A 57671-nucleotide genomic window follows, 5' to 3' on the forward strand; every position below is an offset into this window, starting at 1 on the left:
CTGTGAGGTATGCTGGAGGTATCAGAAGTGCGAATGCTGACATAAGTAACGATAATGCGGGTGAAAAACCCGCACGCCGGAAGACCAAGGGTTCCTGTCCAACGTTAATCGGGGCAGGGTGAGTCGACCCCTAAGGCGAGGCTGAAAAGCGTAGTCGATGGGAAACGGGTTAATATTCCCGTACTGGTGGTAACTGCGATGGGGGAACGGAGAAGGCTAGGTTGTCCGGGCGACGGTCGTCCCGGTTCAAGCATGTAGGCAGAGTGATTAGGCAAATCCGGTCACTTAATGCTGAGGTGTGATGACGAGCCACTAAGGTGGTGAAGCAATTGATGCCCTGCTTCCAGGAAAAGCCTCTAAGCTTCAGGTTACCAACAATCGTACCCCAAACCGACACAGGTGGTCAGGTAGAGAATACTCAGGCGCTTGAGAGAACTCGGGTGAAGGAACTAGGCAAAATGGTGCCGTAACTTCGGGAGAAGGCACGCTGGCGGTAAGTGAAGTCCCTTGCGGACGGAGCCGAAGCCAGTCGAAGATACCAGCTGGCTGCAACTGTTTATTAAAAACACAGCACTGTGCAAACACGAAAGTGGACGTATACGGTGTGACGCCTGCCCGGTGCTGGAAGGTTAATTGATGGGGTTATCCTTAGGGAGAAGCTCTTGATCGAAGCCCCAGTAAACGGCGGCCGTAACTATAACGGTCCTAAGGTAGCGAAATTCCTTGTCGGGTAAGTTCCGACCTGCACGAATGGCGTAATGATGGCCAGGCTGTCTCCACCCGAGACTCAGTGAAATTGAACTCGCTGTGAAGATGCAGTGTACCCGCGGCAAGACGGAAAGACCCCGTGAACCTTTACTATAGCTTGACACTGAACATTGAGCCTTGATGTGTAGGATAGGTGGGAGACTATGAAGTGTGGACGCCAGTCTGCATGGAGTCAACCTTGAAATACCACCCTTTAACGTTTGATGTTCTAACCTAGGTCCATAATCTGGATCGGGGACCGTGTCTGGTGGGTAGTTTGACTGGGGCGGTCTCCTCCTAAAGAGTAACGGAGGAGCACGAAGGTTGGCTAAGCATGGTCGGACATCATGCGGTTAGTGCAAAGGCATAAGCCAGCTTGACTGTGAGAGTGACGGCTCGAGCAGGTACGAAAGTAGGTCTTAGTGATCCGGTGGTTCTGAATGGAAGGGCCATCGCTCAACGGATAAAAGGTACTCCGGGGATAACAGGCTGATACCGCCCAAGAGTTCATATCGACGGCGGTGTTTGGCACCTCGATGTCGGCTCATCACATCCTGGGGCTGAAGTAGGTCCCAAGGGTATGGCTGTTCGCCATTTAAAGTGGTACGCGAGCTGGGTTTAGAACGTCGTGAGACAGTTCGGTCCCTATCTGCCGTGGGCGTTGGAAGATTGAGAGGGGTTGCTCCTAGTACGAGAGGACCGGAGTGAACGCACCACTGGTGTTCGGGTTGTCATGCCAATGGCATTGCCCGGTAGCTAAGTGCGGAAGAGATAACCGCTGAAAGCATCTAAGCGGGAAACTTGCCTCGAGATGAGTCTTCCCTGTCACCTTGAGTGACCTAAAGGAACGTTTAAGACTAAGACGTTGATAGGCTGGGTGTGTAAGCGTAGCGATACGTTGAGCTAACCAGTACTAATGAACCGTGAGGCTTAACCTGACAACACCGAAGGTGTTTTGTCTGAGAGACGAAGAGTAGATAAAGTAGGCTTGTTTAAGATTGATATTACTGGCGACTGACCGAAAGGAAAGAAGCGGGTAATAAAACCGAATTTGCTTGGTGGCCATAGCGCAGCGGTCCCACCTGATCCCATGCCGAACTCAGAAGTGAAACGTTGTAGCGCCGATGGTAGTGTGGGGTCTCCCCATGTGAGAGTAGGGAACTGCCAGGCATTAAATAAGACGAGAAAGCCAACCCACTGGGTTGGCTTTTTTGCGTTTAAGGTTTTTATTTTTTTAATCTTTTGTTTCATTTTCTTCTTAATAAATTGTTTTTATTTAAAATAATTTATTTCTATCCTATCTCTATACATAAATTAGTTTTATGTACCTATTCAAATTATAAAAAAACATAGAATTAAACATATATTTAACATCATTTTTATGCAAACATTAATTGTCATACAAATATAGCGATAAATAAATGGCGGTCAGTAAGCTATTTTGTATAAATGATAAGCAATAGGAGCAAATGTATGGATGTTAATTTCTATGTCACATGTATTGGGGATGCTCTAAAATCCCATATGGCAAGAGACAGTGTATTACTGCTAGAAAAATTAGGTTGTCGGGTTCATTTTCTTGAAAAACAAGGTTGTTGTGGTCAACCCGCTATTAATAGTGGTTATATCGAGAACGCAAAACCTGCAATGAAAAAACTCATTGAAACCTTCGAAGTTAATGATTATCCCATTATTTCTCCTGCTGGATCTTGTACTTATGCAATCAAAGGTTATTCCAAATATCTTGCTAATGAACCTGATTGGGCTATACGAGCTGAAAAAATAGCTAATAGAATGTTTGATTTAACTTCCTTTATTGTAAATCAGCTTGGTATTCTTGATGTTGGCGCAAGTCTTAAAGGTAAAGCTGTTTATCACCCATCTTGTAGCCTATTTCGTAAAATGGGCGTCAAAGAAGAACCTATTAAATTATTACAGCATGTAAAAGGTCTTGAATTATTGCCTTTTGAAGATATGGAAACATGCTGTGGTTTTGGTGGGACATTTTCAGTCAAAATGGCTGAGATTTCAGGGGAAATGGTAAAAGAAAAAGTACACCATATCATGGATGTTAAACCTGATTATTTGATTGGTGCGGATGTTAGTTGCCTTTTAAATATTGGTGGACGTTTAGAGCGAGAAGGCCGTCCTGTTAAAGTGTTGCATATTGCACAGGTCTTGATGAGTCATGAGGAGGAATTATGTCGTTAAGAACGAGTACTATTCCATTTAAAGACCTAATCAATCGTCAAGTACATGATGAAGTCATGCAAAAAGCAGTTGCTAATGCACAAGAAACCATTGGTAGAAATCGGCAAAAAATGATTGATGATCTTGGGCATTGGGAAGATTGGAGAGATAGAGCTACTCAAATTCGGGATCATGTGCTTGCTAACTTGGATGCTTATTTATACCAATTATCTGAAAAAGTAGAAGAACATGGTGGACATGTTTTCTTTGCTGAAACAAAAGAAGAAGCGACTCAATATATTCTTAGCGTGGCTAGAGAAAAAAAAGCAAAGAAAATTGTTAAAGCTAAGTCTATGGTAACTGAAGAAATCGGTATGAATGACGCGTTAGAGAATGCAGGCATTAATGTTATAGAAACCGATTTAGCAGAATTTATACTCCAGCAAGCTAAGGATGCTCCGTCACATGTTGTTGTACCAGCTATCCATAAAAATAGAGAACAAATCCGTCAAATATTTCACGATAAATTAGGATATAACGGTTCTGATACACCAGAAGAAATGACTCGTTTTGTTCGTCAAAAGATTAGAGATGATTTTTTTACTGCTGATATAGGTGTAACGGGATGTAACTTTGCTGTTGCAGAGACAGGTTCAGTTTGTTTAGTGACTAATGAAGGTAATGCTCGCTTAAGTACGACATTACCTAAAACACATATAGCTGTGATGGGGATGGAGCGCATAGCACCGACATTTAAAGAAGTGGATATTCTCATTACCATGTTAGCACGTAGTGCCGTTGGATTACGTTTAACAGGCTATAACACATGGCTTACAGGGCCTAGAGAAAAAGACCATGTTGATGGCCCTGAAGATTTTCATCTTGTTATTGTTGATAATGGGCGTTCAAAAATTATCGGAACAGAATTTAAAGATATTTTGCGTTGTATTCGTTGTGGTGCATGCATGAATACTTGCCCTGCTTACCGTCATATTGGTGGCCAAGGATATGGTTCTATTTATCCAGGTCCTGTTGGCGCTGTTTTAACTCCTTTATTAGGTGGTTATAAAGATTTTAAAAACCTTCCTTATGTCTGTTCATTATGTACTGCTTGTGATTCTGTATGCCCCGTGAAAATACCTTTATCCAGTTTAATTAAAAAACATAGAGATGTGATGGTTAGGGAAAAAATCACGCCAATAACTGAGCGTACGATCACCGATATATTCAATTATGTGAATCGTCATCCAACATTATGGAAAGTTGGCATGAATTGGGGCGCTCATGTGGCAAGGTGGTTTATAAAAGAGGGTAAAGCCCCTTTAAATATAGGTGCATTAAAAGAATGGACTGAAGCAAGAAACCTGCCAAAAGGCGATGGTGAAAGTTTCCGTAATTGGTTCAAAAAACATCAAAAAGAGGAGAAATAAGAGATGAATAATAAAAATACATTCTTATCTCATTTAGCTTCTCAGTTGGGAAGGCCATTAAAAACAAAACCTGATCCATTCCCAACACCAGTAAATACATATCCAGAAGAAAGATTAACTGAATTATCAGAAGAGGAACGATATCAATATTTTCTCAATACCGCTAAATTAGCAGGAAGCGATTATGAGACAACGACACAAGAAGCCTTACCTCAGTGCTTACTTGCGTTATGCAATAAATATGGTTCATCAGTGATATTGACGGGTGATCTTCGTTTAAAAGAAAGTGGTGTTGTTGATTTATTATCTCAACATTGTGATGTTAGTGTGTGGGATCACCATTTTGGCGTGGAAAATATAGAGCATGTAAAAAATGCTAAAGTGGGTATTGTTTTTGCCGAATATGGGCTTGCTGAATCGGGAGGCGTTGTTTTATTTTCTGGAGCAGATAAAGGGCGTAGTGTCAGTTTGATCCCAGAAACAACACTCTTTGTTATTAGAAGAAGTACTATTTTACCTCGAGTTGCTCAATTAGCGGAAAAACTTCATCAATTAGCATCGGAAAATATCCGAATGCCTTCCTGTATTAATATTATCAGCGGCCCAAGTTGTACCTCTGATATTGAATTAATTAAAGTTGTTGGTGTTCATGGCTCTTTAAATGCCATTTATATTGTGATTGAAGATTGCTAATAATTATTTGTAAGGAGCCATATATTATTGTGGCTCTTGTTCTTCAGAACTCAATAAATTGTAGTTCAATAAATTTCTATTGCCATCAATAACCATAATAGGTGATTTTGGCTTATAACAATCATCTAGTGGTGAATAGCATTTATTTGGTGAATTATGTTCTATACCCAGCCAACTACTTAATAACCAATAATTATTTTCTGTGGAATAAGGCTTTTTCAAAACTTCATTACTTATTATTGGTTTTATTGTAGAAGGGCTATACCAAATGAACAAAGGAATGTTATAAGCTTCTTTACGAGGGGTATTTACGCCATGATGGTAACGAATTTCTTTATTTTTATCGAGGCGTTGTAAAGCATGATCTGCAAAGTAAAGAATAGATGCGGGTTTATCTTTTACTCTTTCAATAATGTTATTTATTAACTTATCTGTATAAGCAATAGAGCTGTCATAGCAGTTATCGTCTTCCTGTTGTGTGAATTTTTTTAAATCTTGATTTGGAAATCGGTTGCAAGCAGGTTCATGACTACCATAAGTATGCAAGATAATCAGTTTTTTTTGTGTAGATGGTTCGTTGAGTGCTTTATCTAAATGAGGAAGTAGTTCTTCATCATAACCGATAAATTCATTCCATTTCTTATTCTGCGCCATATTTGCAATGACTGAAATTACACTTGTTTTTTGATTTCCTTTCCCTTGATTACTTAACCAATAAGTTTTAAACCCAGCATGATTTGCGAGAGAAACAATATTATCAGCATAATGATTTTTATCTTGTAGCTGTTTTAACCCAATATTTGAGAGTGATATCGGTACTGAGAGTATTGTTACTGGAGCAGGAGAGTAAACATTCTCAAAAAGAATTAGATTGTTTTTTTCTTTCATTAAATTTGGTGTTGTATCATGAGGATAACCATAAATACCTAAATGATCGCGACGAACAGACTCACCAATAATCAGAATATAAATCTCTGTGTTATCGTTCTTTTTACTGTATTGATAATCAACTTTTTGAGAAGCAATTCTTTTTATTTGACGATTTTCGTGAAATGTTTTAACTAGTGCTGCTGCATTATAAAAGGGGGTATTTAGAAGAGTATATTCAGCGAGTAATTTAGTTTTATTATCATTTCTTAACGCTAAGTTTTTATATATAGGAATAATGGCTATTAATATAACCATTGCTATCACACTATTTTTCGTGGTTTTTAAATGAGAAAATCGAGCACTTTTATGGATAAGAAAATAATAAATAGAGAAGCTACATATATAAAATAATACGTAATATTTATTATAAGAAAGCATACCAACAGTCTCACTGCCGTTAGTATTTATAAACGTTTCTGCGATAGAAGAGGAAAATGCAATATCGTGTTCACGATAGAAAAATAGAGAAATAGAGAGATTTAAAGACCATAAGGCGCTGATTATAAATGTTACTATTTTTCCTAGAATTGAACGATAAATTCCACTACACATCAACATAAGTAGCCAACCAATGAGAACAATATAGAGTTTTTGTTCTATGTACAATGTTGAGCCACCCAGTATTGCTGGTGTTATAGATAGAAGAAATAAAAGTGTGTAATAAGTTAGTCGAGACATAATCTATTTAAAATTGTCACCTCTTCTTATGTAGAATAAAAAAGTTAACCATTTACCTTTTGACAATACAAGACGTGTTTGGCTGAAATGTGTCCGAATTTGATATTATTACGATTTTTCTAATTTTTTGTATTATTAATAAAGTCATACAGTGAATAAATAATAATAGTCTTATTTTGTAACGCATTGATTTTATTTTATTTTTGCTTCTTTTTTTGATAAATAGTTAATAAATAGCAAATTATTAAAATAATCGTATAGATATGTATTTAAAAATTAGATTTATTCTAATTACGTAAAGAGGAGAAATATGATCAGACTGTCTATCAAAAAATAAAAATGCCCATTTCTATTGTAAAATAATGGGCACTTTTATCGTAAAAAATAAGTGAATTTTATAGTTTTTAGTGTTCTTTACCTTGTTCAATTCCTAACCCAATTTGAGAGCGAATAAATTGAGCTTGGAATTTTGCTTTTTCTTTCTCACCTAAAGATGATTTATCTGTAATTGAGAAAAGCCATGAAACAACAAAAGCAATTATCATTGAAAATAATGCTGGATATTCATAAGGATAGATAGGTTTTTCGTGACCTAAAATACTGACCCAAATTGTGGGGCCTAAGATCATTAATGTTACGGCTATTAATAAGCCAGCCCATCCTCCTGCTACTGCACCACGCGTTGTCAATCCTTTCCAATACATTGATAATAAAATAATAGGGAAGTTACAGCTTGCGGCTATTGAGAAGGCAAGTCCGACCATAAAGGCAATGTTTTGTTTTTCAAATAAAATACCTAAACCAATCGCAACAATACCTAAAATAACGACGGTTATTTTGGAAACATTAAGTTCTTGACGTTCATCAGCATGACCATTTTTTATCACATTAGCATAAAGATCATGAGAAACAGCAGAAGCTCCTGCTAACGTCAATCCAGCAACAACGGCTAATATTGTGGCAAATGCAACTGCAGAAATAAAACCGAGGAAGAAATTACCTCCCACAGCATCAGCAAGATGAACTGCGGCCATGTTTGTGCCGCCAATTAAAGCGCCAGCGGCATCTTTGAACACAGGATTAGGGCTAACGAGTAAGATAGCGCCGAAACCAATGATAAAAGTAAGAATATAGAAATAACCGATAAAACCTGTTGCATAGAAGACACTCTTACGGGCTTCTTTGGCGTCACTAACCGTAAAGAAGCGCATGATGATATGAGGAAGCCCCGCAGTACCAAACATTAAAGCAAGACCTAAAGAAAGTGCAGAAATAGGATCAGAAACTAAACCTCCAGGGCTCATAATTGAGAACCCTTTTGAGTGCACATTGACAGCTTCTTTAAATAAAGTATTGAAATTAAAATCAACTGCTTTCATAACCATCACCGCCATAAAACTTGCACCAGCAAGTAATAAAATAGCTTTAATGATTTGCACCCAAGTGGTTGCTAACATGCCTCCAAATAACACATAGAGCACCATTAGAATACCGACGAGTACAACAGCAATATGATAGTTTAAACCGAAAAGTAGCTCGATTAATTTTCCGGCACCGACCATTTGTGCAATCAAATAAAGAGCAACCACAACTAGAGAGCCAATAGCAGAGAGTGTTCTAATCGGTTTTGGGCTTAATCGATAGGAAACAACATCAGCAAAGGTATAACGACCTAAATTACGTAAACGTTCAGCAATAATAAAAAGAATAATCGGCCAGCCGATGAGGAATCCTATTGAATAAATCAGGCCATCGTAACCAGAGGTATAAACGAGTGCGGAGATCCCTAAAAAGGATGCTGCTGACATAAAATCGCCTGCAATAGCCATCCCATTTTGAAATCCTGTTATTTTACCTCCAGCCGTATAGTAATCTGCACGTGAACGAGTACGTTTAGAGGCCCAGTAAGTGATATAAAGTGTTAATCCGACAAATATCAGAAACATGATGATGGCCTGAATATTCATCGGTTGTTTCTCACCACCTTCTGTTATTGTAGCCGCATAAGCAATGGTTGAAGAGAGGAAAAATAGGCTTATTGCATAGAGTAATTTTCTCATTTTTCTACCTCTTCTATAATCTCGCTTGCCAGTTTGTCGAACTCCGTATTGGCTTTAATAACGTAAATGCCCGTTAATAAAAATGAAGCAATGATTAAGCCAATGCCAATGGGAATACCTCGTGTAATATAGCTTCCTTCATACAGTGGTGTACCTAACCATTGTGGATAGAAAGCGATAAGTAGGATAAATGAGACATACATAACGAGAGTAATAATTGAAAGTGTCCATGAAAAACGACTACGTTTTTTAACCAGTTCTTTAAAGCGAGGGTTGTTTTCTATCTCTTGATAAATATCGGCATTCATCAGAGTTCTCCTCTATATAATTGTTTGGTTTATCACTTGATTTAGAGGCTTAAATCCCCCGCATTCCATGATTTTTAGGTAAGAGAGTCCAGCAAAGGCATTTTCATGCCTTTGCATTGTCGTATTGCGTTTTTAAATGACAGTTATATTGTTGTTGTGAGTTACGCAGTAAGTGATAGAGACTGTTTTTCTTCTAACAGTTTCTCTACAACACCTGGATCGGCGAGTGTTGAGGTATCTCCGAGGTTAGTTGTGTCGCCAGAGGCAATTTTACGCAAGATACGTCGCATAATTTTCCCTGAACGCGTTTTGGGTAAAGAGTCTGTCCAGTGAAGAATATCGGGCGTTGCAATTGGCCCTATTTCTTTACGTACCCAATCACGGACTTCTGTGTAAAGTTCAGGTGTTGGCTCTTCACCATGATTTAGCGTGACATAAGCATAAATAGCCTGCCCTTTAATATTATGAGGGATACCCACTACTGCGGCTTCAGCAATCTTAGGGTGTGCAACGAGAGCAGATTCAATTTCTGCTGTTCCTAGTCGGTGGCCTGAAATATTCAAGACATCATCAACACGTCCTGTTATCCAATAGTCACCATCTTCATCACGGCGGGCACCATCACCAGAAAAATACATGCCTTTAAAGGTCGAAAAGTATGTTTGTTCAAAGCGATCGTGATCACCAAAAAGTGTTCTAGCTTGGCCAGGCCAAGAATCAATGATCACTAAGTTACCTTCACAAGCACCTTGTTGTACTTCTCCCATATTATCGACAATGGCAGGCTGAACACCAAAGAAAGGACGTGTTGCAGAACCCGGTTTTAAGTCCATCGCACCGGGTAATGGCGTTATCATGAAACCGCCTGTTTCTGTTTGCCACCAAGTATCAACAATGGGGCATTGGCTACGTCCCATTTTCTGATAGAACCATTCCCAAGCTTCAGGGTTAATTGGTTCACCTACAGAGCCTAAAATGCGCAGAGAAGTGCGTTGAGTTCCCTCAATCGCTTTATCTCCTTCAGCCATTAATGCTCGGATTGCAGTAGGGGCTGTGTACAGGATATTGATTTGGTGCTTATCAACGACTTGAGCCATACGATTCACTGAGGGGTAATTAGGTACACCTTCAAACATAACGGTTGTTGCGCCATTTGAAAGCGGGCCATACAGTAAGTAGCTATGTCCTGTTACCCAGCCTACATCAGCAGTACACCAATAAATATCGCCTTCATGATAATCAAAGGTGTATTTAAACGTCATCGAAGCATAAACAAGATAGCCCCCTGTGGTATGTAACACACCTTTAGGTTTTCCTGTTGAACCTGATGTATACAGAATAAAGAGTGGATCTTCCGCATCCATAATTTCGACATCACACTCAGTACTGACACCTTGGATAGCTTCATCCCACCAAATATCACGTCCTTCAATCCATTGTTCTGTATTTCCTGTTCGGCGAAATACAACAACATGGTTAATAGGCGGAATATCAGTGTGATTTAATGCAGCATCGACATTTTTCTTTAGGGGAATAGCGCGACCTGCGCGTAAGCCTTCATCAGCAGTGATAACTAATTTGGCTTTTGAATCAATGATCCGACCTGCAACAGCTTCAGGAGAAAAACCACCGAAAATAACAGAGTGAATAGCACCAATACGAGCACAGGCGAGCATAGCAACTGCGGCTTCAGGTACCATCGGCATATAAATTGCCACAACATCGCCTTTTTTAATTCCCAAATTTTTTAATACATTAGCGAATTGGCAAACATCTTGGTGGAGTTGTCGGTAAGTTATTTTTTTTGATTCATTAGGTGAGTCGCCTTCCCAAATAATTGCGGTTTGATCACCTCGTGTTTTAAGGTGGCGATCGAGGCAGTTTTGGCTGATGTTTAGTTGTCCATCTTCAAACCAGCGAATGCGAACATGCCCTGGGTCAAATGAGGTATTCTTTACCACAGTATATGGTTTTATCCAGTCAATCATTTTCCCTTTATCTGCCCAAAAGGCCTCCGGGTTTTTGATAGATAATTCATAGTCTTTTTGGTATTGCTCTTTATTGATCAGGGCGTGTTCTGCAATGTTTGCAGGAATATGATGTTGGTTTATTTTTGTCATAATAGTTCTCCTTACTGTTGTTAATACTATGTCAAAAAGTCGTTAACAAAAGAGGGGAAATAAAGATTGTTTCTTTTTTGCGCAGAAGATCACGAATTAATGGAAATGCTTTTCATGGAATGTTCAATTAGTGCTAAAGCATAGCATGTATTATTTATCTATATTTATCTTGTTTAATAGAATTATTATTTAATAAAATGCTTTTAAATTAAAATAATATACTGTGAAAATTAATTAACGAGTGCTGAATAAAAAAACCACAAAAATAATATGGATATGATAATGATTTTCATTAACGTTTTTTTCACTATAATGAAATGAAAAGATAAATCACATGATGTGATCTAAGATAAAACAGCACTGGAGATAAATATGAGCTATACATTACCTGCACTGCCTTATGCTTATGATGCGTTAGAACCTCATTTTGATGAGCGTACAATGGAAATTCACCATACAAAGCATCATCAGACGTATGTAAATAATACCAATACTGCATTAGAAAAATTACCGGAACTTGCAGATTTAGATATTGATGAGTTAGTTAAAAAACTTCATAAAGTGCCTGCTGAACAACGTACATTCTTACGTAATAATGCGGGTGGCCATTCTAACCACTCTTTATTTTGGAAAGGTTTAAAACTAGGAACTCAATTACAAGGATCACTAAAAGAGGCAATTGACCGTGATTTTGGTAGTGTTGATGCCTTTAAAGCGTTGTTTGAAAAAGCAGCTGCTAGCCGTTTTGGTTCAGGTTGGGCATGGCTGGTATTAAAAGACGATGGTAAATTAGCTGTCGTCTCTACAGCTAACCAAGATAGCCCATTAATGGGGGAAGAGTTAGCTGGTGTATCAGGCTATCCAATTGTTGGGTTAGATGTATGGGAACATGCTTATTACTTGAAATATCAAAATCGTCGCCCTGATTATATCAAAGCGTTCTGGTCAGTTGTGAACTGGGATGAAGCGCAAAAACGTTTTCAGAGCAAAGCATAATTAAATTGATCATTTCTTTTCTATTTTTAATGCCGACAAATGTCGGCATTGTTTCTTTTGAACACTCTCTTTACTATGAGTTATCCTTTTCTGTTTAGGTAGTGAGCTATGCGTTATTTTCCGAGTGTTTATATTGGCAATATCATAACAACGTCTAATGGATTTACCAGTGCGATCACTAAGAGGCTAGTGGATGGTCATATCAAACTTACTTCGCTGGGATTAGAAGGCGATGAGCAAGCAGAAAAGAGTTTTCATGGTGGGCCAGATCGCGCACTGTGTCATTATCCTCAAGAGCACTATCTGTATTGGGCAGAACAATTCTCACAATTGACGGATTTTTTTAATGCGCCAGCTTTTGGTGAAAATATATCAACAATGGGTATGACAGAAGAAAATGTCTTTATTGGTGATATTTACCAATGGGGTAATTCATTAATTCAAGTTACTCAACCACGCTCTCCTTGCTATAAACTTAATACAGTGACAGAAGTCAGTCACTTTTCGCAAATTATGCAAGATAGCGGTTATTGTGGTTGGTTGTATCGTGTCGTGAGTGCAGGAGAAACAGGCAACCATCATCCTCTCGTTTTGGTTTCAAGAAACAGTGATGTTTCTGTTAAAGAAGCAATATCAATTGCTTTTCATATGCCTTTTGATGAAGAGCTTTATCGTCGTCTATTAAGTGCTGCGGGATTATCAGCAAGTTGGAGTAAGACTATGCAGTTAAGATTGAAAAATCAAGCAATTGAGAGTTTTAATAGGCGGTTGTTTAAAGAATAAATACTTTACTAAATAAAAAACACCTCCCTAAAAATAGGTGAGGTGTTTTTTATGTATTAACAAAAAATCACGGATGCGCAATAAACCCAATGGCGTCATAAACTTTGTCTAAGGTTGCTTGAGCACGAGCTTTGGCTTTATCAGCACCTTCTTTCATAATTTTATTGAGCAGAGCTTCATCATTACGGAATGTGTTAAAACGTTCTTGAATGTTAGTTAGCATTTCAGAGACTGCATCTGCAACAGCACCTTTTAGATGTCCGTACATTTGACCTTCAAATTCGGCTTCTAATTCAGGAATAGTTTTGCCTGTTATACCCGCTAAAATATCCAGTAAGTTAGAGACTCCAGCTTTGTTTTCAAGATCGTAAATAACACGAGGTGGCTCTTCTGAGTCTGTCATTGCGCGTTTGATCTTTTTAGCCGCAGCTTTGGGATCTTCAAGTAGGGCGATAACGTTATTACGGTTATCATCAGACTTAGACATTTTTTTAGTTGGATCTTGTAATGCCATAACACGTGCACCACCTTTGGGAATAAAAGGATCTGGTACAGTGAATATATCGCCATAAATAGCGTTAAAACGCTGAGCAATATCACGGCTTAATTCAAGATGCTGTTTTTGGTCAATACCCACAGGGACTTGGTTCGTTTGATAAATAAGAATATCTGCTGCCATCAATACAGGATAATCAAATAACCCAGCATTAATATTTTCAGCATGGCGTGCCGATTTATCTTTAAATTGAGTCATACGGCTCAATTCACCAAAATAGGTGTAACAATTTAGTGCCCAGCTTAATTGGGCATGTTGTGGAACATGTGACTGAACAAAAATGGTGCTTTTTTCTGGATCAATACCGCAAGCAAGATAGAGTGCCAGCGTATCTAATGTTCTTTTTCTTAGCTCTTTTGGATCTTGACGAACTGTAATGGCATGTTGGTCAACGATACAGTAAATGCAGTCATAATCATCTTGCATTTGTACCCATTGACGTAATGCACCCATATAGTTTCCGATAGTTAACTCACCAGAAGGTTGCGCACCACTGAATACAATTGGCTTTTTTGCCGTTTTTTCTACTGAAGTCGTCATGTTAGTTCTATTCCACAGTTGTCATTGGCGTGATGTCGAGGATTGAGAGCAAATCGGCAAAATTATCGAGAGTATAATCTGGTTTGCTGTCTGCGATAGATACGCCGTAGTTATAGCCATAGGTTAAACCTACGCAAGGGCATTGTGCCTCTTGTGCTGCAATAATATCGTTGCGAGAATCCCCAACAAAAAGGAGTTCTTCCTTTTTAACACCAAATGTGCCCATTGTTAAATATAATGGTGCTGGATGCGGTTTTTTTTCTTTAACATCATCTCCTCCTAGCACTAAGGAAAAATATTTATCAATTCCCAGTTGCTGTAATAATGGAGCAATAAAAGGTGATGGCTTATTGGTGACAATGCCTAATGGAATATTATGCGAAGCTAATACTTCAAGCGTTTCTTTAACGTGTGGGAATAAATCACTGCCTGTTTTGACGGAAGTTGCATAATGTGCATCAAAAAGGTCACGCATTTCTTTTAATAGGGTTTCAGTGACATCCTCGACACCAGCGTTATGCAAAGCGCGCGTGAGTAGCATATCAACGCCGTTGCCTACCCAAATAGTGACATTATGTTTGCCAGCAGGAGGAAAGCCTTTTGCTTTCAATGCGTAATCTGTTGCTTCTGTAAGTCCTACTGCACTGTCAGTGAGTGTGCCATCAAGATCAAAGGCGATAGCACGGATGCCTTTGAGTTTTTTATCTGTCATTACGATACCTTTTCTAATTCACGGCGCATATTGTCGATAACATGTTTATAGTTCGGCTGATTGAAAATAGCAGAGCCAGCAACAAACATATCCGCCCCCGCTTGGGCAATTTCAGCAATATTATCGACTTTGACACCGCCATCAATTTCTAAACGAATGTCATAACCACCATCATCAATCATCTTACGAACTTGGCGTAATTTATCGAGAGTGTTAGGAATAAATGATTGACCACCAAAGCCTGGGTTAACGGACATCAGCAGGATAAGATCTAATTTATCCATTACATAATCGAGATAGTTTAAAGGGGTTGCTGGGTTAAGTACTAAACCCGCTTTACAACCACAATCTTTGATTAACTGAATAGTACGGTCAACGTGGTCACTGGCTTCTGCATGAAATGAAATATAAGTTGCACCTGCTTTTGCAAAGTCAGGAATGATGCGATCAACCGGCTTTACCATTAAGTGAACATCAATGGGAGCAGTAATTCCATAGTTACGCAAGGCTTTACAAATTGGCGCGCCAAACGTTAGATTTGGAACATAATGGTTATCCATGACATCAAAGTGGACAACGTCAGCACCTGCGGCAAGTACTTTCTCAGTATCTTCGCCAAGACGTGCAAAATCAGCGGATAAAATAGAAGGGGCAATCAGAAAATCTTTCATCGCATTCTCCTGACAACACTCCCCTTGTCGGGAGGTGTTAACGATTATTTATATAAAGCTAGTAATTCGTTCACTTTGCTACGACCGAGTGTGTTGCTACTGATTGTTCTTCTGACTTTCACACTGTGTAGCTCTTTTGCGTTTACATACCACTCTTTTGTTAACGCAGTCTCATGATTGGATATTAACACGGGTATCTGTCTCTCGTAAGCCAGCATTGAGGCAAGTTGAGCCAGATGTTCCTGCTCTTGAAAACTGAAGCTATTTGTATGGTATGACGTGAAATTTGCAGTTGGTGATAGTGGTGCATAAGGCGGATCGCAATAAATAACGGAGCCTTTTTCTGCATTTGTCATCGTTGATGAATAGCTTTGGCAAACAAATGTGGCTTTTTGTGCCTTTTCAGAAAACCAAATTAACTCTGTTTCAGGGAAATAAGGCTTTTTGTAACGGCCAAAAGGGACGTTATATTCACCTTTTGAATTATAACGACATAACCCATTGTAACAATGGCGGTTAAGATAGAGAAATAAGACACTACGCTGATAAGGATCAGTTGAGAGATTAAACTCTTGTCGTAGTTCATAAAACTCTTCTGCAATATTCATTTGAGGAGTAAATAATAAGCGAGCATCCTCCATAAATTTTTCAGGATGCTGCTTTACCGTATTATAGAGATGAATTAGATCACTATTTATGTCGGCAAGAATATATGAATCGTATTCTGTATTTAAAAAAACAGAACCGGCACCCGTAAAAGGTTCAATTAAACAGTTACCTTCAGGCAGATGACGTTTAATGTCATCTACCAAAGGATACTTACCACCAGCCCATTTTAGGAATGCGCGTTTTTTTTTCATGCCGTCCAAATTTCTCAATCGTTTCAGAGTCGCCGATTGTACTCTGTTTCAGACAGCATATCAGCGGTGAACCTCGTCTTAATTATTTTTTTAGATCCTGATGAACATGTTTCATCGGTCTAACCCAAGGTTGTTTCGCTTGTACCGGTGTTGGTAATGAAGAAACAGCCTGCTTAGCTTCGCTTATATTACGATAGTTACCATAGATGAGTACATACCATGGGTTACCATTACGCTGAGTTTTATAGATAGCGTAGTTTCCATTAAGGTTCTTTTTAGCGAAAGCTTCTAAGGTATCTTGGCGACTTGCACCACTTAGTTGCAATGTGTAATTTGAAGCTGGAATAGAACTTAAATTGCCGGCAGACAATGAACCTGAAACCACGGGCTTAGAGGCGGGCTTAGATTGTGTTGTTGCTGGTGGAGTTACCGGTTTTGTTGGCGGTGTTTTTATTTCAGCCGGTTTCTGTACAGGTTGCACCGGCTTGGTTGCTGGTGGTTGTGTAACAGGTTTCTCTGGTTTTGGTTGTTGTGAATTTAATGACTGTTGCTGACCTGTTGCTTGGTTTATACCTGCTTGTTGTTGATTTAAAGAATCAACAATATCACCAGGGATCTCAACACGTTGACCTTGTGAATCAATCATTGGAGGTAAATTTTGTGAAGGCGGTGTCGCAGGTTGGATTTCTTGCCCAGAAATAGCTTGAGGTGTTGATGGTTGGCTATTTTCTGTAGGCGTAACGGATGATGGTTGTTGAGACAGATCGATATTTCTTTCTGTTCCGGTTGGCGATGAAGGTTCCGTTGTTTCTGGTGATTTTAATGCAGAGCTTATTGCAATAATTAGCAGAATAAGTACGAGGACACCAACACCAATCATCATCTGTTGACGGGATACAGAGAAGCGCGCATTTTTTAATGGGTTGTTACGAGGTCGGTTGGTTCGACGTTCAGGTCTATCCGATGTATCAGGTTTGAGTGAGTTATCACTCTTGGTTTCATTATCAGGTTTGAACTCGTCCATTATGCCCTCCGTCAGAGCGTCAAAAAGCGAAAATATTCTATTCAGCCTTAGCCATTACCTCATAGTATAAGGATGAAACGCTTTTTCCGAAACGTTGCATTTGACAATATTAACCAGAATTATCCTTAAATAGGTGTTCTGGTTTACTTCTAGTCAGGTAATGGGGAGCTTAATTTGCATTAATGCAAGATGTTATCGCTTTGTGGACTTGTTCGCGAGAAATATCCGCACGTAATTCGGATTGACCGATACCTTTTGGTAAAACGAGGTGTAATTTGCCACCAGATACCTTTTTATCTCTCATCATATGAGGTAAATAGTCATCAGGTGTCATTTCTACTGGGCCATTGACAGGAAGATTTGCTTTTTCAAGTAATTGAATGACACGTAGTGTTTCTTCTTCAGTAAATTGACCAAGTGCTTGAGAGGTTCTTGCCGCCATTACCATACCTGCGGCAACGGCTTCACCATGCAACCAAACGCCATATCCCATATGAGCTTCAATAGCGTGCCCATAAGTATGGCCAAGATTGAGGAGTGCACGTAATCCACTGGTTTCTTTTTCGTCTGCGGCGACAACTTCCGCTTTAAGCTCACAGCAACGACGGATACAAAATGCCATCGCTTTAGGATCAAGTGCCAAAAGTTTATCAATATTATTCTCAAGCCAGATAAAGAAGTCTTTATCTAAAATGATGCCATATTTAATAACTTCAGCTAAACCAGATGAAAGTTCACGAGGTGGTAATGTGGCAAGGCAATCGAGATCAATAATGACAGAAGCTGGTTGGTAAAAAGCCCCAATCATATTCTTGCCAAGAGGATGATTAACTGCTGTTTTTCCACCAACAGATGAATCAACTTGTGATAACAAGGTAGTCGGTACTTGGATAAAGCGAACACCGCGTTGATAACTTGCTGCCGCAAAACCGGTTAGATCACCAATAACACCCCCGCCTAATGCGATAAGTGTTGTATCTCGATTATGATTTTTTTCTAATAATGCAGTAAAGACATCGTTCATGATTTCAAGCGATTTATATTGTTCGCCATCAGGTAAAATCACGCTATCAACCAAAATACCTTGTTTCTTTAAGGTATTTGTTACCTTTTCTAAATACAGCGGAGCAAGCGTTACATTTGTAACTATCATAACTTGCTGCCCTGATTTTAATGGTAAAAAGGTATCAGGTTGATGAAAAAGGCCAGAAGCAATGGTAATGGGATAGCTTCTTTCACCTAATGTGACAGCGATTTTTTCCATAACAGTGGCCTTCTTCTTATTGTCTTTGTTTAACCTTATAAATAGCTGAATTTATTAGTTTTGTTCTAATAATTCAATTATTTGATTGGCTACAATTTTTGCACTCTGATCATCAGTATGAATTGTGATGTCAGCAATCTCTTCATAAAGAGGATTACGTTCTTCAGCTAATGTCTCTAGGACATCGCGCACAGGCTCAACACCTTGCAATAAAGGACGTTTTTTATCACGTTGGGTACGAGCGAGTTGCTTTTCAATGTTTGTTTCTAAATAAACAACCACACCACGTGCAGATAGTCTGTTACGGGTTTCTCGCGATTTCACCGAACCACCACCTGTAGCAAGCACGATACCTTGCTTTTCAGTGAGTTCGTTGATGATTTTCTCTTCTCGTTGACGGAAGCCTTCTTCGCCTTCTACATCAAATACCCAACCTACATCCGCACCTGTACGCCGCTCAATTTCCTGATCGGAATCATAAAACTCCATACTAAGTTGTTGAGCTAACTGACGACCAATAGTGCTTTTGCCGGCACCCATAGGCCCAACCAGAAAGATATTACGTTTCTCTGCCATGTTTTTGGTATTACTAAGATATTCGTTAATGATAACCCGCCCCGCCAAATTCATTCAGCGACGGGACCTAAACTGAAATTTATGAGTGTTTATCTAATACACACCTGATAACATTTGTTATCTACTCTCATAATAAGACTGAGTTCTTTCAGTAGATCGCTATAAAATAACCACATGCTGTTGCAAACAACAACATAGGATAAAAATCCCTTTGCCTACAGTACATAACAAAAACTACTAAAAAAGTAATCATCTTTGTTGGCAACGCGAAGATTCTAACACAATTTAGTCGGAAAACCGCATCTGATAATATTGTCTTTTTCGTCATCAAGCGATCAATATTACATATAAAAAGCCCTACCTCCAAGAATAGAGGAAGTGCATAAAATGTATCCGTATTATCATTGTGATGTTTCAGGCTCACTCAAATTAGCTAACCCTTGTAAGCTAAATCGTCCTCATCGTCAAATCTATAAATACTGATTATAAGAAAAAACAATGAATAACTCTCAGTTTAATCCTAGTAAAAAACAGGTAATTTATTGTATTTTAAAAACAAAAAAATTTTTGCATAAAAAGTTAGATTAATTTGGGTGTAATAAAAATAACCAATTCATGGCGACTCTGCTGATCTCTTTTATGGCTAAAAAGTACTCCTAATAACGGAATAGAAGATAATAAAGGAATGTTTGCTGTATGCTCTTGCTGCTTTTGTTGAAATATTCCTCCTAACATAATGGTTTCTCCATCATTAATCGTGACTTCTGTACTGATCTCTTGCTTATCTATGGAAAGGTGCTCACTTCCTCCCTGTACAAGTGCGATACCTGGTGTATTTTGGCTTATTTTAAGTATTAACCTTATCTTTTTATTCCTTTGGATCATCGGTGTGACTTCCATCCCTAATACGGCCTCTTTAAATTGAACACGAGTGGTTTCATTATCTCGGCTGACATAGGGGATCTCCGTTCCTTGTTTGATTGAGGCTGTTTTCTCATGAGCTGCTGTCAATCTTGGGCTGGCAATAATTGATAATTGCTTTTCTTGTTCTAATGCACTTAACTCAAGTTCTAATAGCCGGCCGTTAATTCGAGCAATGTTAAAGGCAATAGAGTGAAGTGGGTTTTTGGTGTTTTGATGGAGTGATAAAGCAGAAAGCGAAGGTATTGATAAAGCTGAATTTGAAGGGGGAGATATTGTGTTAGGGTGTGTCGATGTTGCTTCAACATGGGTTGTTTTTAACGTGTGCAATCCCCATTGAGCACCTAATTCATTTAACGCGTCTTGACTGCTACTGATGATATGCGCAGTGATATAAACTTGCTGTTGTGGTGTATCTTTTAATCTCAGCCAGTCTGCAATTTCAGAAAGTGCTTTATCATTATCAACAATAGAAAGGCTATTAGCGTCACTATCAGCAATGACACGGCCTTGTTTACTTAATAGTGGAATAGCGTGCGTGCTAAGTTGTTTTGCTAACGTATCTGCATCGGCATAATTTAATGGATAGAGCCGATGGTGTAACTGTTCAGTTTGTTGAGTTTTAGTCAATGGTTCATCAATGAGTGTTGGTGGTGCTTTTTCATGATTAATGACATCAAGGACGTCAGGAAAAAATGGATCTCTCGAATGAGCAAAAACGGAAGTTGTCATCAATAACACAATAAAAAAAAAACTATTTTCATGATATGTCCTCTTGTTCTAAAGAGAGTTCCTTTAGTGTCGTCAGTGTAATTTGAACTGAAAGTAACTTAGTCTCTGTTGGCATAATATTGAGAGAAACAAGCAATAATCCGGTTTGATTAAGGAATTCTAGTAAAGTTAAGAAGCGGGCATAAGGCAAAGTAAACGTGAGTTTATATAATGAATTAGATGAATTCTCCCAAGTTTCAGGGATGAAATGATAAGTCATAAGTATGTGTTGTAGTTGCTCAGAAGCTGAGGGGATATTCAATGGAATATTATAATCCGCTTGTTGTGCTATAAGTGATCCGAGGGAGGGAATTGTCTCTAACGTCCTTTGATAATGATGAATACGAGAGAGACTTTGTTTTATTTCCATGTGTTGTTGGGTTATTTCTTGCTGATAGTCTGTATAAATAAAGAAGTAGTAAAGTAGAAAGATAATAAAAGGTATCGTTAAGCTTAGTAATGTTATTTGCCACATCGCAAGAGAAACCACAAATTGTAACCATTTCACATTTATCTTCATGGTATTTCCTCAACCTCTTTTTTATTCCATCGCTCATCAATTTCCCATTTTCCTGTTAGATGAACTTCGGTATAGGACGGGGAGATTTTACTTTGTTGTAAATAATCCAGTGATAGGGGGGCAAGAATGGGGTGATGTTTAAAATGGGCTATAAAAGAGAGCGTGTGTGTATTGGGTAAAATAAGTGCCAAAGAGTGACGATTATCCATATCAGAATAATGGCTTACCCATACAGCCGGTGGGAGATATGTTTCAATAGCTTGAAAAAAACGTATGTAATGTAAATAACGTAACCAATTTTGATAATAGAGCGAATAGCGTTGATAACATAAATAGGTTTGTTTTTTCTGTTGTTGATAAATGTTGAGTTGCTCTAGCAAGCTCCTTTCTTGTTGCTGGGTTCGAATATGTAGTGCTGTGGTGCTATCTCTTTTTTGGACTAAATGATAAGTGTAATAACCGCAAGCTATCAGCGTGATAGTGATAAACACTAACGTTTGATAAGTCCATATTACTGTTTTTTTTCTAAATAAATTGTGGCGCCACGGTAGATAATTTACTTGATACATGATGTCTCCCAAGGGCGTAATGCTAAACCAAGCGCAATAAGAGAAAGTGAGCTTTCTTTTGCGGTGAATTGAAATAAACAATGGGAAAAATCAGGCCAAAGAGGCATTAAATGGTTAAAATATATCGCATTATCACCAGCAAAATAACATTGCTCTTTAGACCAATGATATTTTTCTATGAGTTGATAGATAAGTTTTTTTTGCTCCTGTTGATTCTGATAAGAGCACGTGCCGTAATGGGGCATTTCATCATCAGATGAAACCCAAAAGAGAGAGTTATTTTTGCAGTAAATAAGCTTACTTTTTGGTGAGATATTAAGGTAAGAGGCTAAATAACGTAGCGCACACGCAGGAAGATCAATCGCAGAGAGTGTTAACTTTATTTGGGAGAATAAGGCAATATACTTATCTAATGCGACCTTATGACATAAATGAATAGCGAGTTTGCCGTTATTTTGCCGATAGTCAAAATTAACAGGGATTTTGGTATTTTGTGTGTAAGATGTGGCTCGTAACTGTGCTAGTCGATAACATGCCGCAGATGTAAGGGAAACGGGGTGTGGTAGCGGGATAGTCTGATAGTTTTCATAAATATCGGGTAACGAAAGGGTAATATTGTTAATAAAAGGGAGATCCTTGCGCCAGTTTATTAAGATATTTCTTAATTTTGTATCATCTAAATCGTCATTGAGAGGTAAAGGGAATTGCCAAAATGCACTGATCTTCCATTGTTTATTCTGCTGAAAGACCAAAACAGCATTGATATGATGAGTATTAATTTCAATTCCAATCTGGTAATTGTGTGTTTCCATAAATGATATCCATATCTATTGATGAGTAATTGCCTATTTTCAAAGGGGCGTTACCTTTATACTACGCACTGTTTGTTTATAAACTGCCCAATTCACACTACATGGGAAATTTAAGGTGAAGTTCTTAAAATATTTTTTCATCTTCGTTTTGGCTTGCATAATTTTGGGAGCTGCTTCGATATACGGTATGTATAAGTATGTTGAGCCTCAGTTACCTGATGTGGCGACATTAAAAGATGTTCGTTTACAAACCCCTATGCAGGTTTTTAGTGCAGACGGAGAGTTAATGGCACAATACGGCGAAAAACGTCGTTTACCGTTAACGTTGGAGGAGATGCCTCCTCAATTAATTAATGCTTTTATTGCAACAGAAGATACCCGTTTTCGTGAGCATCACGGTATTGATCCTATTGGGATCTCGCGTGCGGTAGTGGTGGCATTAACTTCAGGACAAGCTTCTCAAGGTGCAAGTACCATTACGCAACAATTAGCACGAAATTTCTTTTTAACACCTGAGAAGAAATTGATGCGAAAAATCAAAGAAGCCTTCTTGGCTATTCGCATTGAAAAAGAGTTAACTAAGGATGAAATTTTAACACTGTATTTAAATAAAATTTATCTGGGTAACCGTGCTTATGGTGTGGGGGCCGCGGCTTATGTTTACTTTGGTAAAAGTGTGCATGACCTTAGCCTTAATGAAATGGCCGTCATTGCTGGTTTACCTAAAGCCCCTTCTACACTCAATCCACTCTATTCTTATGATCGTGCTTTAAAACGTCGTAATGTTGTTTTACTGCGTATGTATGAAGAGAATTACATTACTCGTGCGCAGTATGAAAGTGCGCGAGCGGAACCTATTGTTGCGAAATATCATGCACCTCAGATTGATTTCTCAGCTCCATACCTTACTGAAATGGTGAGAATGGAGATGTATGAGCGCTATGGTGAAAATGCTTATACTGATGGCTATAAAATTTACACTACCGTTATTCGTAAAGACCAATTAGCCGCTGAAAAAGCCTTACGCGACAATGTGATTGATTATGATATGCGTCATGGTTATCGCGGTGCTCAAGAAGTCCTTTGGCGTGCAGGCCAAACGCCGTGGGATAACGACGCAATTAGTAAAAAATTAAAACAAATCCAAACGTATGGACCATTAATTCCAGCGGTTGTGTTGTCTGTGGATGCCAAAGAAGCGAAAGTCGTTTTAAAGAATGGCGATAACATAACTCTTGATTTAAAAGCCGTTCGTTGGGCTCGTAAGTTTATTTCAGATACAGCTCAAGGTGCGACACCAACAAAAGTTGATGCGGTTGTTAATGCTGGTGAGCAAATTTGGGTTCGCCAAAATAATGATAATAATTGGGTATTAGCACAAATTCCGGGCGTTAATGCGGCATTTGTTGCATTAAATCCGTTAAATGGTGGAATTATTGCCCTTGTAGGGGGCTTTGATTTTGAAATTAGTAAATTTAATCGTGTTTCTCAATCATTACGCCAAGTAGGTTCGAATATTAAACCTTTCTTGTATGCGGCTGCTTTAGATAAAGGTTTAACCTTATCTACGTTACTTAATGACTTACCGATTAGTCGTTGGGATGCGGGAGCAGGCACTGATTGGCGACCTAAAAACTCACCACCAACTTACGCAGGTCCTATTCGTTTACGTCAGGGATTAGGTCAGTCTAAAAACGTAGTAATGGTTCGTGCAATGCGTGCAATGGGCGTGGATTATGCCGCAGACTATCTCTTACGTTTTGGTTTTCCTAATCAAAATATAGATAGAACAGAATCCTTAGCATTAGGCTCGCCATCATTTACACCTATGCAAATGGTGCGCGGTTTTGCTGTTATGGCGAATGGAGGATATTTAATTGAACCTTACTATATTCAACGTATTGAAAATGCAGAAGGTGAAGTGCTGTTTACTGCGGAGCCAAAAGTAGCGTGTCCAGACTGTACTGATATTCCAGTTATTTATGGTGATACCATGCGTTCTATTGCTTTATCAGATGACTATATGGAAAATGTTGCTCAGTCTAATACCTCACAGCCTGCTGATGCAGCACCTGACATTGAATTAGAACAAGCTCCGTTAGCTGAAACTGTTAAAGAAAGCCCTTATGCACCACACGTCATCAGCACACCACTGGCTTACTTAATGCATGATGCGTTAAGGACAAACCTTGTCGGTGAACCTGGATGGTCTGGTACAGGTTGGCGAGCTCTTCGTGACTTAAAACGCCAAGATATTGGTGGTAAAACTGGGACAACCAACAGTTCTAAAGATGCGTGGTTCTCGGGTTATGGTGCGAATATTGTTGCTACAGCTTGGATTGGTTTTGATGACAGTAGCCGAAACCTAGGACGTACGGCGGCTAGTGGTGGTGAAGCGGGTGCTAAAACAGCGCAACCTATTTGGAATGACTTTATGAAAGTTGCACTCGATGGTGTGCCTGTAAATATGATGCCGGTACCAAAAGGTGTTGTTGCTGTTCAAATAGATAGAAGAACGGGCAAACTCGCAGGTGAAGGTGCATCAATGAAAGAGTATTTTATTGAAGGTACACAACCAACGGAAAGTGCAAAAAGTGAAGTGGGAACACGGATTTTTGAGGATAATGGTGAATCTAACGAGTTATTCTAATTAATCAAAAAATAAAAAACCGGATGTTAACGTCCGGTTTTTTATTACCTATTTATTTTGTAAATAGCGATGTGCGAGGAAGAGAGCACTGACACTACGTGCTTCGGTAAAATCAGGATGATCCAGTAAATCCATCATTTTTGCGATAGGCCAACGTACTTGGATAAGAGGTTCTGGTTCATCGCCTTCCAGTTGTTCAGGATAAAGATCATGTGCAATGACGATATTCATTTTGCTGGAAAAATAAGAGGGTGCCATAGAAAGTTTTGCTATTTCTGTTAAAGAGTGGGCACCATAACCAATTTCTTCTTTGAGTTCGCGGTTTGCGGCTTGTAGGGCATTTTCGCCAGGATCAATGGCACCTTTAGGAAAGCCAAAGTCATAATTTTCGATACCGACAGCGTATTCTCGAATAAGGATAAGGTTGTCATCAATAATCGGAACAATCATAACGGCTTCACGGTTAGCTGGCTTCATGCGCTCATAAATACGTTTTTCCCCGTTACTAAACTCCAGATTAACGGATTGGATCTGAAATAATTGAGAACGGGCGATGTTATCAATGTTTAATATATTGGGTTTTTTAAGTTCTTTCATAACAGCCCCTGGCAGAATAGAGATTAACCTGAATTTAACACATTAATGACAAAATAAATCTAACAATTAGATTTAGCTTTTAAGGGAAAATTGAGTACACTCCGCTATTAAACCTAGTTATCTATTGATTTTTTGAGAATATTATTATTTATTGATTCGCTATTTTACCCGAAGATAGTTTTGTTAGCGGATATAAAATTGATAAGAGATATAAATTATAACGCCGTGACAAAAAGATAATCTATTGTATTTAAATAAAAAATAGAACAAAAGAATAGGAATTGCCTTATGTTAGGCAGGGTTTTAAATTTGTTATTGTTACTACGCAGCATCAGTATAAGTATGGGGAAAAAATGAGATTATCAGTCATTATATTGGCTATCGTTATGATAAGCCTATTTATAATGGCCGCCTTTCTATTCTTTAAAAGAAGGCGGCTTGATGACTCACATCATCTCCCATCTCTTGCTAAACCGACTTATCGTAAGCTCACTGCTGATGATTATGGGCTTATTAGTGATTATTTATCTTATTTTGGTACGTCAGATTTTTCTTCTGGATATTCATTACAAAATTTCCCCGAAATGCCAATTAAAGGCGAAATTGTGACGACATTAAGAAATATCGTTAACCGTTTTGCAGGGTCTTCGGAAGGACTAAATCATTGGCGTTACTATATTGATGCTGTAGAAATTCATATCCCCCCGCTACTTGTTCCTTATCTTCAACAAGAAAATGTCCTTGATGTTGTGTGTACGCCATCTATCCCCATCGTCGTTGGTGTTAATGGGCATTTCTTAAAAGATGAAAAAATTCATTTTTCCGCACTCAGTTTAAAACAGCTTTCTGAACCTATCTTGGCAAATGGTTCATCAACAATCCAAAAAAATGAGGGTGATGCTGCTCACCTCCTGCAAATTAGAGAAGAGACTAACGAAGAATATCGATTACATAACTCATCTGGTTTTTGGGATGGTTCTTTTGTTTGTATTGGGCTTACATTATGGTTAACGGCCTTAATGATGCCCCAAGTTTTTCTTCCTTGGATCTTAGCGATAGGAAGTGCATTTCTTGCCATTGGTCTTTTCCTTATTCACAATCCTTTGATTAAGCCACGTAAGCAAGAAGTTCACTGTTTTAAAGGACGTTTGAAACGTTGGGGACTTTTTGGCAACTTTGATCATGGACAGGTAAAAAATGTTTCTTTAGGGGGGATAGATCTTATTTATCCACCTCATTGGGAGCCTTATATTCAAAGTGATATTGATAAGGTGACCTATTTAGAAATGTATCCTAGTCATCATGTTATAAAGCAAGGAAATTATCTTTCATTGCATGATGAAGAAAAAAATTATCCTTATAAACGGTATATTAAAAATATTGTTTTCGTTTTCTGGAGCTTGTTTATTATAGGTATGTTGTATCTTTATCAGCCACTTTCTCTGTCAATGAAACTTAGCTTTTCATGGCTAAAAGATACAGAACCGCATTTAGTGACTAATTTTACTGAGTTGGAAACAACCGATTTGCATGTTGGGGATATTATTCAAGCGAAAGGGGTTGGGATGTGTTATATGCCACCTAATCTATCAAGTAAGAATAATAAAACCATTTTTGCACCTTTTGATTGTTCTGGCATTTATTGGAACAACAGCAATCCAATGCCGATGCCTGAGTCGAGTACAATTGAAAAAGCGGCAGCGCTATTACATATGGTTGAAGAGCAACTTCATCCCGTTTCTAATAATCGAGTTAACCCAAGTTTAGGTCAAGCAATTACTAAATCAGGAATGAATCTATTAGATAACTTCGACGGTATTGTGTTGAAAACAGAAGATTTATGTCCGAGAGAAAATGAATGTATCCGTTTGAAAATGGCATTAGTGAACTTAAGTAACGTCAATGATTGGACGGCATTAGTTCAACGCGCTGAGAGTGGTAAATTAACTGGTACCAATGTTTTATTACGAGCAGTAAGTGCTGAGGCCTTGGAAAAGCTTATCGATACCACCACATCTTCTTTTATCTACCGAGAAATAGATAAAGCCGCAATACTGTTAAATAGTCCACCACCTGGTGGTGTGCTATTAATCAGTGATGAAAGAAAACAGCTTGTTGATTACGCTTCAAGTTCAAACTCAGTGTTTGAACCTACTCCGTTAGAACAGTGGCGAGAATTACAGCGTTTATCCGATATTTTATTGCACACACCTTTTGATACAGGTGGTGTAATAACTGGCATGGTTGTTGATGCAAATGGCACGTTACAGATATTTTTACATAGCCTGCCTGATCCAATGACAATGTTATATTACATCGGTAATACGTTATTATTGTTTCTTGCTATCGGGTTTTTAGTATTGAACCTATTTCTTATCATCCGGCGTCGGCGACAAAATAACCAACGCATGAATAAGATCAGTCTCTATTATGAGCACTGTTTTTATCGCCCTCCTCAGTAAGTCCCTTGTTGTGGAAGGCTATGTGTTTACACTATCGCCTTCATAAAGAAGTTGAAGTTAAGGAGAAAGGGATGAGTCAATCATCACAAGAAAGTGGTGTCCGTTTAGATAAATGGCTTTGGGCTGCACGTTTCTATAAAACGCGTGCTATTGCTCGCACAATGATTGAAGGTGGAAAAGTTCACTACAATGGTGTGAGAGGCAAACCAAGTAAAATCGTTGAAGAAGGCGCTGAAGTACGCCTAAGACAAGGTAATGATGAACGGACAGTAACCATTCTAATGGTGAGTGCGCAACGACAAGGTGCTACACAAGCGCAGGCACTCTATTGTGAAACTCCAGAGAGTATCACTAAAAGAGAAAAAATGGCGCTAGCGAGAAAAATGAATGCGTTAACTATGCCTCATCCTGAGCGTCGCCCTGATAAAAAGGAAAGACGTACCTTACTTCGCTTCAAACAGACAAATTTACAAGAATCGGATTAAACGATTCCCTGAAATGAGAGAAAATTATGTCTAAAAAAGACTCTTTATCACGTTTTTTATTTGAAAAAAACGCGGTACGTGGTGAATTGGTCAATGTGACTGAAACCTATCAATCTATGCTTGAAAATCATCATTATCCTGAGCCTGTTCAATGTCTTCTAGGGGATTTGCTGGTGGCAACGAGCTTGTTAACAGCAACGCTTAAATTTGAAGGAGATATTACTGTTCAAATACAAGGCGATGGCCCGGTACGATTGGCGGTTATCAATGGCAACAATAATCAACAAATGCGTGGTGTTGCGCGTGTGAGTGATGATGTTAAGGCGGGCAGTACATTAAAAGAGATGATTGGTAATGGTTTTATGGTCATCACAGTAACTCCGGAGAAAGGTGAGCGTTATCAAGGCATTGTTGCTCTTGATGGTGAAAATATTGAAGCTTGTATTGATAACTATTTTAAGCAATCAGAACAGTTACCAACTCGTGTATTTATCCGTAGTGGTATACAAGAGGGCAAGCCTGCTGCGGCTGGTATGCTATTACAAGTACTACCTGCATCAGAAGAGTTCACTGCTGAGCATACAGCAGAACATTTTGAATTACTTACACAATTAACTCACACTATTAAAGCTGAAGAGTTATTTACACTAGATACTAAAGAGATCTTACATCGTTTATATCACGAAGAAGATGTCACTCTTTATGAACCTCAAGCTGTTGAATTTCATTGTACTTGTTCTCGTGAACGTTGTGAAAATACATTAGTAACATTGTCTAAAGAAGATGTGAATCACCTGTTACAAGAACAAGGAAATATTGATATGGAATGTGAGTATTGCGGAACTCATTACATCTTTACTGAGAGTGATATTAATAATATCAATAAGTTAAATGATTCTGAATTACACTGATTCGATTTAGCAAGGTGATTTTATTAAAAGGACGCTATTTTGCGTCCTTTTTTATTCAACAATTTTTCTGTAGTTTTGTGCATTAGCTCTCGTTCTTAAAATAAAAAAATTATAAATTTTCAAAATATTGATAACAATCGCTGTTAATTACTCGTAACACCCTAATATTGCTCGTAGAAAGGTCTATTTATCAGGAGCGAAACTATGAGCGTTAAAGGTCTTACCCCTAAGGATCTCCAGCAGTACGGCATTAAGGACACGAGTGAAATCATTTATAACCCAAGCTATGAGCTGTTATTTAATGAAGAAACTAAGCCTGGATTAACAGGTTATGAGCGAGGCACATTAACCTCGTTAGGCGCTATTGCCGTTGATACAGGTATATTTACTGGACGTTCTCCGAAAGATAAATACATTGTTCGTGATGATGTTACTCGTGATACCGTGTGGTGGGCTGATCAGGGAAAAGGTAAAAATGATAACAAGCCCCTCTCACAAGAAGTATGGTCTGATTTAAAATCATTAGTAACCAATCAGCTATCAGGCAAACGTTTGTTTGTCGTTGATGCATTTTGTGGTGCGAATGCAGATACACGTTTGAAAGTCCGTTTTATCACGGAAGTTGCCTGGCAGGCACATTTTGTTAAAAATATGTTTATTCGTCCCGAACAAGAAGAGTTGGAAAATTTTACACCAGACTTCATTGTGATGAACGGGGCCAAATGTACCAATCCTAATTGGAAGGCACAAGGACTCAATTCTGAGAACTTTGTTGCTTTCAATTTAACTGAACGCATTCAGTTAATCGGTGGTACTTGGTACGGTGGCGAGATGAAGAAAGGTATGTTCTCTATGATGAACTACTTCCTTCCTCTTAAAGGTATAGCTTCTATGCACTGCTCAGCAAACGTTGGCGAAAGTGGTGATGTGGCTATTTTCTTTGGTTTATCAGGTACAGGTAAAACAACGCTTTCAACGGATCCTAAGCGTAAGCTAATTGGTGATGATGAGCATGGTTGGGATGATGACGGCGTCTTTAACTTTGAAGGTGGTTGTTACGCGAAAACAATTCATTTATCAAAAGAAGCTGAACCTGATATTTATGGTGCAATTAAACGTGATGCACTATTAGAAAACGTGGTTGTATTATCCGATGGTTCTGTTGATTTCGATGATGGCTCAAAAACAGAAAATACGCGTGTTTCTTACCCGATTTATCATATTGATAATATCGTTAAACCTATTTCTAAAGCGGGTCATGCCAAAAAAGTTATTTTCTTAACGGCAGATGCTTTTGGTGTGTTACCTCCGGTTTCTCGTTTAACGCCAGAACAAACACAATATCATTTCTTATCAGGATTTACGGCTAAACTTGCAGGAACGGAACGTGGAGTGACAGAGCCAACACCAACATTCTCAGCCTGTTTTGGTGCTGCGTTCTTATCTCTGCATCCAACACAATACGCTGAAGTATTGGTAAAACGTATGCAAGCATCAGGTGCAAAAGCTTATTTGGTTAATACGGGGTGGAATGGTACGGGTAAGCGTATATCAATTAAAGATACACGCGCTATTATTGATGCCATCTTAAATGGTGATATTGATAAAGCACCGATGAAAACATTACCTGTGTTTAATTTAGAGATCCCAACTGTATTGCCGGGTGTTAACAGTGAAATCTTGGATCCTCGTGATACTTATACGGATAAAGCTCAATGGGATACTAAAGCAGACGATCTTGCAGATCGCTTCGTGAAAAACTTTGATAAATATACGGATACGCCAGCAGGTCAAGCATTGACTAAAGTTGGGCCTAAACGTTAATTTCTCTCAGTATGGATCTCGAAACACCAAATTCATAGGATATGATTTTGGTGTTTTTTTATCTTAAATAAAAAAAATCCCTGAAATGCGAGAGAATTTCAGGGAAGAGAAAAATAAAGTGAAATAGTTTATTAGAGAAAAATTGACTTTAGAGGGTGATAGCCCAACTATGCTGTTACAGGAGGTAAATCAAACAGTAAAATTTCACTGTCTTCGTCACCAACGAAACGGATCATATCTTCATTAGCAATTGCCACACCATCACTGGTGGTCGCAATAATGTCATTAATCGTTATTTTACCTTTTACAACTTGTAGCCAAACGTTACGCCCTGTTTGGGGGTGATATTGTGCTTCTTCACCTTGTTTCAGATTCCAGCGCCATAACGTCATATCTTGAAAGACTTTTAAAGAGCCGTCACGCGCATCTGGCGACAAAATAAGTTGTTTGTTCTCTGTGGTATCAAAACGGCGTTGATCGTAACGTGGTGTGATACCGAGCGTATTAGGTATAATCCAAATTTGGTAGAAATGTAGTCCCTTATCACTATTAGGGTTATATTCCGAGTGAGTGATCCCCGTACCGGCACTCATTATCTGGAATTCACCTGCAGGTACATTTTCTTTATTACCCATACTGTCTTTATGCTCAATATTACCTTCAAGCACATAGGTTAAAATTTCCATGTCTTTATGAGGGTGAGTACCAAAACCTTCACCCGGCATGACGCGATCTTCATTAATAACGCGTAATGCAGAAAACCCCATAAAATCACGATCGTAATAATTTGCGAAAGAGAAGGTATGCCAGCTATCTAGCCAACCATGATTAGCGTGTCCTCTTTCATTTGCTTTGCGTAGATAAATCATAATGTGTTTCCTTCTCTGAAGTTGTTGAACACAGTTTACGCAATAGCACAAAGTAGAAAAGCGGAGGAATTTAACCTGAGGATCCAAATAATTTGAATAAGAGAAAATAAAAATATCGAATAAGTTCTAGAAAAGAAAAAAGCCAGCACCCGGCTGGCTAAAATAAAACACTGGAAGCAATGTGAGCAATGTCGTTCTTTCATATCACCCTGAAGGTGGTGCATCTGAAAGTGTTATTGATGATAATAGTTCTCAGTATCATTTGTAAAGTCTTTTTTTTAAGCAAAATAGAAAAAAAAGCTGAAAAGATTTTAACTCACTGATTAACGAGTCGTTTTATTTTAATAATTTTTTAAAAAAGCAATATAACCAATTAGTTAACAGTAATTTTTATAAGGTTATTCATAGAAAAAGAAGAACAAATGAGTGATAAAACCAGTATAAAAGAGGGGATATAAGCTATTTTGAGCCACTATTAAAAGATAAAGCAAAACCCAGGCATCACATATTGATGATAACTGGGTTTTTGTTATGTATAACTTATAATTTTATAGAATTATAAAACTAATATTTATAACTTTAATATTTGCAAATTTATTCATTATTACTCAGCAAACGTTGATTTTGATGTTGAAATAAGACTTTGCGCACAGGCATACGCTGAACTCCATGCCCATTGGAAGTTATATCCACCTAACCAACCCGTTACATCGACCACTTCACCAATAAAATAGAGCCCTTTTACTTTTGTGGATCCCATTGTTTTAGAGGAAAGGGCGCGAGTATCTATGCCACCTAGTGTGACTTCTGCTGTGCGGTATCCTTCCGTGCCATTAGGTTGAACTGGCCATTCTTGTAGCAAAGTTGCAATTTGAGTAATGCGCTCGTTACTGAGTTGAGTTAGAGAGATATCTGGGAGTTGTTTATTTTCTATCATTATTTCGATCAATCGCTTTGGTAATAGGCGAGAAAGCGTATTTTTTAATGATTGTTTAGGATGTTCTTGTCGTTTTTCCTGTAAAAAGTGTTCCAGATCATTATCTGGAAGTAAGTTAATACTCACATACTCTCCAGGTTGCCAATAACTTGATATTTGTAAAATAGCAGGGCCAGAAAGACCTCGGTGAGTAAAGAGAATATTTTCTTTGAAACTCACTCCATTTTTTGCAGTTACAGTTGCTGGAACCGCCACTCCTGAGAGTTGGCTAAATTGTTCAAGTTGAGGTTTATGCAGTGTAAAAGGCACTAATCCTGCACGAGTCGGTAAAACGGGCAGACCAAACTGCTCTGCAATTTTATAACCAAAAGGGGTTGCCCCTAAACCAGGCATAGAAAGCCCACCACTGGCAATGACAACTGATGAGGCAGTCATTGCTTTTCCATCAACAAAAATAGTGAAGCCTTCGTCTGTTTTCTCGATTTGTGTTACTTCGCTACGTAAGCGAATACTTACTTTTCCTTTTTGACACTCTGTCAGTAACAAATCCACAATCTGCTGTGCTGAGTCATCACAAAAGAGTTGTCCTAATGTTTTTTCATGGTAGGCAATGTTGTGTTTTTGCACTAGTTCAATAAAATCCCATTGAGTAAAGCGAGCAAGTGCTGACTTACAAAAATGAGGATTCTCTGATAAGTAGGCTGAAGGCTCGATATACATATTGGTAAAATTGCAACGACCACCTCCTGACATAAGAATTTTCCGACCCGCTTTTTTACCGTTATCTAGCACTAAAACAGATAATCCTGCTTGTCCTGCTAAAGACGCACAAAAAAGCCCCGCGGCACCTGCACCTATAATTACTGTATCGTATGATCCCACAATGATATCTCGTTCTTGGTTTTCTCTGACTACTTAATCAATGATTTTCGCGTAAGATCAGAGTGTTTTTGTAAAATTATATGGAGAAATCTGTATTTTTCACCTAAATTCGTATTAGCAAGGAAAAAATTTGTCAGAAATTTACTTTTTTTTTATTTTTATTAATTGAATGATATATAAGGAATTATCTTAAAAAGGCTCTGATTTTCTTGGTTATCAAATCAAAAAAAGGTTAAATTTCGCTTCCACCGTTCGCATTTGTCGCTGATAATGCGCCGCGTTCATGTCCAACTAACTGGCTTAACGTCTATGCTACATTTGTTTACTGACCTAGAATTTCATACAGGTTTAATGTTGGTTTTAGCACTACTATTTGTGCTATTTTATGAAGCTATTAACGGCTTCCATGATACCGCAAATGCGGTAGCAACGGTTATTTATACTCGTGCTATGCGAGCGCAATTTGCGGTTGTGATGGCGGGTGTTTTTAACTTCCTTGGAGTTTTGCTCGGTGGATTGAGCGTAGCTTATGCTATTGTTCACTTGTTACCGACAGATCTTCTGCTGAATGTGAGCTCAGCTCATGGCCTTGCCATGGTCTTTTCGTTGCTGTTAGCTGCCATTATCTGGAACTTAGGTACATGGTATTTCGGTATTCCAGCATCAAGTTCACATACGCTGATAGGTGCTATCATTGGTATTGGTTTAACAAATGCTATCGTGACAGATTCGTCTATCGTTGACGCGTTAAACATACCAAAAATGATCAGTATCTTCCTATCACTCATTCTTTCTCCAATTATCGGCTTGGTTATTGCAGGTGCGATGATTTTCTTACTACGCCGTTACTGGAGTGGTACGAAAAAACGTCGTCGTATTCACCTGACACCTGCTGAACGTGAGAAACAAGATGGTAAGCGTAAGCCACCATTTTGGACCCGTACTGCATTGATTTTATCTGCAGTTGGGGTGAGTTTCTCTCATGGTGCAAATGATGGGCAGAAAGGTATCGGTCTTATCATGTTGGTCTTAATTGGCGTGGCGCCTGCGGGCTTTGTCGTCAATATGAGTGCGAGCGGATACGATATCACCAAAACACATGATGCGGTTGTTCATTTACAACAGTATTATGAGAAGCATCAGCCAGCATTACAGCATGCTATCGAAAATACACCCGCAGTATCAGCCCAAACTGATCTTAGTGATACGGATTTCCATTGTAACAGTGCGAGAACGCCAATTGTTCTGAATCAAACAGAACAAATGCTGGCAAATATTAGTTCTTATGATGAACTAACAGCAGACCAGCGTGCTCAAATGCGCCGATTACTAATGTGTATCGCTGATACCGCAACAGAAGTGGCTAAACTACCTGAAACTAGTACCCAAGATGCACGGTTCTTAAAAACATTGAGTCGTGACCTGCTAAACACTGTGGAATATGCGCCGATTTGGATCATTATTGCCGTGGCATTAGCGCTCTCTATTGGGACAATGGTAGGTTGGAAACGCGTTGCAGTAACGATTGGTGAGAAAATTGGTAAAAAAGGTATGACTTATGCTCAAGGGGTTTCTGCTCAGGTAACAGCGGCAGTATCCATTGGTGTTGCAAGTTATACGGGTATGCCTGTATCAACAACACAAGTTCTGTCATCTGCGGTTGCAGGTACAATGATTGTTGATGGTGGAGGGGTTCAAACGAAGACGGTGAAGAATATCGCACTGGCTTGGATCTTAACATTACCAATTAGCATTGGTTTATCAGGTTTACTTTATTGGATATCGCTGACATTCATTGTGAATGGTTGATAACAATAAACGACCCAAATTTGTTTATAAACGGTGACTTTTAGTCACCGTTTTTTGTTTTTGTCACTTACCAAATCAGCATCGCAATTAAACTTGCTACAGCCAAAATACAAAAACGGCTCACAAGGTAAAATTGTCGATAAATTCGCTCGCAACGCATAATCACTTCAGGATTATGGTGGTTGGTATATTGGCGTTGGTTGATGTAGCGGATCAGTCGCAATTGTTTTGAAAGTTGCCCATGCATAGTAAAGAACCCATTACCATCCACCGATTGATAGAGTAATGGATCGGATTGGCGCAATATTGTAAGTAGTACCCGAATAGATGAAAAATAACGCATCATATTAATCAGGCAAAGTATACAAAGCGCCCAAAAGATAACAATGACATTAAACATAATCCCCTCCCTAGAATAATAGATTCTGAGATGAGAAAACCTTTACCCATAGAGGTTACTTTTTCTCTTATTTAAGTTTAGGTGAAATTAAGTAATAAACAAAAGTGACTTATTCAAGTTGTTTCCTTTTTCAAAAAAATGGATAAAAAATAACTCTAAAAGGGTGTTTTTGTTGTTTTTTATACTCAATTCTCATTATTATGATGATATTGTCGGTGAATGACATCGTACTAATCTAAAATGGTGTATATTGTTATTTATCGCTAGATGCTTTTCTTGATGAATCTGTCATAAGTTGTGATCAAGGCGACATCTAACTTTCATCTTAAAACGTTATATTTAATACATAGGATTGAGGCTTAACCGCCTTTCCAATCGATTAATCAGCTTATGGAAGGAGTTCACGATGGCTTATAAGCATATTCTAGTGGCAGTTGATTTATCCCCTGAGAGTAACGTCTTAGTACAGAAAGCTGTATCTATGGCAAAACCCTATAATGCCAAAGTTTCCTTAATTCATGTTGATGTTAACTATTCTGATCTTTATACCGGTCTAATTGATGTCAACCTCGGTGATATGCAACAACGTATTACTGATGAAACCCGTAACGCGTTAAAAGACCTTTCAGATAAATCAGGCTATGAAATTCAGGAAACCTTGAGTGGTAGCGGTGATTTAGGCCAAGTTCTGGTTGATGCGATTAAAAAATACGATATGGATTTAGTCGTTTGTGGTCATCACCAAGACTTTTGGAGCAAATTAATGTCCTCAGCACGCCAGTTAATAAATACTGTTCATGTTGATATGCTAATTGTTCCTCTGAAAGATGATGAATAATAATCGCTTGCTTGTTTAAGCAAAAAAAATGCCTGCCTATGCAGGTATTTTTTTGCCTAAAATTCCTATTTTTCCAGATGTTAAATAGAGTCAACCTTTTTTTTTTGTCTAATTATGAAAAAAATGTCTTGAAGTGTGAATGTATTTTAATGATATATTCAAGAAGCAAAACAACATCAACCTCACAAAACCCAAAAATATTCCGAATAAATGAGGTTACGCAATCATCACATTACACAAAAAGGAATAGCGGAATGAATATATCTGGCTCATTGTCTTCATTTTTAGAAGGGGTAGAAAAATATAACGCTCATCAGCCTGAGTATCATCAGGCGGTTCGTGAAGTTTTTACCACTTTGTGGCCTTTTTTAGAGAAAAACCCACAATATCGTGAACAATCATTACTTGAGCGCTTAGTTGAGCCTGAACGTATTATCCAATTTCGCGTTTGTTGGTTAGATGATAAAGGGCAAGTGCAAGTTAATCGTGCATGGCGTATTCAATTTAACTCAGCGATTGGACCTTACAAAGGGGGGATGCGTTTTCACCCTTCTGTGAATCTCTCCATCCTAAAATTCTTAGGTTTTGAGCAAACATTCAAAAATGCTTTAACAACATTACCAATGGGAGGCGCTAAAGGAGGATCTGACTTTAATCCTAAAGGTAAAAGCCACGGGGAAGTGATGCGCTTTTGCCAAGCTTTAATGACAGAGCTTTATCGCCATTTAGGCGCTAACACAGATGTTCCCGCAGGGGATATTGGGGTGGGTGCACGAGAAGTCGGCTTTATGGCCGGTATGATGAAAAAATTGTCTAATAGCAATGAATGTGTATTTACAGGCAAAGGTCTTTCATTCGGTGGCAGTTTAATCCGCCCAGAAGCGACAGGATACGGTTTAGTTTACTTTACTAACGCAATGCTTAAACGTCATGGTATGTCTCTTGAGGGGATGCGTGTGGCCGTTTCTGGTGCAGGTAATGTAGCACAATTCACCATCGAAAAATGTTTAGAGCTAGGTGCTACGGTTATTACAGCATCAGACTCAGGTGGTACGGTTGTTGATGAAGCTGGATTTACGACGGAAAAACTGGCACGTCTAACGGAAATTAAAAATAACTATGGCCGTGTTGAAGAATATGCCAAAGAATTTGGCTTAACCTATCTTGAAGGGCAACAACCTTGGGCTGTTCCTGTTGATATCGCTCTACCTTGTGCAACACAAAATGAATTAGATCTAGAGGCAGCAAAAGCCTTGATCAAAAATGGTGTTAAAGCGGTTGCTGAAGGCGCAAATATGCCAACAACGATTGCTGCAACAGATGCCTTTATTGAAGCCGGTGTTCTTTTTGCACCAGGTAAAGCAGCCAATGCTGGGGGGGTTGCAACCTCTGGTTTAGAAATGGCACAGAATGCGGCACGTTTAAGCTGGAAAGCAGAGAAAGTGGATGCGCGTTTACATCACATCATGTTAGATATTCACCATGCTTGTGTGAATTACGGTGGTGAAGGTAAGCAAACTAATTATATTCAAGGTGCGAACATTGCTGGCTTTGTAAAAGTTGCGGATGCAATGTTGGCACAAGGCGTGCTGTAAATCTCATTGATTCTGAACGGGTGTTTAACACCCGTCAGATCCCCTTGAATCTGCTACCCTCGTTTCCCTATCTTATCTTTTTCAAATTTTTCATCTGCTATCCTTAAAAAAGAGGCACTTTATAAAGTGGTTATTTTTGTAGGAGAAATTTATGGCAATGCAGATCGATTTTACTCTGCCAAATAAAGTCGCTGTTATTACTGGTGGAGCCACTGGAATAGGGTTATCTATTGCTAAGATGTTTATTCAGAAAGGGGCTAAAGTCGCGTTATTAGATAGATCAGATAAAGTAGAGCAAGTTGCTCAGCAATTAAATAGTGCGGTTGGTATTCAATGTGATGTCACAAATGAAGAGTCTGTACATCGTGCAGTTTATTCTGTAATTGAAGAATTTGGCCATATTGATATTTTGGTGAATTGCGCAGGTATTGTGGCGTTAGCGCCCGCGGGATCACTTTCTGTTGCGGACTGGAATAAAACGCTATCAGTTAATTTAACGGGGACATTCTTGTTATGCCAAGAAGTGGGACAATATATGTTACAACAAGGGCAAGGGAAGATTATCAATTTAGCCTCTCAAGCGGGAGTGATAGCTTTGCCCGAACATATTGCTTATTGTGCCACTAAAGCGGGTATTATCGGTATGACTAAAGTGTTAGCGTTAGAATGGGCACCTAAAGGTTTACAAATCAATGCAATATCCCCCACTATTGTGATGACCGATTTAGGAAAGCAGGCTTGGGAAGGAGAGAAAGGCGAAAAAATGAAAGCTCAAATTCCAGCTCAACGCTTTGCTGAACCAGAAGAGATTGCCGCTGCCGCTGTCTTTTTAGCGAGTAATGCTTCAGATATGATAAATGGTCATAATCTTGTTATTGATGGTGGGTATAGTATTCAATAATCAGAAAATAGAAGAAAAGCAGTGGTGGTGTAATAAAGGGGCTATAAAAGCCCCTTTATAATAAAAGGATAGCCTTAAACACAAGGATAAATATCAAAACGGTGATTTTTTGTGGTCACATTGGCATGAGCGAGTTGATTATTTAATGGCTCTGCATAATCAGGTCGTTTTACGACGACACGCTTTTTAGCTAAAGTGATTGCTGGTTCGAGTAATGCATCTGCATCTTCATCAGCACCCACTAAAGATTGAAACACTCGCATCTCTTTTTTTACTAATGCACTTTTCGCCTTATGTGGATACATCGGATCAAGATAGACGACATCAGGAGGAGGTGTGATCTCAGTGAGTGCTTGGGCAGAAGAGGCATGAATTAACGTCATTCTCTCTTGCATCCATTCGCCAATATCAGCATCAAGATAAGCACGTTTTAGGCCATCTTCAAGTAATGCAGCAACGACGGGGTGACGCTCTACCATTCTGACTTTGCAACCAATAGACGCTAATACAAACGCATCTCGACCAAGTCCTGCCGTCGCATCAACAACATCGGGTAGATAGTCTTTTTTGATCCCGACAGCTTTTGCTACCGCCTCACCTCGACCACCGCCAAATTTACGACGATGTGCCATTGTACCTTCTACGAAATCGACATAGATGCCCCCTAATTTAGGTTCATCTTGTTTGCGTAATTCAAGGTGAGTAGGCGTTAACACTAAAGCCATGATTTGCGTTTCGTCGTGAACTAATCCCCAACGTTGCGCTAAATCAGATAAGGCGCTGTTATCAGCGCCTTCTTCACAAAGTAAACAGATATTCACATATCATCCTTTAATGCCGTAGCCTTTGAGCATAGCATCAAGTTTTGGCTCACGACCACGGAAGCGTTTGAACAGCTCCATTGGCTCTTCTGAACCACCACGAGTTAAAATATTATCAAGGAATGATTGACCCGTTTCGCGGTTAAAAATACCTTCTTCAGAGAAACGAGAGAAGGCATCAGCAGCCAGGACATCCGCCCATAAATAGCTGTAATAACCTGCGGCATAGCCACCGGCAAAGATATGGCTAAAGGCATGAGGGAATCGCGCCCAAGGTGTTGAAGGAACAACAGAAACTTGCTCTTTCACACTGGTTAAGGTTTCCATCACACGAGCTCCCTTAGCGGGATCATATTCAGCATGTAAACGAAAATCAAACAGACCAAATTCTAATTGGCGTAATACAAACATTGCTGACTGATAATTTTTTGCTTTAAGCATATTATCAAGCATTGCCTGTGGTAATGGTTCGCCAGTTTCATAATGACCAGAAATAAAGGCTAACGCTTCTGGCTCCCAGCACCAGTTTTCCATAAATTGGCTTGGTAATTCAACGGCATCCCAAGGAACGCCATTAATACCTGCAACATCAGCGATATCAATTTGCGTTAACATATGATGTAAGCCATGACCAAACTCATGGAACAGTGTGGTGACTTCATTATGAGTAAACAGTGCTGGTTTATCACCTACAGGTTTATTGAAGTTACAGGTGAGATAAGCAACAGGGTTTTGTAGCTTGCCATCGGCATGACGCATTCTTCCCATGCAATCATCCATCCAAGCACCGCCACGTTTGTGTTCGCGTGCATATAAATCAAGATAGAAGCTACCACGTAAGGTGTTGCTTTCATCATAAAGCTCAAAGAAACGAACATCATCATGCCAAGTATCGATGTTGTTACGTTCTTTGGCTGTTAAACCATAGATACGATGAACAACTTCAAATAAGCCACTTAAAGCACGTTGTTCTGGGAAGTAAGGACGTAGTTGCTCATCATCGATTGAGAACAGGTGTTGTTTTTGCTTTTCGCTGTAGTAAGCCAGATCCCATGACTCTAATTTATCAACGCCATAGTGTTCTTTTGCAAATTGAGTGAGTTCAGCTAACTCTTCTTCACCTTGCGGGTGAGCTCGTTGTGCTAAGTCAGTTAAAAAACTAAGGACTTGCTCTGGAGACTCAGCCATTTTAGTAGCAAGTGACTTTTCAGCATAATTTTTAAAACCAAGCAGTTGAGAGAGTTCGTGGCGTAGTGCGAGGATCTCGGCAATAATTTCGCTATTATCCCACTGACCTGCATTTGGACCTTGATCGGAGGCACGCGTGCTATAAGCGATGCTCATCTCTTTTCTAAGTTCACGATTATCCGCATAAGTCATCACAGGAAGGTAGCTTGGCATATCAAGTGTTAACAGATAGCCGTCTTGCTCTTTAGATTGTGCGATAGCTTTTGCCGCATCAATAGCGCTTTGAGGTATACCTGATAAATCTTCTACATCAGTAATTAGTTTAGACCAACCCATTGTGGCATCTAATACATTATTACCGTATTTAGCACCTAACTCAGACATACGCGCACTGATTTCACCAAAACGCTGTTGTTTCTCTTTTGGTAAACCGATGCCTGATAATTCAAAGTCACGTAATGCATTTTCAATCGCTTTTTTCTGTGGTTGAGTTAACGCATTAAAATCCGCATTTTCTTTAATTGATTTATAAGCTTGATATAAGCCTTCGTGCTGTCCCATCCATGTACTGAATTCAGATAGTAACGGTAAACTTTGTTCATAGGCTTCACGTAGTTCAGCACAGTTTTTAACAGAGTTTAAATGGCTAACAGGGGACCAAACACGAGAAAGCTTATCGCCTGCTTCTGCTAATGGTTGGCAAAGGTTATCCCAGGTAAATTGAGTATTATCAGCCAGTAATTTTTCAACTGTTTCACGATATGTGGTTAAAACTTCGTTTAGTGCAGGAACGACATGTTCTGGTTTGATAAGGGAAAATGCAGGTAATCCCGTTGTGCTAAGTAATGGATTTGACATAAAAAACATCCTGTATTTTGGTTTGCAGTGACGTAAAACACACCACTGAGTTTATTCGTTATAGATAGTAAGATGAGGATGAAACTGTATAAGTTCAATAGTATCGCGGTAATTATCGGAGGTTTTACTCAAAAACGGGATTATTTTATTTGAAAGGGGTTTTATTGATTTGATGCACTTGGGATTAAAAATAATTCAGCGTATAATCATCTCGTTATTTCCTTTTGACCCATTCAAAAATGGAAGATCATCGTCCCCGGTGGGGCGGCTGGACTTCAAATCCAGATGGGGCCGCCAGCGGTCCTTGGCAGGTTCGACTCCTGTGATCTTCCGCCAATTAAGTTCAATACAACTCCACAAAACTCAAGTAATCCCTTATAATACCAGCCATTAATACACTTCCCAGTCTCCTGATGTCAACCTACATCAATAGGTTTTTGGGGGCATATCAGGGGGCACTAAAAATTCACCCCAAAATGAGGTGCTCCCAATGACATTAACAGCCCGTCAGGTTGAGACTGCAAAGCCTAAAGAGAAGTCATATAAACTCTTTGATGGTGGTGGTTTATACCTTGTTACCGCTAAAGGCTCACGCTACTGGAGAATGAAGTATCGCTTTGGTGGTAAATAAAAAAGATTAGCTTTTGGTGTTTTTCCTACTGTGACACTTGCTGAAGCACGTGAAATGAGAAACCAAGCAAAAAAGGTACTCGCAGCTGGTGGTGATCCCGGAGAGGTGAAAAAAGAAGAGAAGGCGATTCAAAAGCTCAGTACAGGGAATACGTTTGAAGCTATTGCTCGCGAATGGCATAAATCTAAAGCAGATCGCTGGTCACTGCGTTATTGTGATGAAATTATTGATACCTTTGAAAAGGATATCTTTCCTTATATTGGTAAACGCCCAATAGCGAAAATCAAGCCGTTAGAGCTGCTGGAAACGCTGCGTAAAATGGAGAGGCGCGGAGCCTTAGAGAAGATGCGTAAAGTCCGCCAGCGTTGCGGTGAAGTGTACAGATACGCGATCATCACTGGCAGGGCAGAATACAATCCTGCTCCTGATCTGGCAACAGCGCTTACCCCACCGAAGAAACAACATTTTCCATTCTTAACCGCTGAAGAGTTACCTTATTTTCTGAAGGATCTAGCTGGATATACAGGCAGCATGATCACTAAAACAGCAACTAAAATTATTTTGCTCACTGCTGTTCGGACTCAAGAACTTCGCTTTGCTCGTTGGTAGGATATCGATTTAGAAAAAGGGATTTTGGGAATTCCGGCTGAAGTGATGAAAATGAAGCGACCGCATGTTGTGCCATTATCTAAACAGGTGATCGAGCTATTTAATTCACTTAAGCCGCTATCAGGGCATTATGAGCTTGTCTTTATAGGCCGTAATGACCATAGAAAACCAATCAGTAAGGAAAGCGTAAATCAGGTTATTGAGTTACTTGGGTATGCAGGCTAACAGGGCATGGCTTCCGCCACACAATGAGCACGATATTGCATGAGAAAGGATATAACTCGGCATGGATTGAAACTCAGCTCGCGCATATCGATAAGAACGCGATCTGTGGCACGTATAATCATGCTCAATATATGGATGGACGCAGGGAAATGATGCAGTGGTATGCGGATTACATGGATGAGTTGGAGGGGAGGTTGGGTAATGTTGTTGATGTGAATTTTAAATAACACCACTCAATCCCATTAATTTCAGGAAGTTGATCCCATAATTGGGTACCTAAGACAATGATTAATTGTGGTTTCAATTCTTGAACTACATTTAAAACTGTGCGAAATCAGAGTTAATATCAACATTAATACTCTACAAGGCACCACGGTACTCACTTGAGGGTTCATCAAACCACCAATTTTTATTTTTAAAATAATCAATCAATTTAGGGGTTAACATTTACCCTCCTTTTTTACAGCAATTAATCAGATTTCTACGATTGAGTTCTTCTTCAGCTCTTTGCCTCCAGTAATCTTTCCGATCTGCATCAAAAAGATTACGATCTACAGGATTGATAGGGTGAGCATCCGGTTAATGTGGATGTAAAGCATTACTATATCTATATTGTTCGTGCGTTGGTGTTGATAACTCAAATAAAGGCCCTAAGCCATTTTGTTTAGAGTGATGTAGACTCACGATCTCATATTTACCATTTTTCACCACCATAGGACTTCGACCATCTTCGAGGACGATTTGAAGATTCGTTTTTACACCATCTCGCGTATTAACTTTTAAATCCCAGTCAATTGGTTGTTGATAGACAGTATATGTAATATCGGAAGGACCTGTAAAAGTTGAGCCTGTAAATAAACTACTAAGACCTAATGGATCAACCCACCCAATAGGACAATGCACATACCCATACGGATTAAAGCCACCTAATAATCCAATAGGATCTGGTGAAATATATTGCCCTGTATCCTTATCATAGTAGCGAAAGCGATTGTAATACAAGCCACTTTCTTTATCTTCATATTGTCCGGCAAATCGAAAATGGCATTCGGTATATTCAGGATCGTTATCGGCATAATCATCATGAGATTGCCAAAACGCCATTTGTCCCCAGGTATTTAACCGTCCTGCCCAGCTGACAATGCCTTTTTCGCTAAAGATTTCGCGTGGCGTGCCTTGATGGTCAGTGACGACATAATGCAGTTTTCCACGTTGATAACGTGCTGTTGGGGTAATTTCATTGGGTTGGTAGAGCCACTGAATTTGAGCGTCATAAGCGGGTGTGCCATCGGCATAAATCGGAGTTTCCTGCACCATCTGGTCGCCAGACCACAGGTAATCAACACGCTGAATGCGTTTGTTTTTAAACGGTGAATTGGGCGGTGTAATAGGGTGATTATCGACCACCTTGCTTTTACTGAGGCGTCGTCCAAAGGCATCGTAAGTGTAACGCCAGCATTCCCCTTCAGGGTTAAAACAGGCGATAAGTTGGTTAAGCGTATTCCATATTCCATTGGTAATACCACGTTTTTGCCCGAAAACCGTGTTGGTGAACCACTTTTTGGGTTAATCGACCATTAATGTCGTAGTGATAGTCTTGATAACCTTTGGCGGTGATACGGCGAGTGACACGGCCTTTTTGTTGGCGACCTTGCGGATCGGTAACTGTGGTTAAATTACCTTTGTCGTCGTAGGTCAGTTGCCATTTATCGCCAAAAGGGGAGACATAACAAGTGAGTTGTCCATTGTCATTATATTCATAACCCACTTTACGCTAAGGAGTTTGATTTTTGCTTTTTCGATTTCTTTCATTATTAATTAACCATGAACAAATTTATGGTTGGCAAGTATACACTATTCTACGTAAGAGCGTGAAAAGGGGCCGGTTTGTTGCATCAAAGCTGATATTGAATTCACTATTTTTTCTTATTGAGCATCGACTTTAAATCAGCAAAAGGATTATAAGTGGCTACACCGACATCATCTTGTGCATCTTCACCAGCGACAACAGTTGTGCCGTATTGGTCTGCTTCTGTGTATTTAGAGTGTTCGTGATCATGGCAAAACAGACACAATAACTCCCAGTTACTACCGTCTTCTGGGTTATTGGTATGGTCGTGATCAATATGATGAACGGTGAGCTCACGTAAGTTCGAATAGACAAACTCACGCGCACAACGTCCACATACCCATGGGTAGATTTTCAGTGCTTTTTCACGGTAGCCACTTTCCAACCGTGCATAGTTTTTTGGGATCAGAGCCATTGTTAGTATTACCTGTTATAAGAGAAAGTTTAACGATAGTTTTTTCAATATACTCTGAATGCACGGATAGGTTCAATCTCATAAGTCCTGTTTACTTCAATAAACCACCAATATTACAATCTGATGCACTCTTGGAAATTACAGGTATAATTTTAAAAATGACTGAGCAGATTTAGGCATAAAAATGGCAAAACTTACCTTACAAGAGCAAATGTTAAAAGCAGGGCTTGTGACCAGCAAAAAAATGGCAAAAGTCCAAAGAACGGCAAAAAAATCACGTGTTCAGGCACGAGAAGCAAGAGAAGCCGTAGAAGAAAATAAAAAAGCCCAACTTGAGCGCGATAAACTGCTGAGTGAGCAACAAAAGCAAGCAACCTTATCTAAAGAATATAAAGCGCAAGTTAAACAACTTATTGAGATGAATAGAATTACGCCAGCAAAAGGCGATATTGATTTTAATTTCACTGATAACAATGTGATTAAAAATATCGTGGTGGATAAACTGACGCAATCTCAATTAATTAGTGGGCGCCTCGCCATTGCTCGTTTGGATACTGCAAATAAAACGGAATACGCGATTATTCCAGCCAGTGTGGCGGATAAAATTACACAAAGAGATGTGGACTGTATCTTGTTAAATAATACACTTAGTAAGACAGAACAAGATGAAGACGATCCTTATGCTGATTTTAAAATACCAGATGATTTGATGTGGTAATAAGCAATGTAGCTTATTACCTCAAAGGCATAGTTTGTATACGCATTGTGCTTTATACTGCATCTGGAAATTTTTGTAGATAAAACGATTAAGTAGGCGATAATGGCAATGAACGGAATAATCACAAAGTGGTTTGAAGATAAAGGTTTTGGATTTATTAAAGATGAAAATGGTGACAACCGTTATTTTCATGTGATTAAAGTTGCCAACCCTGCGTTGATAAAGGTAGATGCAAATGTCACCTTTGAACCGACCACCAATACCAAAGGTTTATCTGCGTATGCGGTTAAAGTGATACCTGATAGCAAATACGTTTATATTGCAGGCGAGCGAATTAAGCTAACGTCAATTAAATCCTATCGAATTTACAGTGAAGAAGTGCCTGCCGATACGCGTATTGATAAAGAAAATACGGTACTTTCTGTGGGTATTTTAATGAATAGCATTAGACCCAAATCAGCAGATAACGCTAATGATATGCGTATGTTGAGAAAGCTTGCGATCACCACAATGCACGGTACAGAGATAGTTTTTACGGAAGATGAACTTGATATTGAGGAAACCGTAAAAGCACTTAAACTCTAATATCGATATTTAAAACGGGCTCTCGCAACGCGCTTTTATTGGTGCTTGGCTAATAGGGTGAACAAAATGAAGTTCACTCGCATGAAGCATGAGTCTTGGAGCCCGTTTAGTTTCTTCAATTAAGTCGCAGTCGCACCCACCATATAAATCACAACCTAAAATAGGATGCCCTATAAACTGGCTGTGAATACGTAGTTGATGAGTCCTTCCTGTTTCAGGCATAAATTGTACGCGGGTTAAAGGTAATAACGTTCCATTTTCTTGTGTATGATATAAACGTTCAATAACCTGATAACCAGAGCGTGCTGGTTTACCATTAAGGGAGCAAATCGACATACGTGGAAATAGAGCCGGATCTTTTGCTATTGATGCATCTATTATGCCTTCATTTTCCTTCAAATGGCCACACAGTAGCGCACTATATACTTTGGTTACTTTACGTTGGCTAAACTGCTGACATAAAAGAGCATTGATTGACTTATTGCGTGCCACAACCATTAACCCTGATGTCCCAAAATCAAGCCGATGAACAAGCGTACATCCCGGAAATAGCTTCACTAATCGATAATGTACTGAGTCTATATTTTGTGGATTTTTTCCTGATAAGCTCAATAATCCTGTTGGTTTATTAATAAGAACTAAATGCTCGTCTTGATAGAGGATCTCGATTTCATCATGGCAAGGTGGGGCAATAAAAGTATCGATAATCGTAGACATCAGCTTATCCGCAGAAAAAGAAGGAAGTGGATGATAGCGAATTTTAAGTTAACAGGCGAATGTAGAGATATACTCTTAATAATTTGAATATAATGATTATAAACTAATCTTGGGGGCAACCAATGAACAATGAAATCCATTTTAAATATTATGACATGGTAGAAGAGTATTCACTGGAATCAACCGAGCCTGTTGCTGAATCTGAAGAAGATGCACTTGCTCTCTATTTTCAATTACTGCTTACTCGGCTAATGAACAACGAAGAAATCAGTGAAACGGCGCAGCAAGAGATGGCAAAAGAGGCGGGTATTAATAAAAAACGTATTGATGATATCGCGATGTTTCTTAATCGCTGGGGTAATGAATAATACGTATTGAGCTCATTAAAAAAATGGGCTCAATAATAGCTCAATTCACAAAAAACAACGCTGATCCTACATAACTGTATGATTTAACGTATACTCGTTATTGATTTTATTTCACATAAGCGTACGAAAAGAACGGACATACTTTTGGAATGTTCGCCTCTTTATCGGATGTTTTATATTCAATTGGTTGGGTGAGATATGCTGGATTTCCTAAAGAATTATGACAATTTAACCATCAGCGAAAAAAAAGTATTAAAATATCTCACCGATAATATTGCGGATATACCCTATTTAAATATTAATGATTTAGTTGCAAAAACCTTTGTATCAAAAACGGTTATCATTAATTTATCGCAAAAGTTAGGATTTAGCGGGTTTAAAGAGCTTAAATTCCAAATTAATAATTATATATTGACGCAAAATAAAATTGAGAAAACGAGCACTGCATCTTATAAAAAGCAATTAGAAAAAAATATTAATAAAACATTTACTTTAATTAATGAAGAGCATATTCGAGAATGTGCGAAAACCTTACGTCACTCTAGAAATATTTTTATTGTGGCAAGAGGAACGAGTAAAGCGGTCGGTTATTACCTGGAACACCTTTTATTTGCTTTAGGTTTACACTGCTTTTTTATTAATGATTATAATTTATCTGATTCATTTACTCGCCTTGTTAATGAAGATGATACGGTTATCTTTATCTCCCTTTCTGGTGGCACCAAGAAAATTATAGAAACAGCAAAAATTGTACAGTTAAAAGATGCAAATATTATTAGTATGACGGCATTTAACACCAATGAATTAACGAGTTATGCAAGCCATGCTCTGTTTTGTTTTGCCGATAATCACGATACCAAAAAAGACGATACTAAATCACGTATTGGTTTTTTTATGCTGGTGGATTTACTGATAAATGAGTTAGAAATTTTACTTTAAGTTTTAATAGGCGGGCAATTCTATTAATTAAATCTTCTTTTTATTCTTAATATGTAAAAAGCATTAATCTATCTGATTAAAATAATGATAAGTTATTTTAAAAACAACCTTCTTTTTTCAATATTAATATTAAGATCTAGGATCATTCTTCATTACCGAAATAAAAAATTGTCAATTATTATTAATTGAAATGTTTATTAAAAAGACCTAAGTCATAAAAAATGACCTGAGATAATATTTAAAACCGCCACGTCATTCATTTCCTATAATCCCTAAGCTAGAGTACCTCAGTAATTCTTTTATATTCGAGAAGTCATAAGGAAAAAAATATGGCCAGGAAAAAGTTCAGCGAATCTATTCAGCGCTTTGGTAGAACCCTACTTCTACCAATCGGTGTATTAGCACCTATCGGTATGATCTTGGGGATCAGTGGTGCTTTAGTTCAGTCTTATATGATTGCACGCTTTCCTTTCTTAGGAAATGAAACAGTCAATGCTTTATTAGTCAGTATCCGTTCTATTGCAGGTGTGGTGTTTGACAATATTCCACTTCTATTTGCAATGGGGGTGGCATATGGAATGAGCCATAAAGATAAGGGGATCGCGGTCTTTGCCTCCGTGGTGGGTTATTTAACCTTGATAAGTACAATCAATATCTGGTTAGTATTGACTGGAAAACTGGCTGATCCTGCCATTATGACGCAGGTTGGGCAAATCAAGGTTCTGGGTATACAAACCATGAATATCAGTGCCGCAGGGGGGATTATTACAGGATTAATCGCCGCATGGGCAACGGATAAATTCTATAACCTTGAATTACCAACGGCATTTGCCTTCTTCTCTGGGAAAAAATCTGTCGCCATTATTATGGTTGGATTAATGATTGGCGTAGGTGCATTGTTGCCATTTATTTGGGAAGTATTAGTCATGGGCTTAACTAAGCTCTCAGCTGTCTTCTTAAGTCCTGTTGGGCCTTTCTTTACCGCAGGTGGTGAGCGTCTATTTATTCCATTTGGTTTACACCACGTCTGGAACGTGCTGTTTAGATTTACTGAAGCCGGTGGTTCTTATGTGATTGATGGGCAAACCTATGTGGGTGTTGTTCCAGCAATGACAGAAGTATTATTTAACCAAGGGCCAAGTAGTGAATATTGGGCAATGATGCCAAGCTTGACGCGTTTTATGGCTCAGCAACAAATGTTGGTTACGTTATTCTTATTTCCTGCGATTGCATTAGCAATTTATAAAACCTCGAAAAAAGAGAACCGCGCTGAAGTTAAATCAATGCTGGTGACGATGGTCTTAACTGCAATGTTAGGTAACGTGACCGAACCTCTTGAATTTACCTTCGTCTTTATCGCACCGTTACTTTATTTAATTTACGCGATTATCGTGGGTATTGGCGCAGTTCTGCTCTCTTTTGCTGGTGTTGCAATTGGTTATATCCGAGGCACCGTCTTTGATTTCACTATCTTTGGTTTACTGTACGAACACACTAACTGGATCTTCTTAGTGCTGATTGGTAGTGCACTTGCGGTTGTGACCTACTTCATTTTCTACTGGGCTATCATCAAATTCGATATCAAAACCCCAGGTAGAGAAGAATCAAGCAATATGAAAAACACGCTAATCAAAGAAAAACGTTATGGTGAAATTGCAGAAATCTTAATTCAAGCGTTAGGTGGCAAACAAAACATTCGTAATGTTGATAACTGTATTACACGGCTACGTATTGATATTAATGAAGTTAATCAAATAGATAAAGAATTAATATTGGAGTCTGGATGTACAGCATTCTTCTTTCCGGCAGCAAACCATGTCCATGTTGTTTATGGCCCTAAAGTCGAATTTGTTCGCAATGCTGTTGATGAAGCAATGAAGAAATAAAAGGATACATGATGAGAGCGTTATACGATTCTAAAAGTAAAACAATCGACGATCGCGGTATAAAAAATCTGCTGTCCAATGAAGCTAAATATTCAACTTGGTTAATGTTTGAAGCAATGTTAGCGCAAGCGCAAGCTGAATATGGTTTTATTCCACAGTCTGCCGCAGATGAAATTAAAGAAAAGGCGATTATTGAGAATATTGATTTTGAAGAGATGAACCGTATTTATCAAAAAATCGGTCATGGTTTTGTGCCTTTCTTAAAAGTACTGGTGAATGCGTGCTCTGAAGAGAGTGGTAAATATGTGCACTATGGCATTACCACGCAAAATATACAGCAAAGTTCGCAGTTGTATATGATGAAAACGGTACACAATAAGTTCATGTTATTATTGAGTGAAATTATTGAAAACTTGTCTAATCTTGCTGAAAAGACAAAACACATGGTAATGGCTGGTAGAACGCACGGTCGTCATGCTATTCCTATTACTTATGGGTACAAAGTTTCAGTATGGATCAGTGATTTTATTGATTGCTACCAACGTATGAAAGAGTGCGAAAAGCGAGTATTCACCATTATGATGGGGGGGGCAGTAGGTGCTTTTAACTCAATGCCAGAAGTTGGGATGAAAGTACAAAAACGTGTTGCTGAATTAGTGGGTATGCAAGCAATGGAAGTGCCATCACGTAATTTAAGCACGCACAAATTAGAATACATGATGAACTTAGCGCTGATGGCAAATATCTGCCATAAAATTGGTGAAGAAGTTTACAGCACTACATTGGAAGAAATTGCTGAGGTTTCTGAAGGGTTTACAAAAGGCACGGTAGGAAGTAGCACGATGCCTCATAAAATTAATCCAAAATTAGCGAAAGGAATTATTGCTAACTCTCAGAAATTATATTCGTTGCCTAATGTGGGAATGTACTCTGCGGTAAGACCATATGAAGGTGATAGCAGTTCTTATATGTTATTCGATGGCTTAATTGAAGAATCGTTAGAATTAACAACAGAAATTTTATTAAGAACAGAAGAGCTTTCAAGAACTATCGTTCCTCATGAAGAGAGAATGCTACATAACGTGATGAGAAATAAAGGTTTAGATAATACTGAATACGTTATGATGAAAATGGCAGAAAAACTGGGTAAAGATAAAGCGCATTCACTGTTATATGAAGAAGCCATTAAAACGGCCGCAGATGGTGAAGATTTTTATACTAACCTGATGAAAAATGACACCATTACCGCGGCTTTTAATGCAGATGAAATTAAGGCCATGCTTGATCCTCGCTCTTATATCGGTTTATCCGTTGAGCTTGCTGAAAAAGAAGCAAAACGAGGTTTTGTGATCTCACAAGAAATTAAACAAAGTTATAAATAACAAAAAGTTATCAATTAGCTACAAATAAACAAGTATCCGTTAAGCATAGAGCCACTTAAATGAGTGGCTCTTTTTAGTTAATTATTAGCCAATCAATCCATGCACCAAAATAATCCCGATACAAATTGGGCCAATATAACGCCAAACCAGTAATAAACATTGACGTTTTACACCTGTGATATTTTCAGGAATTAATGCATTTGCTCTACGTGACCAACCGAAAATTAAGCACATCGCAATACCAAATAAAGGCATTAAAATGTTAGATGTCAGATAATCCAACAAATCAAAAACAGTTTTCCCTCCTAATGTCACATCGCTCATAGGGCCGAAAGATAATGAAACAGGAATTCCCATCAGCATAATGGAAGCCGTAACGACGAGTCCTGCGCGACGGCGTGTCCATTGAAAGCGCATCTGCACATAAGCCACGATATGTTCAAGTAATGAAATTGCAGAAGTTAACGCTGCCATTAATAACAAGACAAAGAAAGTGACAGCTAAAATATTACCACCGGGTAAGTTAGCGAAATAAACCGGCATGGTCATAAAGGTTAAGCCCGGGCCGGCATTGGGTTCTAAACCTGCGGCAGATAATGCAGGGAAAATCATTAATCCGGCAAGTACACACACCATACAAGATAAAATAACTACCCACATACTGGCGTTGGCGATACCTTTGTTATCTGCTAAATAAGCACTGTAAGTGATGTGAATACCTAAACCGATAGAGAGAGAGAAGAAGGCTAATCCTAATGCATCTAACACGCCTTGAGGGGTTAACTTACTGAAATCAGGGTATAAAAATAATTTTAAACCTTCAGAAGATCCAGGTAAGCTTATTCCAACAATAATTAATAAAATCATAATGATAAATAACATGGGCATCATGATTTTGACGGCTTTTTCTAACCCACGTTGCACACCGGCTAAAACGACAAAACAGGTTAATCCAGCGAAGGTCAAGTGAGCCAAAATAGGCCATAAAGGATTGCTAATAAAACGGGTAAAAATACCGGTTAATTCTGCGCTATCTGTAATGTTCAGCTGGCCTGTTGCTGCCATAACGGTATAGCCAATTGTCCATCCACCGACCACACTATAAAAGCTATAAATACACCAAGAACTGAAGACACCAATAACGCCGATGATAACCCAGTTACGTCCCATCATCTTTTTAAAGGCATTAACAGCTTCTGCATGTGTACTACTGCCTAAGATATTTTCAGCCAGTAATACGGCAAGCCCGATAATAAAACTAAATAACAAAAAGACAATTAAAAAGGCACCACCACCGTTATTGGCGGCAACATAAGAAAACTTCCAGATTGCGCCAATACCAATTGCAGAGCCTGCGGCTGCTAAGATATGGCCGATTCGTGATGTCCATTGCTGGCTCATTTTGCCTCCTGCTTTATTTGGTTATTTATGGAAGGCATTTCCAGACCATTGTTTATTGAGAAGACGTTGTCACTCATCATCCTTATGGTAAAACTCAACATCATAGAAACTCCCCTAAAAAATAATTTCACCAGTAGGGGGCATAATAAAAAAGCCACCTAACTGGTGGCTTTTGCAAAAAAATGAACGTGCTGGGCCACCTAATGAAGGAGTAGTAGGTTTAGGCCTAGGAGTCGATTATTGGTGTTCATATTCACCTTTTTGCTCTTTATTGAAATGGATATAATCGCAATACAATATGAAATATTGTTTTTAAAAATGCGTATTTCTTATTTATATCATAAATTCAAACTAAAGAAATAAATTTTGTTAGAACTTGATGTTAATTTTTATTCATAAATGTTTTTCTGATGCCAATGATAGAAATCATAATAAGTTATGGTGTTAACCTTATTTGTGTAAGGTGAGTATCGGCAAAAATGTCGAAACGATTATAAAATGTTATTTCGTTTTTATATCTTGTTGATTATATTGTTAAAAATTAATTGGCATAATTCCTGCTTAGTTGAATGTTCTTTATGACTCTTTTACTCCCTAGTTAGGGGAAAGGATATCAAATGAACAAAATCAACTCCGTCTGTCCTTATTGTGGCGCTGGCTGCAAAATTAATCTCTGTGTTGAAAATGGTCGCATCATCAAAGCGGAAGGTGCTAATGGTGTCACCAATCAAGGGGAACTTTGTTTAAAAGGGCTCTATGGTTGGGATTTTCTTAACGACAATAAACTGCTGACAGCTCGAATTCATGAACCCATGATCCGCCGACAAAAAGGGGCTGATTTTGAAATAGTGAGTTGGAATGAAGCGATTCAATTTACAGCAAAAAAATTATTGGAAATAAAAGAAAAATACGGCGCTAAATCCATCATGTGTACGGGATCTTCTCGTGGTACGGGGAATGAAACCAACTTTGTAATGCAAAAATTTGTTCGTGCCGTATTAGGTAATAATAATGTCGATTGTTGTGCCCGTGTTTGCCATGGGCCTTCTGTTGCTGGTTTACAAGAAACGTTGGGCAATGGGGCAATGAGTAACTCTATTGCCGATATTGAAGATTCAGATTGCTTATTAGTTTTTGGTTATAACTGTGCTGATTCTCATCCTATTGTGGCGCGTCGAGTTGTTAAAGCGAAACAAAAAGGTGCCAAAATCATTGTTTGTGATCCTCGTAAAATTGAAACCGCTAAAATTGCTAATCAATATTTACCCTTAAAAAACGGTACAAATATGGCGTTAGTTAATGCATTTGCGTATACGCTAATTGATGAAAATCTTTATGATAAAGATTATGTTAGTCGCTATACCGAAGGTTTCGATGAATATAAAAAACAACTCGCCGACTATAGTCCAGAAGCGGTACAAGATATTGTCGGTATTCCTGCTATTGAAATCCGTAAGGCGATGCGTACTTATGCTAATGCTAAAACAGCCACCATTATGTGGGGCATGGGGGTAACGCAATTTGGTCAAGCGGTTGATGTGGTCAAAGGTTTGTCAGGTCTTGCATTACTAACGGGTAATTTAGGTAAGCCACATGTCGGTGTTGCCCCTGTTCGTGGACAAAATAATGTTCAAGGGGCTTGTGATATGGGGGTTTTACCAAATATGTTCCCGGGATATCAATATGTGGCTGACGAAAATGTGCGTCAGAAATTTGCACAAGCCTGGAATATTCCTGTTGAACAACTCGATCCTGAAGTGGGATATCGCATTACTGAAGTACCACATTTAGCCATTGAAGGTAAAGTAAAAGCCTACTACATCATGGGTGAAGATCCGCTTCAAACAGAAGCTGATTTAGGCTTAGTGAGAAAAGGTTTTGAGGCTCTCGATTTTGTTGTAGTTCAAGATATCTTTATGACTAAAACTGCCGAGCGTGCTGATGTGATTTTACCCTCAACCAGTTGGGGTGAACATGCAGGTATTTATACTTGTGCGGATAGAGGTTTTCAGCGTTTTGAAAAAGCGATTGATGCGCGAGGTAATGTAAAACGTGACTGGGAAATTATCAGCTTATTAGCTACTGAAATGGGCTACCCGATGTCTTATGAGAATAACGAAGCGATTTGGAATGAAGTTAGAGCATTGTGCCCGCTGTTCTTTGGTGCTACTTATGAAAAATTGGCAGGTTTAGCGCATATTCAATGGCCTTGCACGGATATTGACCATCCAGGTACGCCTTATTTATATTCAGGTAATCAATTCACTACACTCTCTGGTAAAGGACAGTTATTTGCTACGCCATGGCGGGCGCCGGCTGAAGTACCCGATGCTGATTATCCAATGATTTTATCTACAGTGCGTGAGGTGGGGCATTATTCTTGTCGCTCTATGACTGGTAATTGTAAAGCATTAGCATCACTTGCAGATGAACCTGGTTATGTTCAAATTCACCCTGATATTGCTAAAGCCGCTGGGATCCGTGATCAAGAAATTGTTTGGGTTGGCTCACGTCGAGGCAAAGTGATGTCGCGTTGTCATGTGAATGAGACAATCAATAAGCAAGCGATTTATATGACTTATCAATGGTGGATTGGCGCATGTAATGAACTGACTCAAGATAATCTTGATCCAGTTTCAAAAACACCGGAAACAAAATATTGTGCAGCTAAAGTGATAAAAATTGACGATCAGAAATGGGCAGAAAGCCAAGTTGCTCAACATTATCACACGATGAGAAGTCGTTTAATTAACTTAGTGGAGCAGGCAAAAAAAGCGCCCCATTAAGCTGAGTGTTGATTAAAAATAGAAATGGAGACGATTAAGTCTCCATTTTTGTCTCATATAAATCAGGAAGGTATAACTTTTAGTTTAATTTTCTTTCTCAGCACCTTTCGGACATCACGAGCCACGACTATTAAAATGACATAGGTGATTACGACGAGGAAAAAATAACAAATTAGTTTGATTTACATCGTATTAATAAATAACTCATTTTTTAATTAACACAAGGTGAAAATGGGTATAAAGCCGATAAAAAAGCCTCTTGAAGTAAAACTCCATTAATACCTTTATTATGAAACTTTTTTACTTAAAAATAAGTAACATTATATTCTGCATAAAACCCCAAAAATAATTTATTGTGGCTGTTTTTTATTCTATTTTTAGATTTTTATTCCCAAATTTGAT

47 protein-coding genes, 1 tRNA gene, 2 rRNA genes and 1 pseudogene are annotated in these 57671 nt (G+C 38.7%); 25 read left to right on the forward strand and 26 right to left on the reverse strand.

The window, feature by feature from the left end; translation table 11 throughout:
• The 5 genes from GWJ05_RS09845 to GWJ05_RS09865 form a co-directional block, all read left to right on the forward strand.
• Window positions 1-1685 (forward strand): 23S ribosomal RNA (locus GWJ05_RS09845); the annotation flags it as partial.
• 116 nt (window positions 1686-1801) lie between these two features.
• Window positions 1802-1917 (forward strand): 5S ribosomal RNA (gene rrf / locus GWJ05_RS09850).
• Between the two features lie 303 nt (window positions 1918-2220).
• On the forward strand, window positions 2221-2958 hold the full coding sequence (locus tag GWJ05_RS09855; RefSeq protein ID WP_036933545.1) for a (Fe-S)-binding protein: 738 nt from the start codon (window positions 2221-2223) through the stop codon (window positions 2956-2958).
• Entirely contained in the window at window positions 2949-4367 is a 1419-nt protein-coding gene (locus GWJ05_RS09860) for a LutB/LldF family L-lactate oxidation iron-sulfur protein (RefSeq protein ID WP_161681391.1), read from the forward strand. Before GWJ05_RS09855 ends, GWJ05_RS09860 begins: the two co-directional genes overlap by 10 nt.
• A 3-nt stretch (window positions 4368-4370) precedes the next feature.
• Complete coding sequence (locus tag GWJ05_RS09865; RefSeq protein ID WP_036933549.1) at window positions 4371-5060, forward strand: LutC/YkgG family protein; 690 nt, start codon at window positions 4371-4373, stop codon at window positions 5058-5060.
• Between the two features lie 24 nt (window positions 5061-5084).
• Here the strand turns inward: GWJ05_RS09865 and GWJ05_RS09870 are convergent, their stop codons facing one another.
• From GWJ05_RS09870 to acs, 4 genes are all read right to left on the reverse strand, one after another.
• A complete protein-coding gene (locus GWJ05_RS09870) occupies window positions 5085-6596 on the reverse strand; it encodes a phosphoethanolamine transferase (RefSeq protein WP_224215411.1) in 1512 nt (503 codons plus the stop codon).
• Between the two features lie 476 nt (window positions 6597-7072).
• The gene (locus tag GWJ05_RS09875) at window positions 7073-8728 is read right to left on the reverse strand and encodes a cation acetate symporter (RefSeq protein ID WP_036933554.1); all 1656 of its coding nucleotides are present in this window, start codon (window positions 8726-8728) and stop codon (window positions 7073-7075) included.
• Window positions 8725-9036, reverse strand: a complete 312-nt coding sequence (locus GWJ05_RS09880) for a DUF485 domain-containing protein (protein ID WP_036933556.1) — start codon at window positions 9034-9036, stop codon at window positions 8725-8727. Before GWJ05_RS09880 ends, GWJ05_RS09875 begins: the two co-directional genes overlap by 4 nt.
• Before the next feature lie 161 nt (window positions 9037-9197).
• Window positions 9198-11156 (reverse strand): acetate--CoA ligase, encoded by a 1959-nt coding sequence (gene acs / locus GWJ05_RS09885; RefSeq protein ID WP_036933559.1) that lies wholly within the window; start codon window positions 11154-11156, stop codon window positions 9198-9200.
• A 372-nt stretch (window positions 11157-11528) separates the two neighbouring features.
• Between acs and sodA the strand changes: the two genes are divergently transcribed.
• Both sodA and yiiM read left to right on the forward strand, forming a co-directional pair.
• Window positions 11529-12152, forward strand: a complete 624-nt coding sequence (gene sodA, locus GWJ05_RS09890) for a superoxide dismutase [Mn] (protein ID WP_161681392.1) — start codon at window positions 11529-11531, stop codon at window positions 12150-12152.
• 108 nt (window positions 12153-12260) lie between these two features.
• On the forward strand, window positions 12261-12935 hold the full coding sequence (gene yiiM, locus GWJ05_RS09895; protein ID WP_036933563.1) for a 6-hydroxyaminopurine reductase: 675 nt from the start codon (window positions 12261-12263) through the stop codon (window positions 12933-12935).
• 67 nt (window positions 12936-13002) lie between these two features.
• Here yiiM and trpS read toward each other — a convergent pair whose 3' ends face one another.
• The 11 genes from trpS to GWJ05_RS09950 all read right to left on the reverse strand — a co-directional run bounded on the left by trpS (window position 13003) and on the right by GWJ05_RS09950 (window position 22731).
• The gene (gene trpS / locus GWJ05_RS09900) at window positions 13003-14031 is read right to left on the reverse strand and encodes a tryptophan--tRNA ligase (protein ID WP_036933565.1); all 1029 of its coding nucleotides are present in this window, start codon (window positions 14029-14031) and stop codon (window positions 13003-13005) included.
• A gap of 7 nt (window positions 14032-14038) precedes the next feature.
• Complete coding sequence (locus tag GWJ05_RS09905) at window positions 14039-14743, reverse strand: phosphoglycolate phosphatase (protein ID WP_036933568.1); 705 nt, start codon at window positions 14741-14743, stop codon at window positions 14039-14041.
• The gene (gene rpe, locus GWJ05_RS09910) at window positions 14743-15414 is read right to left on the reverse strand and encodes a ribulose-phosphate 3-epimerase (protein ID WP_036933570.1); all 672 of its coding nucleotides are present in this window, start codon (window positions 15412-15414) and stop codon (window positions 14743-14745) included. Before rpe ends, GWJ05_RS09905 begins: the two co-directional genes overlap by 1 nt.
• Window positions 15415-15458: 44 nt before the next feature.
• Complete coding sequence (dam, locus tag GWJ05_RS09915) at window positions 15459-16274, reverse strand: adenine-specific DNA-methyltransferase (protein ID WP_036933573.1); 816 nt, start codon at window positions 16272-16274, stop codon at window positions 15459-15461.
• An 82-nt stretch (window positions 16275-16356) separates the two neighbouring features.
• Window positions 16357-17298, reverse strand: coding sequence for an SPOR domain-containing protein (locus GWJ05_RS09920; RefSeq protein ID WP_036933576.1), 942 nt, complete (start codon window positions 17296-17298; stop codon window positions 16357-16359).
• Window positions 17299-17467: 169 nt separating this feature from the next.
• Window positions 17468-18562 (reverse strand): 3-dehydroquinate synthase, encoded by a 1095-nt coding sequence (aroB, locus tag GWJ05_RS09925; RefSeq protein ID WP_036933579.1) that lies wholly within the window; start codon window positions 18560-18562, stop codon window positions 17468-17470.
• Window positions 18563-18616: 54 nt separating this feature from the next.
• Window positions 18617-19138 carry a shikimate kinase AroK gene (aroK, locus tag GWJ05_RS09930; RefSeq protein ID WP_036914409.1) on the reverse strand — a complete coding sequence of 174 codons (522 nt, stop codon included), beginning with the start codon at window positions 19136-19138 and terminating at the stop codon, window positions 18617-18619.
• Between the two features lie 579 nt (window positions 19139-19717).
• Window positions 19718-20791, reverse strand: a complete 1074-nt coding sequence (gene pilQ / locus GWJ05_RS09935) for a type IV pilus secretin PilQ (RefSeq protein WP_087803749.1) — start codon at window positions 20789-20791, stop codon at window positions 19718-19720.
• A 28-nt stretch (window positions 20792-20819) separates the two neighbouring features.
• Complete coding sequence (locus GWJ05_RS09940) at window positions 20820-21350, reverse strand: hypothetical protein (RefSeq protein ID WP_036933582.1); 531 nt, start codon at window positions 21348-21350, stop codon at window positions 20820-20822.
• Entirely contained in the window at window positions 21347-21919 is a 573-nt protein-coding gene (locus GWJ05_RS09945; RefSeq protein ID WP_087803747.1) for a fimbrial assembly protein, read from the reverse strand. Before GWJ05_RS09945 ends, GWJ05_RS09940 begins: the two co-directional genes overlap by 4 nt.
• Window positions 21907-22731 (reverse strand): hypothetical protein, encoded by an 825-nt coding sequence (locus GWJ05_RS09950; RefSeq protein ID WP_036933583.1) that lies wholly within the window; start codon window positions 22729-22731, stop codon window positions 21907-21909. Before GWJ05_RS09950 ends, GWJ05_RS09945 begins: the two co-directional genes overlap by 13 nt.
• A 115-nt stretch (window positions 22732-22846) precedes the next feature.
• On the opposite strand from GWJ05_RS09950, the gene mrcA reads away from it, so the two are divergent.
• Window positions 22847-25381, forward strand: coding sequence for a peptidoglycan glycosyltransferase/peptidoglycan DD-transpeptidase MrcA (gene mrcA, locus GWJ05_RS09955; RefSeq protein ID WP_036933586.1), 2535 nt, complete (start codon window positions 22847-22849; stop codon window positions 25379-25381).
• A 48-nt stretch (window positions 25382-25429) separates the two neighbouring features.
• Here the strand turns inward: mrcA and nudE are convergent, their stop codons facing one another.
• Window positions 25430-25978 (reverse strand): ADP compounds hydrolase NudE, encoded by a 549-nt coding sequence (gene nudE, locus GWJ05_RS09960; RefSeq protein WP_036933588.1) that lies wholly within the window; start codon window positions 25976-25978, stop codon window positions 25430-25432.
• 353 nt (window positions 25979-26331) lie between these two features.
• Here nudE and umoB point away from each other — a divergent pair, with 353 nt between their 5' ends.
• From umoB to pckA, 4 genes are all read left to right on the forward strand, one after another.
• Window positions 26332-28440, forward strand: coding sequence for a flagellar biogenesis regulator UmoB (umoB, locus tag GWJ05_RS09965; protein WP_036933589.1), 2109 nt, complete (start codon window positions 26332-26334; stop codon window positions 28438-28440).
• Between the two features lie 71 nt (window positions 28441-28511).
• Window positions 28512-28925: a ribosome-associated heat shock protein Hsp15 gene (gene hslR / locus GWJ05_RS09970; RefSeq protein ID WP_036933591.1), complete on the forward strand. Its 414-nt coding sequence runs from the start codon at window positions 28512-28514 to the stop codon at window positions 28923-28925.
• Window positions 28926-28951: 26 nt separating this feature from the next.
• Window positions 28952-29836, forward strand: coding sequence for an Hsp33 family molecular chaperone HslO (hslO, locus tag GWJ05_RS09975; RefSeq protein WP_036933593.1), 885 nt, complete (start codon window positions 28952-28954; stop codon window positions 29834-29836).
• 204 nt (window positions 29837-30040) lie between these two features.
• Window positions 30041-31660, forward strand: coding sequence for a phosphoenolpyruvate carboxykinase (ATP) (gene pckA / locus GWJ05_RS09980; protein ID WP_103005178.1), 1620 nt, complete (start codon window positions 30041-30043; stop codon window positions 31658-31660).
• A gap of 167 nt (window positions 31661-31827) precedes the next feature.
• Here the strand turns inward: pckA and GWJ05_RS09985 are convergent, their stop codons facing one another.
• Both GWJ05_RS09985 and GWJ05_RS09990 read right to left on the reverse strand, forming a co-directional pair.
• Window positions 31828-32529, reverse strand: coding sequence for a pirin family protein (locus GWJ05_RS09985; protein WP_036933595.1), 702 nt, complete (start codon window positions 32527-32529; stop codon window positions 31828-31830).
• Window positions 32530-33133: 604 nt separating this feature from the next.
• On the reverse strand, window positions 33134-34348 hold the full coding sequence (locus GWJ05_RS09990; RefSeq protein WP_036933598.1) for an NAD(P)/FAD-dependent oxidoreductase: 1215 nt from the start codon (window positions 34346-34348) through the stop codon (window positions 33134-33136).
• Between the two features lie 309 nt (window positions 34349-34657).
• On the opposite strand from GWJ05_RS09990, the gene pitA reads away from it, so the two are divergent.
• Window positions 34658-36157 (forward strand): inorganic phosphate transporter PitA, encoded by a 1500-nt coding sequence (pitA, locus tag GWJ05_RS09995; protein ID WP_036933601.1) that lies wholly within the window; start codon window positions 34658-34660, stop codon window positions 36155-36157.
• Window positions 36158-36224: 67 nt separating this feature from the next.
• On the opposite strand, the gene uspB is transcribed toward pitA, so the two are convergent.
• Entirely contained in the window at window positions 36225-36557 is a 333-nt protein-coding gene (gene uspB, locus GWJ05_RS10000; protein WP_036933603.1) for a universal stress protein UspB, read from the reverse strand.
• Window positions 36558-36963: 406 nt separating this feature from the next.
• On the opposite strand from uspB, the gene uspA reads away from it, so the two are divergent.
• The 3 genes from uspA to GWJ05_RS10015 all read left to right on the forward strand — a co-directional run bounded on the left by uspA (window position 36964) and on the right by GWJ05_RS10015 (window position 39891).
• Window positions 36964-37395 (forward strand): universal stress protein UspA, encoded by a 432-nt coding sequence (gene uspA / locus GWJ05_RS10005; protein ID WP_023583131.1) that lies wholly within the window; start codon window positions 36964-36966, stop codon window positions 37393-37395.
• 254 nt (window positions 37396-37649) lie between these two features.
• Window positions 37650-38990 carry an NADP-specific glutamate dehydrogenase gene (gene gdhA / locus GWJ05_RS10010; protein ID WP_036933605.1) on the forward strand — a complete coding sequence of 447 codons (1341 nt, stop codon included), beginning with the start codon at window positions 37650-37652 and terminating at the stop codon, window positions 38988-38990.
• A gap of 151 nt (window positions 38991-39141) precedes the next feature.
• Window positions 39142-39891 (forward strand): SDR family oxidoreductase, encoded by a 750-nt coding sequence (locus GWJ05_RS10015; protein WP_161681393.1) that lies wholly within the window; start codon window positions 39142-39144, stop codon window positions 39889-39891.
• A 74-nt stretch (window positions 39892-39965) separates the two neighbouring features.
• On the opposite strand, the gene rsmJ is transcribed toward GWJ05_RS10015, so the two are convergent.
• The gene (gene rsmJ / locus GWJ05_RS10020; RefSeq protein ID WP_036933608.1) at window positions 39966-40712 is read right to left on the reverse strand and encodes a 16S rRNA (guanine(1516)-N(2))-methyltransferase RsmJ; all 747 of its coding nucleotides are present in this window, start codon (window positions 40710-40712) and stop codon (window positions 39966-39968) included.
• A 3-nt stretch (window positions 40713-40715) separates the two neighbouring features.
• Window positions 40716-42758: an oligopeptidase A gene (gene prlC, locus GWJ05_RS10025; RefSeq protein WP_036933610.1), complete on the reverse strand. Its 2043-nt coding sequence runs from the start codon at window positions 42756-42758 to the stop codon at window positions 40716-40718.
• A 241-nt stretch (window positions 42759-42999) separates the two neighbouring features.
• On the opposite strand from prlC, the gene GWJ05_RS10030 reads away from it, so the two are divergent.
• Together GWJ05_RS10030 and GWJ05_RS10035 are read left to right on the forward strand one after the other, a co-directional pair.
• Window positions 43000-43094 (forward strand) — tRNA-Sec (locus GWJ05_RS10030).
• 154 nt (window positions 43095-43248) lie between these two features.
• Window positions 43249-44450 (forward strand): annotated as a pseudogene (locus GWJ05_RS10035) (tyrosine-type recombinase/integrase).
• 352 nt (window positions 44451-44802) lie between these two features.
• Here the strand turns inward: GWJ05_RS10035 and GWJ05_RS18735 are convergent.
• From GWJ05_RS18735 to yajD, 3 genes are all read right to left on the reverse strand, one after another.
• Window positions 44803-45630 carry an RHS repeat-associated core domain-containing protein gene (locus tag GWJ05_RS18735; RefSeq protein WP_224215409.1) on the reverse strand — a complete coding sequence of 276 codons (828 nt, stop codon included), beginning with the start codon at window positions 45628-45630 and terminating at the stop codon, window positions 44803-44805.
• A gap of 85 nt (window positions 45631-45715) precedes the next feature.
• Window positions 45716-45991 carry an RHS repeat domain-containing protein gene (locus GWJ05_RS18575; protein WP_224215408.1) on the reverse strand — a complete coding sequence of 92 codons (276 nt, stop codon included), beginning with the start codon at window positions 45989-45991 and terminating at the stop codon, window positions 45716-45718.
• 148 nt (window positions 45992-46139) lie between these two features.
• Window positions 46140-46487, reverse strand: coding sequence for an HNH nuclease YajD (gene yajD / locus GWJ05_RS10045; RefSeq protein WP_036933612.1), 348 nt, complete (start codon window positions 46485-46487; stop codon window positions 46140-46142).
• Window positions 46488-46671: 184 nt separating this feature from the next.
• On the opposite strand from yajD, the gene GWJ05_RS10050 reads away from it, so the two are divergent.
• Both GWJ05_RS10050 and GWJ05_RS10055 read left to right on the forward strand, forming a co-directional pair.
• Window positions 46672-47205: a DUF2058 domain-containing protein gene (locus tag GWJ05_RS10050; protein WP_036933614.1), complete on the forward strand. Its 534-nt coding sequence runs from the start codon at window positions 46672-46674 to the stop codon at window positions 47203-47205.
• Window positions 47206-47307: 102 nt separating this feature from the next.
• Entirely contained in the window at window positions 47308-47790 is a 483-nt protein-coding gene (locus GWJ05_RS10055; RefSeq protein ID WP_036933615.1) for a cold-shock protein, read from the forward strand.
• A gap of 9 nt (window positions 47791-47799) precedes the next feature.
• Here GWJ05_RS10055 and GWJ05_RS10060 read toward each other — a convergent pair whose 3' ends face one another.
• Complete coding sequence (locus GWJ05_RS10060; RefSeq protein WP_103005176.1) at window positions 47800-48507, reverse strand: RluA family pseudouridine synthase; 708 nt, start codon at window positions 48505-48507, stop codon at window positions 47800-47802.
• Window positions 48508-48629: 122 nt separating this feature from the next.
• On the opposite strand from GWJ05_RS10060, the gene GWJ05_RS10065 reads away from it, so the two are divergent.
• From GWJ05_RS10065 to GWJ05_RS10080, 4 genes are all read left to right on the forward strand, one after another.
• Window positions 48630-48875: a DUF2543 family protein gene (locus GWJ05_RS10065; protein ID WP_036933617.1), complete on the forward strand. Its 246-nt coding sequence runs from the start codon at window positions 48630-48632 to the stop codon at window positions 48873-48875.
• Between the two features lie 198 nt (window positions 48876-49073).
• Window positions 49074-49814 carry a MurR/RpiR family transcriptional regulator gene (locus GWJ05_RS10070; protein WP_036933618.1) on the forward strand — a complete coding sequence of 247 codons (741 nt, stop codon included), beginning with the start codon at window positions 49074-49076 and terminating at the stop codon, window positions 49812-49814.
• Between the two features lie 329 nt (window positions 49815-50143).
• Entirely contained in the window at window positions 50144-51700 is a 1557-nt protein-coding gene (locus GWJ05_RS10075) for a PTS transporter subunit EIIC (protein WP_161681394.1), read from the forward strand.
• An 11-nt stretch (window positions 51701-51711) separates the two neighbouring features.
• A complete protein-coding gene (locus GWJ05_RS10080) occupies window positions 51712-53082 on the forward strand; it encodes a class-II fumarase/aspartase family protein (RefSeq protein WP_036933621.1) in 1371 nt (456 codons plus the stop codon).
• A gap of 84 nt (window positions 53083-53166) precedes the next feature.
• Here GWJ05_RS10080 and GWJ05_RS10085 read toward each other — a convergent pair whose 3' ends face one another.
• Window positions 53167-54483 carry a sodium-dependent transporter gene (locus GWJ05_RS10085; RefSeq protein WP_161681395.1) on the reverse strand — a complete coding sequence of 439 codons (1317 nt, stop codon included), beginning with the start codon at window positions 54481-54483 and terminating at the stop codon, window positions 53167-53169.
• A 617-nt stretch (window positions 54484-55100) separates the two neighbouring features.
• Here GWJ05_RS10085 and fdhF point away from each other — a divergent pair.
• Window positions 55101-57269 (forward strand): formate dehydrogenase subunit alpha, encoded by a 2169-nt coding sequence (fdhF, locus tag GWJ05_RS10090; RefSeq protein ID WP_036933625.1) that lies wholly within the window; start codon window positions 55101-55103, stop codon window positions 57267-57269.
• Window positions 57270-57671: the final 402 nt, after the last annotated feature.

This window comes from Proteus sp. G2626 (genome assembly GCF_009915985.1).
In the GTDB taxonomy this organism is placed as follows: Bacteria; Pseudomonadota; Gammaproteobacteria; order Enterobacterales; family Enterobacteriaceae; genus Proteus; species Proteus vulgaris.

Bases quoted from the DNA above. Each gene is read 5' to 3' on its own strand.
- GWJ05_RS09855 (WP_036933545.1), top strand. From the start codon at position 2,221: ATGGATGTTAATTTCTATGTCACATGTATTGGGGATGCTCTAAAATCC.
- GWJ05_RS09860 (WP_161681391.1), top strand. From the start codon at position 2,949: ATGTCGTTAAGAACGAGTACTATTCCATTTAAAGACCTAATCAATCGT.
- GWJ05_RS09865 (WP_036933549.1), top strand. From the start codon at position 4,371: ATGAATAATAAAAATACATTCTTATCTCATTTAGCTTCTCAGTTGGGA.
- GWJ05_RS09875 (WP_036933554.1), bottom strand. From the start codon at position 8,728: ATGAGAAAATTACTCTATGCAATAAGCCTATTTTTCCTCTCTTCAACC.
- GWJ05_RS09880 (WP_036933556.1), bottom strand. From the start codon at position 9,036: ATGAATGCCGATATTTATCAAGAGATAGAAAACAACCCTCGCTTTAAA.
- acs (WP_036933559.1), bottom strand. From the start codon at position 11,156: ATGACAAAAATAAACCAACATCATATTCCTGCAAACATTGCAGAACAC.
- sodA (WP_161681392.1), top strand. From the start codon at position 11,529: ATGAGCTATACATTACCTGCACTGCCTTATGCTTATGATGCGTTAGAA.
- yiiM (WP_036933563.1), top strand. From the start codon at position 12,261: ATGCGTTATTTTCCGAGTGTTTATATTGGCAATATCATAACAACGTCT.
- trpS (WP_036933565.1), bottom strand. From the start codon at position 14,031: ATGACGACTTCAGTAGAAAAAACGGCAAAAAAGCCAATTGTATTCAGT.
- GWJ05_RS09905 (WP_036933568.1), bottom strand. From the start codon at position 14,743: ATGACAGATAAAAAACTCAAAGGCATCCGTGCTATCGCCTTTGATCTT.
- rpe (WP_036933570.1), bottom strand. From the start codon at position 15,414: ATGAAAGATTTTCTGATTGCCCCTTCTATTTTATCCGCTGATTTTGCA.
- dam (WP_036933573.1), bottom strand. From the start codon at position 16,274: ATGAAAAAAAAACGCGCATTCCTAAAATGGGCTGGTGGTAAGTATCCT.
- GWJ05_RS09920 (WP_036933576.1), bottom strand. From the start codon at position 17,298: ATGGACGAGTTCAAACCTGATAATGAAACCAAGAGTGATAACTCACTC.
- aroB (WP_036933579.1), bottom strand. From the start codon at position 18,562: ATGGAAAAAATCGCTGTCACATTAGGTGAAAGAAGCTATCCCATTACC.
- aroK (WP_036914409.1), bottom strand. From the start codon at position 19,138: ATGGCAGAGAAACGTAATATCTTTCTGGTTGGGCCTATGGGTGCCGGC.
- pilQ (WP_087803749.1), bottom strand. From the start codon at position 20,791: ATGACAACTTCCGTTTTTGCTCATTCGAGAGATCCATTTTTTCCTGAC.
- GWJ05_RS09940 (WP_036933582.1), bottom strand. From the start codon at position 21,350: ATGAAGATAAATGTGAAATGGTTACAATTTGTGGTTTCTCTTGCGATG.
- GWJ05_RS09945 (WP_087803747.1), bottom strand. From the start codon at position 21,919: ATGTATCAAGTAAATTATCTACCGTGGCGCCACAATTTATTTAGAAAA.
- GWJ05_RS09950 (WP_036933583.1), bottom strand. From the start codon at position 22,731: ATGGAAACACACAATTACCAGATTGGAATTGAAATTAATACTCATCAT.
- nudE (WP_036933588.1), bottom strand. From the start codon at position 25,978: ATGAAAGAACTTAAAAAACCCAATATATTAAACATTGATAACATCGCC.
- umoB (WP_036933589.1), top strand. From the start codon at position 26,332: ATGAGATTATCAGTCATTATATTGGCTATCGTTATGATAAGCCTATTT.
- hslR (WP_036933591.1), top strand. From the start codon at position 28,512: ATGAGTCAATCATCACAAGAAAGTGGTGTCCGTTTAGATAAATGGCTT.
- hslO (WP_036933593.1), top strand. From the start codon at position 28,952: ATGTCTAAAAAAGACTCTTTATCACGTTTTTTATTTGAAAAAAACGCG.
- pckA (WP_103005178.1), top strand. From the start codon at position 30,041: ATGAGCGTTAAAGGTCTTACCCCTAAGGATCTCCAGCAGTACGGCATT.
- GWJ05_RS09985 (WP_036933595.1), bottom strand. From the start codon at position 32,529: ATGATTTATCTACGCAAAGCAAATGAAAGAGGACACGCTAATCATGGT.
- pitA (WP_036933601.1), top strand. From the start codon at position 34,658: ATGCTACATTTGTTTACTGACCTAGAATTTCATACAGGTTTAATGTTG.
- uspB (WP_036933603.1), bottom strand. From the start codon at position 36,557: ATGTTTAATGTCATTGTTATCTTTTGGGCGCTTTGTATACTTTGCCTG.
- uspA (WP_023583131.1), top strand. From the start codon at position 36,964: ATGGCTTATAAGCATATTCTAGTGGCAGTTGATTTATCCCCTGAGAGT.
- gdhA (WP_036933605.1), top strand. From the start codon at position 37,650: ATGAATATATCTGGCTCATTGTCTTCATTTTTAGAAGGGGTAGAAAAA.
- GWJ05_RS10015 (WP_161681393.1), top strand. From the start codon at position 39,142: ATGGCAATGCAGATCGATTTTACTCTGCCAAATAAAGTCGCTGTTATT.
- prlC (WP_036933610.1), bottom strand. From the start codon at position 42,758: ATGTCAAATCCATTACTTAGCACAACGGGATTACCTGCATTTTCCCTT.
- yajD (WP_036933612.1), bottom strand. From the start codon at position 46,487: ATGGCTCTGATCCCAAAAAACTATGCACGGTTGGAAAGTGGCTACCGT.
- GWJ05_RS10050 (WP_036933614.1), top strand. From the start codon at position 46,672: ATGGCAAAACTTACCTTACAAGAGCAAATGTTAAAAGCAGGGCTTGTG.
- GWJ05_RS10055 (WP_036933615.1), top strand. From the start codon at position 47,308: ATGGCAATGAACGGAATAATCACAAAGTGGTTTGAAGATAAAGGTTTT.
- GWJ05_RS10060 (WP_103005176.1), bottom strand. From the start codon at position 48,507: ATGTCTACGATTATCGATACTTTTATTGCCCCACCTTGCCATGATGAA.
- GWJ05_RS10065 (WP_036933617.1), top strand. From the start codon at position 48,630: ATGAACAATGAAATCCATTTTAAATATTATGACATGGTAGAAGAGTAT.
- GWJ05_RS10070 (WP_036933618.1), top strand. From the start codon at position 49,074: ATGCTGGATTTCCTAAAGAATTATGACAATTTAACCATCAGCGAAAAA.
- GWJ05_RS10075 (WP_161681394.1), top strand. From the start codon at position 50,144: ATGGCCAGGAAAAAGTTCAGCGAATCTATTCAGCGCTTTGGTAGAACC.
- GWJ05_RS10080 (WP_036933621.1), top strand. From the start codon at position 51,712: ATGAGAGCGTTATACGATTCTAAAAGTAAAACAATCGACGATCGCGGT.
- GWJ05_RS10085 (WP_161681395.1), bottom strand. From the start codon at position 54,483: ATGAGCCAGCAATGGACATCACGAATCGGCCATATCTTAGCAGCCGCA.
- fdhF (WP_036933625.1), top strand. From the start codon at position 55,101: ATGAACAAAATCAACTCCGTCTGTCCTTATTGTGGCGCTGGCTGCAAA.